Origin of the sequence: Streptomyces sp. NPDC057438 (assembly GCF_042802995.1) — a bacterium.
Classification (GTDB): Bacteria; Actinomycetota; Actinomycetes; order Streptomycetales; family Streptomycetaceae; genus Streptomyces.
Window position 1 is genome coordinate 1 of sequence record NZ_JBHVDD010000063.1, and the last position, 56,921, is coordinate 56,921.

Below are 56,921 nucleotides of genomic sequence, written 5' to 3' on the forward strand. Positions count from 1 at the left end.
AGCAGATGCTGGAGACGGGGTATCAACATATCTGGCGTTGATTTTTGGCACGCTGTTGAGTTCTCAAGGAACGGACGCTTCCTTTGTACTCACCCGAGAACTTTCTCGAGCTTTCCTCCGGGCGCTTCCCTTCGGTGTTCCAAACTCTATCAGCGTTTTTCCGGCCTCTTGACCACCGTTCCGCAGACACGCAGAAGATGACCTCGAGAGAGGATCTGACCGAGTTTGGTTCTGCCGGACACGGACACAATGTGTCGCTCACCCCCAGGCAGGAGTACGACTGTACATGGGGCTCCGGAGCAGGGGCAAATCACGTGCAGGGGTGGTCTAGACCTCTCATGCGGAGCTATCGTGCGGAACGGGTCCTTCACCGACCTACGCTGCTGATCACTCCACCTGGGAGGCTTCCCATGACCACCGTGACGTCCCCTCTTGTAGGACGCGCCATCGGACTGGCCGCCGTACCCGACCCCGTGTTCTCGGGAGCGATGGTCGGTCCCGGCACGGCGATCGACCCCGTGCGTGAGGCCGGGGAGGCGCTGGCCCCCGTGGACGGAGTCATCGTCTCGCTGCACCCGCACGCGTTCGTCGTGGTCGACGGTGAGGGCCATGGAGTGCTGATCCATCTCGGTATCGACACCGTTCAGCTCAACGGTGAGGGCTTCGAGCTGCTCGTCAACAAGGGCGACACCGTGCGACGAGGTCAGGCCGTGGTGCGCTGGGACCCCGCCGCGGTCGAGGCCGCGGGCAAGTCGCCGATCTGTCCCGTCGTGGCGCTGGAGGCCACGGCCGACTCTCTCTCCGCCCTCCGCGAGGACGGCGAGGTGAAGTCCGGCGACCCGCTGTTCGCCTGGCGGTGACATCGGGGCCGTAGCCGGCCACACGTTCCACAACCACCGCGGTGGCGGGGCCCGCCGCACTATTCGGAGACAGGTGAGATGGAGACAACGCTGCGAGGCGTCGGTGTGAGTCACGGCGTGGCCATCGGCGAGGTTCGGCACATGGGCACGGCGGTGCTGGAGCCGCCCGCCAAACAGATCCCGCCGGAGGACGCGGAGCGCGAACAGGGGCGGGCCCGTAAGGCCGTGGACGCGGTGGCCGCCGATCTGATGGCGCGGGGAAACCTCGCCGGGGGCGAGGCGCAGGCCGTGCTGGAGGCCCAGGCCCTGATGGCCCAGGACCCCGAGCTGATGTCGGACGTGGAGCGCCGCGTCGCCGTGGGGAGCACGGCGGAGCGGGCCGTCTACGACGCCTTCGCCGCGTACCGCGCGCTGCTGGCGGGGGCCGGTGAGTACCTCGCGGGGCGTGTGGCCGACCTCGACGACGTGCGGAATCGTATCGTCGCCCGGCTGCTCGGGGTGCCCATGCCAGGGGTGCCGGACAGTGACGAGCCGTACGTCCTCATCGCCCGCGACCTGGCGCCCGCGGACACCGCGCTGCTCGACCCGACGCTTGTGCTCGGGTTCGTCACCGAGGAGGGCGGACCGACCAGTCACAGCGCGATCCTAGCGCGGGCGCTCGGGGTGCCGGCCGTCGTCGCGCTGCCGGGGGCCGGGGAGCTTGCCGAGGGCACGGTGATCGCCGTGGACGGCAGCACCGGTGAGATCTTCGTGAACCCCGGTGCGGAGAAGAAGGCCGAGCTGGAGGCCGCAGCGGCGGCACGGAAGGCGGCGCTGGCGGCATCAAGTGGGCCGGGGGCCACTTCCGACGGGCACAGGGTGCCGCTGCTGGCCAATGTGGGCGGTCCCGCGGACGTGCCGGCGGCCGTGGAGGCCGGGGCCGAGGGTGTCGGACTGTTCCGTACCGAGTTCCTCTTCCTGGACGACAGCAGGACGGCGCCGTCGGAGGAGAAACAGGTCGAGGCGTACCGGCAGGTGTTGGAGGCCTTTCCCGAAGGGCGCGTGGTGGTGCGCGTGCTCGACGCCGGTGCCGACAAACCGCTGGAGTTCCTGACCCCGGCCGATGAGCCGAACCCGGCGCTCGGTGTGCGCGGGCTGCGGACGCTGCTCGACCACCCCGAGGTGCTGCGGACGCAGCTGACGGCGCTCGCCAGGGCGGCCGAGGGCCTGCCGGTCCACCTTGAGGTGATGGCGCCGATGGTCGCGGACCGTACGGACGCCAGGGCGTTCGCCGACGCGTGTCGCGAGGCGGGGCTGCACGCCAAGTTCGGTGCCATGGTGGAGATCCCGTCCGCGGCGCTGCGGGCGCGGTCGATCCTGCGGGAGGTGGAGTTCCTCTCGCTGGGGACCAATGACCTCGCGCAGTACACGTTCGCGGCGGACCGGCAGGTGGGCGCGGTGTCCCGGCTGCAGGACCCGTGGCAGCCCGCGCTGCTCGACCTGGTCGCGCTGTCCGCCGAGGCGGCGCGGGCCGAGGGCAAGAGCTGTGGGGTGTGTGGTGAGGCGGCTTCGGATCCGCTGCTCGCGTGTGTGCTGACCGGCCTGGGGGTCACCTCCCTGTCGATGGGGGCGGCGTCGATTCCGTATGTGCGGGGGACGCTGGCGAAGCACACGCTGGCGCAGTGTGAGCGGGCGGCGGCCGCGGCGCGGGCGGCGGACACGGCCGAGGATGCGCGAGCCGCGGCGCAGGCGGTGCTGTCCGGCGAGTAACCCGCGACGAGCGGTCGGTGCCTAGGGGCGCTCCACCTGCGGGTGGGGCGCCCCTCGCCCGTTCAGTGGGTGTGTCCGTCCCTGTCCGGAGCTCCTCCGGCGGTGTCGTCCCCGAGATCGGGTGGGGTGCAGTAGTCGACTCCGGACTCCGGGGAGACCAGGTCTCCGGATTCCACGTCGGTGCAGTAGGCGTCGAAGACCTCGCCCGCGGTGAGGGGTTCGAGGCCTTCGCCGCGCAGGCTCCAGCCGTACACGCGGTCGGTCGCGTCCGGGGCGGTGGTGCGCATGACGAGGCCGCCGGGGCATCGGGTGGCGATGCCGAGGGCCAGGACGGTGGCGAACTCCAGGGCTTCCGACTCGTCGAGCCGGGTGGGCCCCTCGCCGTCGCGGTCGGCCCGCAGGACGGCGGCCAGGGCCTGGGGCTCGGCCGAGACGCTGCACACGAGGTGGCGTTCGCCGGGGCCGGCGGTGTCGAGGATGCGTCGGAGCAGGTGCATGGCGCGGGCGAAGGCGGCGCGGCCGATGTCCTCGCCGCAGGAGGCGCAGTGGCCGATCTGGGCGAGGAGTGTGGTGGCGTACTCCCAGGTGGCGAGGCGGACCGCTTCGTCGATCAGGTCGGGGACGAGTTCGGTGAGGGGCTGTCCCTCGTACGGGACGGCGGCGCCGGTGACCGCGAGTTCGGCGGTGAAGCGGGCGCGGCTGGAGGGGGTGTCGGGTTCGAGGCCGGTGTCGGCGCAGAACGCGGCGTACTCCTCCGGGTCGAAGAGGGCGACGGTGGTGTGGTTGCCCTGCTCGGCGAGTGTCCTGAGCAGGGCTTCCACCTGGCGGAGGTAGGTCGGGTGGTCGTCGAAGGCGAAGCTGCGGTAGCGCCGCATCGCGGAGAAGTCGTGCTCGTCGGTGAGCAGGCCGATGGTGCCCGCGATCTCGCGGCGCAGGGCCTGGCGCGTGCTCGGGTGGCTGGTGCGTGTCATGGCTTCCCCCTGTGCGAGCCGTCGATCAATGCTCACTCACAGTAATCGGGGGTACTGACAACGCGGTCTCGCCAGGGTGGTCAGGCTCGTTCGCGGGCCAGGTTCTCGTAGAAGCGCAGGAGGTCGAGGTTGTCGATGGAGCCGGGGTTGACCGCCTTCTCCAGGGGGGTGCCCTGGAGGAGTCGTTTGACGGGTACCTCGATGCGTTTGCCGGTGAGGGTGTGCGGGACTCCGGGGACCTCGATGACCTCGTCGGGGACGTGACGGGGTGAGAGGTGTTCGCGGATGGTCTGCTTGATGCGGCCGAGGAGGGCTTCGTCGAGGGTCGCGCCGGGGGCGAGCTGGACGAAGAGGGGCATCCAGTAGCCGCCGTCGGGCTGCTCGATGCCGATGACGAGGGATTCCTTGATCTCGGGGAGGCGTTCGACGGCTTCGTAGATGTCGGCCGAACCCATGCGGACGCCCTGGCGGTTGAGGGTGGAGTCGGAGCGGCCGTGGATCACGACGGAGCCCCGTGAGGTGAGGGTGATCCAGTCGCCGTGGCGCCAGACGCCGGGGTAGGTGTCGAAGTAGCTGTCGTGGTAGCGGCTGCCGTCGGGGTCGTTCCAGAAGTGGATCGGCATGGACGGCATGGGGTTGATGACGACGAGTTCGCCGACCTCGTCGATCAGTGGTGTGCCGCTGGGGTCCCAGGACTGGAGGTCGGTGCCGAGGCCGGGGGCCTGGAGTTCGCCGATGTGGACGGGGAGGGTGGGGACGGCTCCGGCGAAGCAGGAGCACACGTCGGTGCCGCCGCTGACGGAGGCGATCCAGAGGTCCTCGCGGACCTCGTCGTGGAGCCAGCGGAAGCCGTCGGGCGGGAGCGGGGAGCCGGTGGTGCCGACGCACCGGACGCGGGAGAGGTCGTGGTCGCGGCCGGGGTGGACGCCGGCCTTGCGGCAGGCCATGACGTAGGCGGCGGAGGTGCCGAAGAGGGTGGCCCCGGTGCGTTCGGCGACGCTCCACTGGGCGCCGGTGTCGGGGTGGCCGGGGCTGCCGTCGTACAGGACGACGGTGGTGCCGGTGAGGAGGCCGGAGACGAGGAAGTTCCACATCATCCAGCCGGTGGAGGTGTACCAGAAGAAACGGTCCTCGGGGCCGAGGTCGCAGTGCAGACCGAGCTGTTTGAGGTGTTCGACCAGGATGCCGCCCTGGGACTGGACGATGGCCTTGGGCAGGCCGGTGGTGCCGGAGGAGTAGAGCACCCACAGCGGATGGTCGAACGGGACCTGTTCGAAGACCGGCGGGGTGTCCGTGGAGGTCAGGGCGGTCCACTCCAGGGCGCCCTCGGGGGCCCGGGTGCCGAGGACGGGGATGTGGACGACCGCGCGCAGGGTGGGCAGTTCGCGGCGGAGTTCGTCGACGGTGGCGCGGCGGTCGTGTTCCTTGCCGCCGTAGCGGTAGCCGTCGACGGTGAACAGGACGACGGGTTCGACCTGTTGGAACCGGTCGAGGACGCTGCGGGCGCCGAAGTCCGGGGCGCAGGAGGTCCACACGCCGCCGACGGCGGCCGTGGCGAGGAGGGCGACGACGGCCTCGGGGATGTTCGGGAGGTAGCCGCTGACCCGGTCTCCGGGGCGTACGCCGAGGGCTCTCAGTTCGGCGGCGAGTGAGCCGACCTGGCGACGCAGCTCGGACCAGGTCACGGGGCGGGGCTCATGGGTCTCGTCGACGTGGAGCAGGGCCGGCTCGTCGGCGCGGGTGCCGGCGGCACGCAGGGCGTGTTCGGCGTAGTTGAGGGTGGCGCCGGGGAACCACTGGGCGCCGGGCATGGCGCGGTCGCCGAGCACGCGCGCGTAGGGGGTGGCGAACCGTACGTCGAACCATTCGGTGACGGCTTTCCAGAACGTCTCGAGTTCGTCGACGGACCAGCGGTGCAGGGCCGGGTATCCGCCCTCGGCGGGGGCTCCGTGGTGTTCGGCCGCCCAGGACTGGAACGCGGTGATCTGGGCCCCGGCGATGCGGGCGGCGTCGGGCTGCCAGAGCGGCGAGGGGTTCGCTGAGGTCATGGGGCGGCTCCCGGGGCTGTGCGCGTGGTGTGCGGCGGGCGCGTACGGGCAGGGGTGTGCGCGCGTACGCGGCTGACACGGACGATGCCATGTGATCGACTTCCGCACCAGGGTGGGCCGTGGAAGGACGGCTGCGTGAACATGTCCTGGCACCCCGGGTGAACGGTGGTTGAACGGCTCACACAAATGGGCCGGGCAGTGGCAGGGTGAGCAGCATGGACGGTCGTGACCTGGTGCGTTGGGTGAAGGCGATCGGTTCGGCGGGGGTGGCTGAGGGGCTGCGGACCGTGCGGGCCGCGTGGCGCAGGAGGCGTGCCGAGGCCGCCGCTCTGCCGGCGCGGGGCGCCGAGCGGGCTCGGGTGCCCGGGGCGGTGGAGGGTGCGGAGCCGGGTCCGGGCGGCGGGGTCGTCCGGTTCGGCCGGTCGGCGCTGCGGGTCACCGTCGATGTGAACGGGGCGGTGTTCTGGGGATGGGACGGGGCCGGTCCCGAGCCGTCCTACGCGCTCGCGGGCCGGTGCCCGGAGCCGGATCCGCGGGCCGTCCTGGAGCCGGACAAGGACGGTGGCTGGCGGGTCGTGGCCGAGCGGGTGACGGTCGTGGTGTCGCGGCTCGGTGCCGTCGAGGTGTGTACGCCCGGTGGAGTGACGCTGCGGCGTGATCTGCCGCCCCGGTGGTGGGAGCCGGTCGGCGGGGGTGAGGCGCGATGGGTGCAGCGTTCAGAGGTGGGGGCGGACGCGCGGTTCTTCGGTCTGGGGGGCCGGGCGCACGGGCCTCGGCTGCGGGGCGGAACGTACCGGCTGTGGAACACCGATCCCGGTCGCCCGTTCGCGCCCGGTGAGGATCCGCTGTACCTGACGATGCCGGTGCAGATGGTGGTGGCCGACGCCGGCACGCACCTGGTGTTCCACGACACGACGTGGGACGGGACGGTGACGCTGCGCGAGGGCGAGGAGGGGGCCGGGTCCGGGCACGACCGGGCCGGGACGTCGGAGCTGCGGATGGACGGGGGTCCGCTGCGCTGCTGGGTGATCGTGGGCACCCCCGCGCGCGTGCTGCATGCCTGGGCCGCCCTGACGGGGGCTCCGGCGCTGCCGCCGGCGTGGGCGTTGGGGCATCATCACGCCCGGTGGGGCTTCGGTGACGAGCAGGAGGTGCGGCGGACCGTCGCGGGTTACCGGGAGCACGGTCTGCCGCTCGACGCGGTCCATCTGGACGTCGACCACCTCGACGCCCGTCAGGCGTTCACGGTGGACGCGGAGAGGTATCCCAAGCTGCCGGATCTCGCGGACGAGCTGCGGCGCGACGGCATCCGGCTGGTGTCGGTCGTCGATCCGGCGGTCAGGGTGCGGCCGGGTGACGCGGTCCACGACAGCGGAATGGCCGAGGACGCCTTCGTCCGGGATGCCGGCGGGCGGGTGGTGAAGGGTCTCCTCAGGCCCGGGGAGTCGGTCTTCCCGGACTTCACGCGCCCCGCCACGCGCGCGTGGTGGGGTGGTCTCCACGAGGAGCGTCTGGCGCAGGGGTTCGCCGGGTTCTGGCACGACAGGAACGAACCGGCGTCGTTCACGGGGTTCGGCGAGAACACGCTGCCCAGGTCGGTCCGGCACGATCTGGAGGGCAGGGGCGGCGACCATCGCGAGGCGCACAACGTGTACGCGCTGTGCATGGCCCGGGCCGCCTACGAGGGGTTGCGCGAGCTGGTGCCGCAGGAGCGTCCGTTCGTCCTGTCGCGGTCCGGGTGGGCGGGCATCCAGCGTTACGGGGGGACGTGGTCGGGGGACGTGGCGACGGGCTGGCCCGGGCTGCGGGCGTCGCTCGCGCTGGTGCTGGGGCTCGGTCTGTGCGGGGTGCCGTACGCGGGTCCGGACGTGGGCGGGTCCGACGGGAGCCCGTCGCCGGAGCTGTATCTGCGGTGGTTCCAGCTAGGGGCCCAGCTGCCGCTGTTCCGTACGCGCGCGGGGGCGGGGCGGCGGGAGCCGTGGGAGTTCGGGGAGGGGGTCGTCGGGCATGCGCGCGCGGCGCTCGTCGAGCGGCGGCGGCTGCTGCCGTACTTCATGACGCTGGCCCATCTGGCACGTCGTACGGGGGCGCCCTATGTGCGTCCGCTGTGGTGGGCGGCGCCCGAGGACCGGGCGCTGCGGGACTGCGAGGACGCGTTCCTGCTGGGTGACGCTCTGCTGGTGGCGCCGGTGCTGGAGCCGGGCGTGGAGCGACGTGCGGTGCGGCTGCCGCGGGGGCGCTGGTACGACACGGCGACCGGGCAGGCGTACGAAGGGCCGGGGCAGGTGCTGCTCGACGCGCCCCTGTCACGGATCCCGGTACTCGCGCGCGCGGGTGCCGTGCTGCCGGTCCGGGGCGCCGACGGCGGCCTGGAACTGGAGGTGTGGGCACCCGCGCGCGGGCGGACGGGGGGCGGGCTCGTGGTGCCGGACGCGGGCGACGGCTTCGACGAGCCGGAGGTCGAGCGGTACACGGCGCGCCGGCAGGGGCCGCGTGTGGTGGTGGAGCGGGACGGGGACGAGGGTCCGGCCGAGCCGCCGTATCCGGTGCGGGTACGGGGGCTCGGCCGGGAGTGAGCCTGCTTGGCCCGGGTGCGGGTTCGGCTCAGATGTAGCGGCCGTCGAAGAACGCCCGGACGGCCAGGGTGTGCAGGGGGAAGGCGAGTTCTGTGGGCCTGCGCAGCAGGTGCCAGCCCTCCGTCTCGTCCGTCGCGACGGGCGGCGGCAGAGTGGCGGCCGGGCGCTCCGGGAGCAGCCCGAACAGCAGCAGATGACCGTCGGGGGAGCTCATGGCGTCGGCGAGGCGTACGTCGCGGTCGGCGACGCAGATGCCCGTCTCCTCCTTCAGCTCACGGACGACGGCGTGCCGCCAGTCCTCCCGGTGGTCGATGAAGCCGCCGGGCAGGGCGGTCCCCCCGCGCGCGGGAGCGATGGTCCGTGTGATCACGACGAGGGCCGTGCCCTTGGTGTCGTACACGGGCTGGAGAGCCACCGCGACGGGAAGCGGATTGCGGTAGGCCACTGTGTGGCAGGCCGCGCAGGTGCGGGGCCAGCCGGACACGCCCTCTCCGTAGGGCGCTCCGCATCTCGAACAGTGTGAGTCCGGTGCGGAGTTGGCGGGTGGGTGTTGGTTCGGGGACACGCGGCGGACTGTATCCGATCATCCGCTCGTCGTCTTGCCGGGGCGGCGCAATGCGCCATGCCGTCGTACCCGCGGGTCACCCGTCGGTACCAGGAGGTCACCCACGGGTACGGGTGAGGGCCGGCCGGAACCACCCCCGTGGGCCCCGGCCGGCCCTCCCGATACTGCGACGCCGGACGGGGTTCGTTGGTTCTCCCGGGACCTGCCCAATTCGAGATGCCCGTGAAAGAATTCTGACGACCCATCAGATTTGCTCGCCGGGGAGGGATCTTGTCGCAAATTCGCACACCTGTGGTGGCCGGATGGTTCGCCGGGGAGGGCGAGGGCTTCCGGCTGCTCGGTACGCGCTGTTCGGCATGCGCCTCGGTGTTCTTCCCCCGCGAGGACGTCCACTGCCGCAACCCGCACTGTCCCGGCGGCGATCTGCGCGAGGTCCCGTTGTCGCGCCGGGGGCGGGTGTGGTCGTACACGGACGGTCGGTACCGGCCTCCGTCACCCTACGTGTCCGATCCGGAACTTCCGTGGGAGCCGTACGCGTTGATCGCTGTGGAACTGGCCGAGGAACGTCTCGTGGTGCTGGGTCAGGCGGTTCCCGGGGTCACCGTCGCCGATCTGACGGTGGGGATGGAGGTGGAGGTCGTCCCCGGTGTGCTGCACGAGGACGCGGAGGCTACCTGGACGACCTGGCACTGGAGGCCGACGGGGGCGAGGGCATGACGGGCGAGGTGGCGGTGCTGGGCGCGGGCATGCACCCGTGGGGCAAGTGGGGCAGGAGTTTCGTCGAGTACGGGACGGTGGCCGCGCGCGCGGCGCTGACCGACGCGGGGGTCGACTGGCGGGACGTCGGCTCGATCGTCGGCGCGGACACGGTGCGGGGCGGCTATCCGGGCTATGTGGCGGGGGCGACCTTCGCGAAGGCGCTGGGCTGGCAGGGGGCCCGGGTCACGAGCGTGTACGCGGCGTGTGCGTCCGGGGCGCAGGCGGTCGGCGCCGCGCGGGCCCAGATCCTCGCGGGCCTCGCCGACGTGGTGCTCGTCGTGGGGGCGGACTCGGCTCCCAAGGGGTTCTTCCGGCCGGCCGGCGGGGACCGGGCGGACGATCCGGACTGGCTGCGGTTCCGGATCCTCGGGGCCACCAACCCGACGTACTTCGGGCTGTACGCGCGGCGGCGGATGGCGGTGCACGGGGACACGCCGGAGGACTTCGCGCGGGTCAAGGTGAAGAACTCCGCGCTCGGGGCGCTCAATCCGTACGCGCGCTACCGCAAGCGGGTCACGGCCGAGGAGGTGGCGGCCTCGGCCGTCGTCGCCGATCCGCTGCGACTGCTGGACATCTGCGCGACCTCGGACGGCGGTGCGGCGCTGCTGCTGTCCAGCATGGAGTTCGCGCGGCGGCACGGAGTGCGCGAGCCGGTGCGGATACGGGCGGTGTCCACGGTGACGCCCCGCTATCCCAACACCGTGCTGGACCTGCCGGACATCGCCACGGACTCGGCGGTCGCGGTGGCCGCGCCGGAGGAGACGTTCCGGGCGTCGATCGCGCGGGCGGCGTACGAGGAGGCGGGGGCCGGGCCGGAGGACCTGTCTTTCGCGGAGGTCTACGACCTGTCCACGGCGCTGGAGTTGCAGTGGTACGAGGATCTGGCACTGTGCGGCGAGGGAGAGGCCGCGAAGCTGCTGCGGGACGGCGTGACGGCGCTGGGCGGGCGCACCCCCGTGAACGCCAGCGGAGGGCTGGCCTCGTTCGGGGAGGCGGTACCGGCACAGGCGATCGCTCAGGTGTGTGAGCTGGTGTGGCAGTTGCGGGGCGAGGCCACGGACCGGCAGGTCGAGGGTGCCCGGGTGGGAATCAGCGCCAACCAGGGATTGTTCGGGCACGGGTCGGCGGTGATCGCCGTTCGGTGAAACCCCGGGCCCCGGCGGACCCGCCCGCCTCCTCACGGCCGCTGTGCCGCTCCGCCGGTTCGGTGTGAGCCGCGCCGGTTCCGTGTGGTGCCCCGCCGGTCTAGTGTGACGCCCCGCCAGTTCTGTGTGGAGCGACCTCGGTTGCGTGTGACGCTCCGCCGGTTCCGTGTGGCGCGAACCCGAGTTCCGTGTGGCGTTTCGCCGGCTCGGCGTCCGCCGGGCAGCCGTGTCCCGGGGGCGGCCGGGCCGTCGGGGCCGGCTTCTGCTCCGCGCCGGTGCGTGCGCCCGGGAGCCGCTCCCAACCGGTGTCGTCCGTGTTCTTGACGCCCCCTGGGTGCCGGTGAACACTTCCGGGTGTCGGTCGGCATCGCCGCATTCGGGCCTCTTCGTGCACTGCCCGCCATCAGCGCCGCCAGGGCTTCGCACCCGCGCAACGGGCCACTCCCCACGGGCGATTCCGCCGCGACGGCACGCTCGTCACGGACGCCGGGCGGGGCGCGGGACCTCCTGCCCTCGGCTGACGTAGCCATGGGAACGCACCCTGCACGGAAGGTCCGGGGTCGATCACCCCGGGCCGGGGCCAAGGAGCCGCCATGAGCAACGGAGACATATTCGTCGGTGAGGTCATCGGTACGGCGATCCTGATTCTCTTCGGCGCCGGTGTGTGCGCCGCCGTCACCCTCAGGTTCTCGAAGGCGAGGGCGTCGGGCTGGATCGTCATCGCGTTCGGCTGGGGCTTCGCCGTGCTGGCGGGCGCCTACACCGCCGCGCCCCTGTCGGGCGGGCACCTCAACCCCGCGGTCACGGTGGGGATCGCGGTCGACACCGGGACCTGGGACAAGGTCTGGGTGTACCTGCTCGGCCAGCTGGTGGGCGCGATGCTCGGCGCGGTCCTCGCCTACCTCGTCTATCTCGCGCAGTTCCGGGCGAACGTCCGCGAGGAGGGCACCACCGAGGGCACCGCGCACGAGCCGACCCCGACCCTCGGGATCTTCTCCACCATCCCGGAGATCCGGAACCCGGCCGCCAACCTGATCACGGAGATCATCGCGACGATGGCGCTGGTCCTGCCGATCCTCGCGTTCGGCAGGAACACCGGCATCGGCATCGGCCAGATCCCCGGTGAGGAGGCCGGGATCTACGGCTCCGGCATCTCGGTTCTGCTGGTGTCCCTCCTGGTCGTCGGTATCGGCCTCTCTCTCGGCGGGCCCACCGGCTACGCCATCAACCCTGCTCGTGACCTCGGCCCGCGCATCGTGCACACCTTCCTGCCGATCCCCCACAAGGGCACCTCGGACTGGGGCTACGCCTGGATCCCGGTCGTCGGCCCCCTGGTCGGCGGGGTCCTCGCGGGCCTCGTCCACAACGCAGCCTTCTGACGCACCGACGCGGTGCACGAGCCGACGCACGACGTGAATCGACGCAGGACCTGAGGGGATGTCATGCCGGACAACGCCCAGAAGTACGTGGCCGCCATCGACCAGGGCACCACTTCGAGCCGCTGCATCGTCTTCGACCACGGCGGCGCCATCGTCGCCGTGGACCAGCGCGAGCACCGCCAGATCTTCCCCAAGCCGGGATGGGTGGAGCACGACGCCACCGAGATCTGGTCGAAGGTGCAGGCGGTGGTCGCCGGGGCGGTCGCCAAGGCGGGTCTGCGCGCCGAGCAGATCAGCGCGCTCGGTATCACCAACCAGCGCGAGACGACGGTCCTGTGGGACCGCGCGACGGGCAGGCCGGTGCACAACGCGATCGTCTGGCAGGACACGCGCACCTCGGCGCTCTGCACCGAACTCGGCGGCGCGGACGGCCAGGACCGGTTCCGAGAGCAGACCGGTCTGCCGCTGGCCAGCTACTTCTCCGGCCCGAAGGCCGCCTGGCTGCTCGACAACGTACCCGGACTCAGGGCCCGTGCCGAGCGCGGCGAGATCGCGTTCGGCACCATCGACTCCTGGCTGATCTGGAACCTGACGGGCGGCACGGACGGCGGCCGGCACGTCACCGACGTCACCAACGCCGGGCGCACCATGCTGATGAACCTTCAGACCCTCCGGTGGGACCCCTCGATCCTCTCCGCGATGGACATCCCGGAGGCGATCCTCCCGGAGATCAGGTCCTCCGCCGAGGTGTACGGCACCGCCGTGGGCCCGCTCGCCGGGGTGCCGGTGGCCTCGGCACTCGGCGACCAGCAGGCGGCGGTGTTCGGCCAGGCCTGCTACGACGTGGGCACGGCGAAGAACACGTACGGCACCGGCAGCTTCCTGCTGCTCAACACCGGGAACCGGCCCGTCGCCTCGAAGAGCGGACTGCTCACGACCATGGGGTACAAGATCGGCGACGAGGCGCCGGTGTACTGCCTGGAGGGGTCGATCGCGATCACGGGCGCCCTGGTGCAGTGGTTCCGCGACCAGCTCGGCATCATCCGTACCGCGGACGAGATCGAGTCCCTGGCGGCGAGCGTCGACGACAACGGCGGCGCGTACATCGTGCCCGCGTTCTCGGGGCTGTTCGCGCCCTACTGGCGGTCGGACGCGCGCGGGGTCGTCACGGGGCTGACCAGGTACGTCACGAAGGCCCATCTCGCGCGGGCGGTGCTGGAGGCGACGAGCTGGCAGACGCGTGAGGTCGTGGACGCCATGTTCCAGGACTCGGGGGTGCGGATCACGACCCTCAAGGTGGACGGCGGCATGACCCGGAACAACCTGCTGATGCAGCACCAGGCGGACGTCCTGGACGTACCGGTGATCCGGCCGCGCGTCTCGGAGACGACCTGTCTGGGCGCCGCGTACGCGGCCGGGCTCGCGACCGGGGTGTGGAACGACCTCGCCGAGCTGAAGTCGCACTGGCGCAAGGACGTCGAGTGGACGCCCTCCATGGAGGCGTCCGTACGTGATCGCGAGTACCACAACTGGCGCAAGGCGGTGGAGAAGAGTCTGGGCTGGCACGAGGACGACGTGCGCTGACGCGGGGCGCGGGTACTCGGGACGAGGCACGCGCGCGCAGGCGTCCGTCCGCGGGGCACGCGGTACGCGGGTCCACGCGTGTGTGTCATGGGGCCACGGCTCGTACCCCGGTCGGCGGGGGTACGGGCCGTGTTCAGGTGGCGGCCGGCTGGCGGTGGTCCGTGGCGAACGTCATCGCGTGCCGGACCACGGAGACCAGGACGTCCTTGACCGAGTCCCGCCGGCGGGCGTCGCAGAGCACGATCGGCACATCGGGGTCGAGGTCGAGCGCCTGCCGGACCGTCTCGGCGGGGTAGTGCGCGGCGTCGTCGAAGCAGTTGACGCCGATCACGAAAGGAATGGAGCGCCGTTCGAAGTAGTCGACGGCGGCGAAGCAGTCCTCCAGCCGACGTGTGTCCACCAGGACCACCGCGCCCAGGGCGCCGGAGGCGAGTTCGTCCCAGAGGAACCAGAAGCGGTCCTGGCCGGGGGTGCCGAACAGGTAGAGGACCAGGTCCTCTCGGAGGGTGATGCGTCCGAAGTCCATGGCGACCGTGGTGGTCGTCTTGTTCTCCACACCGCTGGTGTCGTCGACCGGGCGACCCGCCTCGGTGAGCACCTCCTCGGTGCGCAGCGGCTTGATCTCGCTGACCGCGCCGACGCAGGTGGTCTTGCCCACGCCGAAACCGCCGGCCACGAGGATCTTGAGCGTGACGGGCTCGACCGGGGGTGTGCCGCGCTCAGAGCGCCCGAGGATCATCGGTCCTTCTCCTGCTGGATGGTTGGCTGCCACATGTCCACTCCGCTTCCCGGCGTGTTCACAGCGCCCGGAGGCCGTTGATCACGTCGCGCAGAATGCTCTCGTCCACCAGCTCGGCGGGCGGTACGGGACGGGTGACGTGGACGAGTTCCTCGTCCACGAGGTCTCCGACGAGGACGCGGACGACCCCGACGGGAAGATCCAGGTCGGCGGCCAGTTCGGCCACCGACTGGGGGTTGTCACGGCAGAGCTCGACGATACGGACGTGCTCGGGGGAGAGGGAGTGGTCCTCTTCCGGGTCGTCGACGTGCGGTTCCGTGACGACCACGGCGATCAGGTCGAGGCGGTGCTGGATCGCGTGATTGGTCCGGCCGCGGGTCATCGCGTACGGACGCACCACTGGCCCGGCCTCGTCGTCGAACCAGTGGCTACTTCCCTGACCGTCTCCGCGCATGCCGTTCCACTACCCGCCGTGGGGCACATCGGCGCGCGGGGCGGAGCCCAGATGCACGCCGACCCGCTTGACCAGGAGGGTCATCTCGTAGGCGACCTGGCCGATGTCGGCGTCGGCGTCGGCGAGGACGGCGAGGCAGCTGCCGTCACCGGCGGCCGTGACGAACAGGAACGCCTCGTCGAGCTCCACGACCGTCTGCCGGACGCTGCCCGCCTCGAAGTGACGGCCGACGCCCTTGGCGAGGCTGTGGAACCCGGAGGAGACGGCGGCCAGGTGCTCGCTGTCCTCCCTGGTGAGGTCTGCGGAGACGCCCGTGGGCAGTCCGTCGCTGGAGAGCACGAGCGCCTTGCGGATGCTGGCGACGCGCTGGACCAGGTCGTCCAGGAGCCAGTTCAGCTCCCCGGACGTGCCGGTCGCGGTGTGCCCATCGGCCTTCGGTGCGGTCATCGACCGTCCCCCTTAGTCGTTCCTCGTGGTGCTGGGACGTCCTGGGCGTCGTCGCCCTCGGCGTTCTCCTCGCGGCCGCGCCGCCAACCGTGCTGGAGCGAGGCCATACGGCTGCGTACCTCGTCGGCGTCGCGTTCGGTGAGCTCCGGGCGGCCACCGGGGCGCGACCTCTCGCGTTCGGCGCGCCGGTCGGGGCCGTCCTTCAACTGCGGTGCCAGGTTGGCCTGTCGGACGCGACGGGGCAGTGGGCTCGGTGCCGATTCTGCCTGGTCGGTCGTCGTGTCCGCACGCGGGGTCGGCTCGTCGGAGCCGTACCGCGAGGTCATCGGGCCCGCGCCGCCCTCGGAGGCCGTACGGCGTCGCTGGGGCAGGGCGGGGCCGTCGAACCTGCCCGGGGGCAGGAGGTCGGCGCGGTGTCCGCCGGGGAGGCCGGCGGGTCCGGGGCGGTCGGCTCCGGGGTGGGCCGGCGGTTCGGCGCGCTCGCCGCGCAGGGCGGTGAACGGCCGGGCTTCGGCGGCCGGGTCGGGGCCCGCCGGACGGCCTTGCCCCGGCTCGTCCTCCGGGTACCTCGGCCTGGCTCCGGCCACCGAACGGCCGTGCGAGCTGACGAGGTGCGGGGTGCGGCGCTGCGGCAGCGGTACCGGACCGGGCGTCGGGTCGGGGTCGGTGAGCGGGGTCCGCCGTGCTTCGCCGTCGCGCGCCGGCTGCTGGTGCTCCTCGGTGGCGCCGGTGAGGGAGTGGCGGGGCCGGAACAGTCCGCCCCGCTCGGCGTCCTCGTCGCCGAGGGCGCCCGGGAAGCCGGTCAGGGGGTTCCGGCCGACCGGTGCCTCCAGCTCGACCGGGCCGTCCAGGATGGCGGCGGAGAGCCCCGGAAGCCGGACCGGTACCTGGGAGAGCGCCGCGTTGCGTTCGTTCTCCAGCTCGGCCTCCCGGGTGGGGTGGGCGCGGTCGAGGCGGAAGCCGATGCCGTTGGTGTCCGGGACGTCGTCGGTGAGCAGGGCATCGGGGATGAACAGCACGGCCGTGGTGCCGCCGTACGGGGAAGGCTGGAGGGAGACGCGGACCTTCTGCCGCTGGGCGAGCCGGCTGACCACGAAGAGTCCGAGGCGGTCGGTGTCGGACAGTTCGAAGTCGGGGGTCTCGGCGAGCTTCAGGTTGGCGTCGAGGAGCGCCTCGGCCGACATGCCGAGACCCCGGTCGTGGATCTCCAGGGTGAAGCCGTTGGCGACGCGCTCACCGAGCACCTGCACGGCGGTGTGCGGGGGCGAGAACACCGTGGCGTTCTCCAGGAGTTCGGCCACGAGGTGGGTGAGGTCGGCGACCGCGGGGCCGGTCACGGCGACCCGGGGCAGCCGGCGTACCTCGATCCGCTCGTAGTCCTCGACCTCGGCGACGGCCGCGCGGACCACGTCCATCAGCTGGATGGGCTTGCGCCACTGCCGGGACGGCGCCGCTCCGGAGAGGATGACCAGGCCCTCGGCGTGCCGGCGCATACGGGTCGTCAGGTGGTCCAGGCGGAACAGGTCGGCCAGTTCGTCGGTGTCCTCGGTCCGGCGTTCCATGGTGTCGAGGAGGGTGAGCTGCTTGTGCAGCAGGACCTGGCTGCGCCGCGCGAGGTTGACGAAGACCTCGGAGATGCCGCTGCGGAGTTCGGACTGCTTGACGGCGGCCTCGACGGCCGCCCGCTGCAGGGTGTTGAGTGCCTGGCTGACCTCGCCTATCTCGTTCTTGTCGTACTCCAGGTGCGGGACCTCGGTCTCCACGTCGACCTGTTCGCCCGCGGCCAGCCTGCGCATCACGCTGGGCAGCCGCACCCCGGCGGTCTCGTGGGCCTCCTGACGGAGCCGGCGCAGGTCGCGGATGAGCACCCGGCCGATGCGCACGGACATGAAGAGCGAGACGAGCAGGGCGAAGAGGCCGAGGACGCCGGCGACGGCGGCCTTCAGGACGACGTGGGTGACCAGCGGGCTGACCCGGTCCTGATAGCGGTCGCCCGCCTCGACGCTCATGTCGCGGAGATCGGACAGGACGGGCTCGACGGCGCTGTCCCAGGTCTTCGCCGTGACCCCGCTCGGGCGTCCGGGGTCGGAGCCGATGACGCCCTGCTCCACCGAGCGCAGGGGCGCGGTGTTCCCGTTCCTCCAGTAGCGCTGGAAACGGTCGCGCTCGGCGGCGGGCAGCTGCGCCAGGCTGATCTCGTACAGCAGGGTGCGCTGGGCCACCAGGTCGGAGAAGTCGCGGATCTGGTCCTTGGTGATCCGGTTCGCGACGAGGACGGAGCTGAGCAACGCGTCCTCGCGGGAGAGGAGTTCACGGGCCCGGGCGACGTTGATCAGGGCGCGGCCCTGCTTGTCCATCTCCACGCTGTCGAGGGCGGGGAGGTTGGAGAGCAGGGTGAAGCAGGGATCGACGAGATCGTTGTAGTGCTCGAGGGTGTCCTCGATGCTGACGGTGCCGCTCTCCACGGTCGTCCGCAGCGACGGCAGACCGTCGAGGGCGTCCAGGATGGCCGTGAGCCGCAGTGAGGTCGTCTCGCCCACCTCGTCCCGCAGATCGGTCTTCTGGGCGTGCTCGCGGAACTCGTCGACCGCCGCGTCCGTGGCGGACCGGCTGCGGTCGAGGGCCTTGAGCGCCCCGGAGGCCCGGGGGTCGGCCAGATAGACCAGGGTCTGGCGGCGCTCCTGCTGGAGCACGCGGATGGTGTCCTCGGTCGGGAAGCCGACCTCCTCCACGATGTCCGCCACCCTGAAGAGGTCGCTCGCCTCACGGCCCGTCAGCACCGTGGCGAACGTCCAGACGCCGGTCAGCGCCACCAGGGGCACGAGCAGCAGCGCCACGATCTTCCGGCGGATCGATTTCCCGCGAAAGCGCATGGCCTCCCCCAGCTCGACCCCCGCCAGGTCCGGGGGTACACATGTGCGTCAACAAACGGCGTGAGCCTACTACCGACTCACACCTATCTCGAAGCGCCGGACGCACCCGCTCCGCACCCAAGGCGAACCAGACATGGGGAGTTGTCCGTCCTTTGGGGGAGATTGCCTCCCCTCGTCAGGCAGTTGAACCCACGGCATCCCGTCGGGGAAAGTCGGACGGTTGGCCGGATTTTTGCGTTCCATGGGAATCTTCGGCGCACGTCGATCGTCTTTCTGTACGGGAATGGGGGGCGGAATGGGCCACAGGCCACGCATGCCGCTCCCAGGCGGCGTAATTCAGAGGAAGTCGGGCACCAGTGGGGGGCCGGGTCTCGCGATCCGGATCTGTTGGTCCACCGGCGGTGGGGAGTGACGACTTGATGGGCACGGCGGAGCGGCGCACGGCGCCCGGGGACGGAGCGGTGACGCCCGAGAGGGCGGAGCGAAGCGCTCGGGAACCGGGGCACGGCCTGCTGACGGGGGAGAGCGTCGCGGTGAAGGAACGGGGGCTCTCCGCCCTTGGCGACGAAGAACGGGTGCAGTACCGGCCGTTGTGGATCGAGGAACCGGCGCGCAGGCGGCGGCTGCCCGACCCGGTGCGGACGGCGGCGGTGCGTGCGGTCCTCATCATCGCGGCGACACTGGTCCAGGCGATGGTGGCGGTCCTGTGCACGCTGGCGGACTCGTGGCCGGCGTTCCCCATGGTGCTGAGCACCGTGGCGAGCACGATCGCGGCGACCTGGGGCGTGCTGGACGTCTGGGTGACCCGCCAGGTGTGGAAGCAGCGCAACGGGGTGGTCTCGGAGCCCAGCAGCACGGCGCGCGCACTGCGCCGCGAGCGGCGGCGAGCCCATCGGGAGGCGCGGGCGGCGGAGCGCGCGCAGGCCCGGATACGCCGACGGGGTGGCGCCGGGCAACTGTCTCACCCGTAGGACGATGACAGGACGACGGCAGGACGACGAAGGGGGCCCGTGCGGTGCATGGGCCCCCTTCGCATGCCCCCTTGCATCCCTCCCGCGGGCACTCTCGCTGTCCGCGAGCGGGATTCCGGGCTTCGAACCTGTGAACGTCCGCGTCCGGTCATGGCGTCGCGGTCGCGCCGGAGGGATTGGTGTGCTGGTCCCATCAGGCCGGCCCCTCGGATGTCAAGGTTTCCGACCAGGCGTGTCGACCGTCACATTCGGCCTGTTTTCAGGCATAGAACGCGGTCTTCCGGTTAGGCGCTCAGCCGCAAGGGCGCCGGCCTCACGGCGCTGACCAGGAGGAACGAGAGACATGCCCGAACTTTTCATCGGCGGAGCGTGGCGATCCGCACTCGACGGACGGACGCGTGAGATCCACTGTCCCGCCGACGGCAGCCTGGTCGCCGTCGTCGACGAGGCCGGCGCCAAGGACACCGTGGAGGCCATCACGGCCGCGCGCCGCGCCTTCGACGAGGGCCCCTGGCCCACCTCCTCACCCGCCGACCGCGGAGACCTGCTGCTGCGGGTGGCCGACCTCCTCGTACGCGACAAGGACGCGCTCGCCCGCGCCGAGTCCCTCGACACCGGCAAGAGGCTGGTGGAGAGCGAGTACGACATCGACGACATCGCGAACTGCTTCCGCTACTTCGGGCGGGCGGCCACGGCCGAGACCGGCCGGGTCGTCGACACCGGTCAGCCCGGCGTCGACAGCCGGGTCGTGTACGAGCCGGTCGGGGTGTGCGCGCTGATCACCCCGTGGAACTACCCCCTCCTCCAGACGGCCTGGAAGGTCGCCCCGGCGCTCGCGGCCGGCAACACCTTCGTGCTCAAGCCGAGCGAACTGACCCCGCACACCGCGATCCACCTGATGCGTCTCCTGGAGGAGGCCGGGGTGCCCGCGGGTGTGGCCAACCTGGTCCTCGGCGCGGGCCCGGAGGCCGGCGCCCCGCTCTCCGACCACCCGGACGTGGACCTGGTCTCCTTCACCGGCGGGCTGCAGACCGGTCGCCGGCTCATGGCCAACGCCGCCGCGAGCGTGAAGAAGGTCGCCCTGGAGCTGGGCGGCAAGAACCCGAACATCGTCTTCGCCGACGCCGACTTCGACACGGCCGTCGACATGGCACTGACCGCGGTGTTCCTGCACTCGGGACAGGTCTGCTCGGCGGGCGCCCGCCTGCTGGTGGAGGACTCGCTGCACGACCGGTTCGTCGACGAGGTCGTCCGCCGGGCCGGGGAGATCCGGCTCGGGGGCCCCTTCGACGAGCGGGCGCAGACCGGCCCGCTGATCTCGGCGGCGCATCGCACCAAGGTCGAGGAGTACGTCGCCCGGGGCGTCGCCGAGGGCGCGGTGCTGCGCTGCGGCGGTGAGCGGCCCAGCGGCGACGCCTACGACCAGGGGTTCTACTACCTGCCGACCGTCCTCGACGAGTGCACGAGCACGATGTCCGTGGTCCAGGACGAGTCGTTCGGGCCGGTGCTGACGGTGGAACGGTTCAGTACCGAGGACGAGGCGGTACGGCTGGCCAACGACACGATCTACGGTCTGGCCGGTGCCGTGTGGACGACCGACGAGGCCAGGGCGCAGCGGCTCGCGGCGCGGCTGCGGATCGGCACGGTCTGGATCAACGACTACCACCCGTACGTGCCGCAGGCCGAGTGGGGCGGTTACAAGCAGTCCGGCTTCGGCCGTGAACTCGGGCCCGCGGGGCTCGCCGAGTACCGCGAGGCGAAGCACATCTGGCGCAACACGGACCCCGCACCGCAGGGTTGGTTCGCGTAGGTCCCCCGCTCCCCCGCTCCCCCGCACCCCGCCCGTACGGCCCCCGCGCCCCGCCCGTACAGCCCCCCGCGCCCCGCCCGTACAGCCCCCCGCGCCCCGCCCGTACAGCCCCTCGCGCCCTGCCAGGGCGCCTTCCCCCTTCCCCTGCCCTCCCCCCACACACCCGCACCGTTCTCGGCACCCGCAGAGCCGCTCCCCCTCCTCCCCAAGGCCCACCAGGAGTCCGCTCATGACGACCATCGAGCAACCCACCGGCCCCAAGAACACCTCCGACGACACCGAGCTGACCGAGTTCGGCTACAGACCCGAACTCAAGCGCACCCTCGGCAACTTCCACACCTTCGCCGCCGGGATCAGCTACATCTCGATCCTCACCGGCACCTTCCAGCTGTTCTACTTCGGCTTCGCCAGCGGTGGCCCCGCGTACTGGTGGTCCTGGCCGATGGTGTTCGTCGGCCAGTTCATGGTCGCGCTCTGCTTCGCCGAACTGGCGGCCCGCTACCCGGTGGCGGGCTCGGTCTACAACTGGTCGAAGAAGATAGGCAATCCGCATCTGGGCTGGCTCGCCGGCTGGATGATGCTGTGCGCCTCCATCGTCTCGATCGCGGCGGTCGCACTGGCCTACCAGCTGACGCTGCCCCAGATCTCCGACGTGTTCCAGTTCGTCGGGGACGGCACCGGTACGTACGACGTGGCGACCAACGCGGTCGTCCTGGCCGCGGTGCTGATCCTGTTCACCACCGCGGTGAACGCCTTCGGCGTGAAGCTGATGGCCCGGATCAACACGGCGGGCGTGTTCATCGAGCTGATCGCCACCGTCGTCCTGATCGTGCTGTTCGCCGTGCACATCACCCGCGGGCCGCAGGTGGTCATGGAGACCAACGGCACCGGCAGCGCGTACGGCAACGGGTATCTGGGCGCGTTCCTCGTGGCCTCCCTGGCGTCCGCGTACGTCATGTACGGCTTCGACACGGCCGCCTCGCTCGGTGAGGAGTCCCTGGACCCGACCCGGAACGCGCCGCGCGCCATCATCCGGGCGATCGTCGCCTCCTTCCTCCTCGGCGGCCTGATCCTGCTGCTGGCGCTGATGAGCGTCTCCAGTCTGAAGGGCGAGCGGCTGTCCACGGACGGGTTGCAGTACGTCGTGCTCAACGTGCTCGGCCCGACGGCCGGCAAGGCGATGCTGTGGTGCGTCCTGATCGCGGTCACCGTGTGCGCCCTGGCCGTGCACACCGCCGCCGTCCGGCTGACCTTCGCCATGGCCCGGGACAACAATCTGCCCGCCTCCTCGAAGCTCGCCAAGATCCACCCGCGCTTCCAGACGCCGGTGCTGCCGACCGTGATCATCGGTGTGCTGGCTCTGAGCATCCTCGTGGTCAACATCCGTCAGCCCCAGATCTTCACCGTGGTGACCAGCATCGGCATCATCATGATCTACCTGGCCTATCTGGGTGTCACCGTGCCCATGCTGGTGGCGCGGCTGCGCGGCACATGGCAGCCCGCCGGGGACGGCCGGTTCTCGCTGGGCCGCTGGGGTCTGCCCGTGAACATCCTCGCCGTGCTCTGGGGCGGGGGCATGACCCTCAACCTGATCTGGCCGCGCGCCGCGGTCTACAACGCGGCCGCCCCGTTCCACTGGTACCTGCAGTGGGGCGCGGTCCTCTTCGTCGGGGTCATCGCCGGCGGCGGCTTCGCCTACTACTGGTTCATCCAGCGGCACAAGACCGGGGTGCTCGCCGAGCACCGCATGGTCGCGGAGGCCGGGCCCGCCTCGCCGCCCGCTCCGCCCGCCGCCACCGTCGGCACCCCGGCCGCCGACTGACAGTCCGGCCCACCCCCACGTCCGACTCAGCACAGCACGGCAGCACAGCAACGCAGGAGGTCGACCCCCCATGAAGGCAGACGAATTCGACTACGTCGTGGTCGGCGGCGGCACCGCGGGAAACGTCGTCGCCGCCAGACTCTCCGAGGATCCGTCCGTCACGGTGTGCGTCCTGGAGGCGGGCCCCAGCGACGTCGGCGACGACGACGTCCTCAGGCTGGAACGCTGGATGGGCCTGCTGGAGTCCGGCTACGACTGGGACTACCCGGTCGAGCCGCAGGCCAGCGGCAACAGCTTCATGCGGCACGCGCGGGCGAAGGTCCTCGGCGGCTGCTCCTCCCACAACTCGTGCATCGCCTTCTGGGCGCCCGCGGAGGACCTCGACGACTGGGCGGCGGCTGGCTGTACGGGCTGGTCCGCGGCCGACCTCTTCCCGCTCTACCGGCGCCTGGAGACCAACGACGCCCCCGGCGACCACCACGGCCGGTCCGGCCCCGTGAAGCTCCGCACGATCAAGAGCGAGGACCCGTGCGGCAACGCCCTGCTGGAGGCGTGCGTCCAGGCGGGCATCCCGACGACACCGTTCAACACGGGGACGACGGTCGTGCGGGGCGCCAACTGGTTCCAGATCAACTCCGACGAGAACAACATCCGGCAGTCGTCCTCGGTGGCGTACCTCCACCCGATCATGGGCCGTCGGCCCAACCTGGACGTTCGCACCGGAGTCCGCGCCAAGAAGCTGGTGCTGGAGGGTCGCCGCTGCGTCGGCGCCGAGTACCTGGACCCCGACCTCATCCACACCCGGACGGTGCGCGCCCGGCGTGAGGTCATCGTCTCCTGCGGGGCCATCGACACCCCGAAGATCCTCATGCTCTCCGGCATCGGCCCGGCCGGACAGCTGCGCGAGGTCGGCGTCGACGTGGTCGTGGACTCGGCGGGCGTCGGCGAGAACCTCCAGGACCACCCCGAGGGCGTCATCATGTGGGAGGCCGCGCAGCCCATGCCCACCGAGTCCAACCAGTGGTGGGAGGCGGGCATCTTCTACGACACCGAACCCGGCCTGGACCGGCCCGACCTGATGTTCCACTACGGGTCGGTGCCCTTCGACATGAACACGGCCCGGCACGGCTATCCGACCTCCGAGAACGCGTTCTGCCTGACGCCCAACGTGACGCGGGCGAAGTCCCGGGGCACCGTGCGGCTGCGCACCCGGGACTACCGGGACAAGCCGAAGGTCGACCCGCGCTACTTCACGCACGAGCACGACGTGCGCGTGATGACGTACGGCCTTCGTCTTGCCCGGCAGATCGCGGCGCAGCCGGCGCTGAGCGGCTGGGCGGGGGCCGAACTGGCGCCCGGGCCCGACGTGCAGAGCAACGAGGAACTGCTCGACTACATCCAGAAGACCCACAACACCGTCTACCACCCGGCCTGCACCGTGAAGATGGGCGCGGACGACGACGCCTCCGCCCCGCTGGACGCGCGGCTGCGGGTGAAGGGGATCGCGGGGCTGCGGGTCGCGGACGGGTCGGTGATGCCGGATCTGGTGACGGTGAACCCGTGCATCACGACGATGATGATCGGCGAGAAGTGCGCGGATCTCCTGAAGGCCGACGCCTGAGGGGCGGGGTGCCTGGGGACGCGGGCGGCTGCGGGTCCGCGGGCCGGTCGCGCAGGTCCCCGCGCCCCGTCAGGGCGCGGTCGACGTGGGCCTCCGGTACATCCTCGTCGCGGTGATCTCCGTGTGCGCCGCCTCCCCCGCCCGGGGCTGCTTGGGCAGTCCCGGGCGGAGGTGTTCCTCCACGCTGATGTACTTCAGGCCCGCCCGCAGGTCGGCGTCGTTGCGCAGGCGGATGACGAGCGGGAACTCCGCCAGCGCGGTCGTGTCGAAGAGGCCGGTGGTGTAGAGGAGCTGGACGCCCAGGGCGTCCGAGACCGCCCGCTGGAGTTCCAGCAGGTACGTCGCGTTGGCGCGGCCGATGGGGTTGTCCAGGAACAGCGTGCCGGCGTGGCGGTGCCTGTCCCGCCCCCGGTCGTTGCTGCGGAGCGCGGCCATCGTGCAGTAGAGGGCGATGGCGGCCGTGAGCAGCTGGCCGCCCGAGAAGACGTCGCCCATCTGTCCGACGGGGACGCGCTCGGCCCTCAGCACGGCGTCCGGCTTGAGGATCTCCACGGCGATGCCCTTGGGCTGCAGTGCGGCGCTGACCCCCCGCAGCAGTAGGGACATGCCGTCGCGGCGCATGTCGGAGTTCTTCTTCACGGCCGCACGGGTCGCCTCGTCGACGACCTCGCCGAGCCGCTCGGTGAGGGTGGCCTGGTCGGGTTCCTCGAAGCGGATGCGCAGGAATTCCTGGCCGGACCACTCCCCCAGCCCCTCGGGGAGCCTGGACAGCCGCTGGGCGGAGCGGAGCGTGGCGAGGGCCGACTCCACCAGGCCACGCAGCCGGTCGACGATGGAGTCCCGGTTGCGCTCCAGCTGCGCCAGCTCGTCCGTGAGGACCCGGAGCCGGGGCGCGAACGCGTCGGCCCACTTCTGGGCGTGCTCGGGCAGCGAGGCCGCCGGCAGCTCGCGGATCTGCTGGCGGGCGGGTGTGCGGACCTGCTCGTAGCGGGTGGAGTTGGCGTGACGTACGAGGATGTCACTGGCCTCGCGCACGGCCCCCTCGGCGGCGGACAGGTCGGCGGCGCAGCCGCGCAGGGAGCGGCGGGCCTCGGCGGCGGCCCTGCGCGCCTCCTCGGGTCCGCCGGGGTAGGGCTCGGTCTCCTCCTGGTCCTCGTCCGTGGAGTGGTCGCGCAGGAGGTCCCGGAGCAGGGCGGCGGTCTCGTCGAAGCCGCCGGCCGCGTCCTCGGCGGCGCGGTGGGACTCCAGCAGCTCGGTGTGGGCCTCGCGTGCCCGGGTCAGCGCCTCGGCCCGGGAGGCGAGTTCGGCGGTGGCGGTGCGCAGCAGGCCCTGGGCGTGCTCGGCGTCGCGCGGGAGCAGTTCCCCGGGCAGCTCGGTGTGCGCGTCGCCGTCCTCGGGGGCGTGCCGCTCGGCCTCGCCGCGCAGTCGCCCGAGCTGCTCGCTCGACAGGGACACCCGGCTCTCCAGGAGCTGGACCAGCTCCTCGGCGCGGGCGACGGCGGCCTGCCGGGAGGGGGCGTCGGAACCGTCCGGGGACTGCAGAAGCTGCTCGGCGCGGTTGCGCACCTTGTTGGTCAGCCGGCCGAGTTCGGCGATCGCGGAGCTCTCGTCGCTCTCGGCCCGCGCCTGCTCGGCGCGCAGATCGGCGCCGACACCCACCTTCTCGTACACCTGGGAGGCGGCGCGGTACGCCTCGCGGAGGGCCGCGAGAGGGTGCTGGGGCGCGTCGGGGCCGGTCTCCGGTACGTCGTCGGGGGCGCCGGCGATCTCCGCGCGCTCGGCGCGCAGCGCACGCGCCGTGCGGCGGGCGTCGTCGGCGGCGCGCTGGGTGGCGCGGCGGTCCTCGTCGGCCGCCCGGGCGCGCTCCAGACAGGACTGGGCGCGGGCCTCGGACTCGGCGGCCTCGTCGGCGAGTTCGCGGAGCTTGGCCTGCCATCCGGCACGTTCACGCAGCCGGAAGGCCAGTCCGGCGAGGGCGTCCGCGGCACGGCGGGCCTTCTGTGCGGCCTCCTGCCGCTCGTCACGCACGTGGGCCGCCTCGGCCGCCGCCTCGTCGGCCTCGGCCCGGACGGTCCGCGCCTCCGACAGCTCGGCCTCGGCCTCCTCGGCGAACGCCCGCGTCTCCCGCGCGGCGCCGGCCAGTTCGGTGAGTCTGCCCGCCGGGCACCCCGTGCGCCACGAGGAGAGGCGGGCCGCCAGTTCGCGGTCCTTGCCCAGCCGGGCCGCCAGCCGCCGGATCTCCTCGTCCCGCTCGGTCGCCCGCGCGCGCAGCGCCTGCCGTTCCTCGTCGGCGGCGTGTTCGTCGTGCATGGCCGGGTTGGGCGGCACGAGGAACACGTCGGAGGAGGGGCCGTCGCCCGCGTCGGCCGGCGGGGTCGGGGCCAGCAGGGCGGCCGCCGTGCCGACGGCCACGGCGGACCTCGGGAGGAGTGCCGCGTCGCTCAGCGCCTCGCGGGCCCGGGCGTGCGAGTCCGGGTCGGTGATGATCACGCCGTCGACCAGCTCCGGGCGCGCGGCCAGCACGCGGGCGTGGTCGACGGGGTCGACGGCCTGGGCCAGGTAGCGCCAGCCGGGCAGGGCGGGGATGCCGTGCTCGCCGAGGAACTCGACCGTGGCCAGGACGTCGGGGCCGGGCGGCAGCAGCCCGCCGTCGCCGAGGGCGCCCAGGATGCGCGCGTCGTCGGCGGCGGCGGTGCGCAGGTCGAAGAGGTGGCGCTCGGCGGACGACACGTTGTCGTCGAGCAGTTCGCGCAGTTCGTCGGCGAAGCGGTCCAGCTCCTCGGGGGTGAGCGAGCCGTCGGCGGCGGAACGCCCGGCCGTCGTACGGGCGTCGTCGGCCGCCGCGCCGGCGGTCCCCGTGCTGTCGCCGTCGGACGGCTCTGCCCTGCGGGGCACCGGCACCCCGGGGCGTGTGCGGCCGGCGGTACCCGGCAGGCTCAGCAGCTCCGCCAGCCGCTCCTCCGCCGCGAGTGCCTCCGCGGTGCGCAGCTCCCCGTCGAGGGCGCGCTCGGCGGCGGTCGCCGCGTCCGCCGCGCGGGCGGCCGTCAGTTCCGCGCGGGACTCGGCGGAGGCCGCCTCCCGGGCGTGTTCGGCGGCGCGGCGCGAGGCATCGCGCGCGGTGTCCCAGGCGGCGACGGCCGTCTTCTCGGCGTCGCTGGCGGCGAGGGCGGCGCGGGCCGGATCGGCGTCGGGGGCGGTGTCGTCGAGCCAGCCGGCGCGGACGGCCTCGGCGGTCTCCTGCTCGACCTCGCCGAGCCGCTGCTTGAGGTGACCGGCCTCGCTGCGGGCGCGCTGCGCCTCGGTGGCGGCGACGGTCGCGTCCCGGTGGGCGGCCTCGCCTGCCTCCTGCAGTGCCGCGGACTTCTCCTCGCCCTCGTTGGCCAGGTTCTCGGCGCTCTCGGCTGCGGCGTGCAGGGCGCGGACGAGGTCGACGGCGGCCCTGGCTCGGGCGGCGAGCGCGGGGGCGGCGTCCCGTTCGGCCTCCTGGATGGCGGCGGCCACGCGGGCGACACGGTCGGCGGCGGCCCGGTGCCGGAGCACGGCCTCGGCGGCCTGCCAGGCGGAGTGCAGGGTGCGCGCGTCGGCCAGCTCACGCTTCTGCGAGGCGGCCGACTTCTCCGCGGCGGCCAGCGCCAACGAGGCGTGCCGGTAGGCGAGTTCGGCCGCGATCTGGGCGCTGCGGTCCCGGGCGGCCTCGGAGTGGGTGACCGCGTACGCGGCGGCGGTCGTCCGCTGGGCGAGGTCGGTGCCCCGCAGCCGCTCCCGGGCGGCCCGCGCGGAGAGGCGGCGGGCCAGGGTGCGGGTGCGGCGCTCGGCGCCCGCGTGGACGTCCCGGGCCCGGGAACGGGCCTCGGCGGCCTCGACGATCCGCCCGAGCAGATCGACGGACCCGGCGGTGAAGTCCCGCTCGGCGATCAGCTCGGCCCGCCGCCCGAGCTTGTCGCCGAACCCGCCGACCAGGTCGGCCAGTCCGTCCGTGTCCCGGGTGTCGGTGACGGCCCGCAGCAGCAGGTCGGTGAAGTCGGAGTCCTTCTTCACCGCGAAGAGTCCGGCGGCCTCGCCCTCGTCGGCGTTCATCTCCCGCTGGTAGCGGAAGAGTTCCGGGTCGAGGCCGAGGTCGGTCAGATGCTCGTTCCAGCGGTCGTGGATCTCCTCCCAGTGCACTTCGAGGTGCGGATACGCCTTGCCCGCCTCGGTGAGGGCGTCCCGGAAGCCCTTCATCGTCCGCCGCCGTCCCTGGGCACCGGACGCGCCCTCGACGGGCGGGCGTACGGCGGTGGACTCGGCCACGGGCAGGTTGTCCAGGCTCAGCCCCGGGCCGGGCCGGAAGGAGTACCAGGCCTCGGCGAACTTGCGGGGGTCATTGGAGACCTGCCGGCCCCGCCACTCGCTCACCTTGCCCACGACGACGCACTCGCCGGTCAGGGTGTGCTGCCACTCCAGGGCGACGTGCCCGCAGTCGTCGGCCAGCAGGAACTTGCGCAGCACACCCGAGCTGGCACCGCCCAGGGTGTTGCGGTGGCCGGGCAGCATCACCGAGAAGATCAGTTTGAGCAGGACGGACTTGCCGCCGCCGTTCTCCAGGAAGAGGACACCCGCCGGTGCCGGGCGGCGCGGCGGGCCGGTGGGTTCCTCCTCGAAGAACTCCGCCTGCTGCGGTGCGGGGTCGGGCACGTACGCGCCGACACCCCGCAGGTCCAGCACGGTGTCGGCGTAGCGCGCACCGGCCGGCCCGATGGAGTAGAGGCGGACCCGGGACAGCTCGTACATGGCGGCGGACTTTCGCGGTCGTAAGGGGGTTCGTGCGGTGCGGTGGTGACGGCGGACCGTCGAGCGGGGTCGTGGGGGCGGGGGCGGTCGTGAGGACGGGCGGGTGGTCGTGGTGCCCGGGAGCGGCCGGCGGCGGTCAGGAGTGGAAGGGCAGTCCTGCGTCGGCCACCAGTTCCAGGTCGTCGGTGTCCTCGGCGGGCAGCAGCGTGGCCGAGCCGTCGGTGACGGGCACGACGCCCAGCTCCAGCAGTTCGGCCATCGCGGCGCTGCCCGCCATGTCCCGCACCTGGAGCTGGTACCGCGCGGTCGTCCGGTACGTACCGCCGTTGTCGTCCCCGGTGCGCTGGAGGAAGCCCGAGTCGGTCAGGAAGCCCACCGCCTTGCCGATGATGCCGGTGGTGGACCCGGCCAGCCTGCGCGCGTCCTTGGTGGCGCCGGTGGAGCTGCGTCTCGCCCAGGTCCGCCAGGCCGACTCCAGGCCCGGCGCGTCGGTCGCCGGGTCGGTGTTCTCCCCCAGTTCCTCGGCGCGCTCCTCCAGCCGGCGGCAGGCCTGCCGCACGAAGGCGTCGACGCCGTTGACCGAGACCCGCCCGATGTATCCGTCGTCCGCGAGGTCCTCGGGCCGGGGGAACGCCATGGCGGCCACCGCGAGATGGGCCAGCCCGTGCAGGAACCGGTCCACCGAGTCGGCCGCCGTCCGTCGCGCGTAGTCACCCATCCGCACGGCGAAGACGGAGTCCTCGGCCGCCGTCACCGCCATGCCCGCCCGCGGTGACACCTCCAGCACGATCAGTCCCAGCCCGGCGGCCACGGCATCGGCGAGCCGCGCGAACCCCGGATCCTCCCGGTACCGCCGGAGCAGTTCGCCGTACTCCTGGTCCCGGGCGGGCTGCAGTTTGGGCTGCAGCCCGAAGGCGACGAGCCGGGCGGCGTCGGCGGCGTCGGCGGGAGTGAGGGGCGCGGCCACCGGAGCGGCGGCCGTCTCCGGCTCGCTCCACTCGACGTGCTCACTCACAGCGGAACTCCTTGGTCGGACGGACGAGGGTGGGGGCGGTGAAGTCAGGAGTGCGGGGCGCCGGGCGACAGGCCGTGGACGGCCGGCGGCGGCACCACGGGCGCGGCTCCCGGGGGGCCCTCACGCCGCCTCCCGGTCCGCCGCCATCCCGGCCGCGTCCAGCAGGGCCGTGCCCACGATCAGATCGGCCCCGCCGAACTCGGGATCGTCAAGCTCCACCCCGTCGTCCACGGAGAACAGCAGCTTCGCCTCGCCCTGCCGGTAGGCCGTCCCGACCGGCGGGCTCGCCGCGTGCACGGCCAGGAGGGCGACCAGATAGGGCAGTTCGGGATCCTGGAGCCGGGCCTCCGCCAGCAGTCCGGACAGCCGCCGGGGCGCGTCCGCCGGCAGGTCGAGCAGTTCCTTCGCCGCCGCCAGTTGCTCCTCGCTGAAGCGACTGTCGTCCGGTGTGGCGATCAGGTCGGGCTCGGGCATCTCCGCGCCGAGGTGCTCGCGCTCCACGGGGGGCGTGAACAGCAGCTCGACGAGGTCCCCGACCCGCACGGACCCCGGTGTGCGCAGTCCCGTCCCGCGAGCGAAGAACGCGTCGGTCACCCGGCGTGCCTGCTCCACGGGCAGCGGAAGAAGCGGCGCCAGGAGATGGCCGTAGATGTCCGTGCCCGAGGTGGTCATCGGGGTGGCGAAGGCCTGCCGGTCCTGCTCCGCGCGGAACAGCGGCCCGGCCTCCAGCAGCCTCGACTGCAGCTGTGTGTGCCGTCGGATGCAGTCCTTGACGATGTCGACGAGTTCGGCGGCGCGCCGCTTGTGCTCGGGTTCCTCGGACTCGTCGCGTGCCTTGCGGATGTTGGTGAGGATCGCGTTCTCGTGACGGTAGCGGTCGGCGACGTGGTCGAGTGCCTCGGCGATCATGTCGGGCACGGTCCGGAGCCAGTCGACCGCGCGGACGTTGCGCCGGGTGGCGTCCAGGGCCCTGCGCAGCGTCTCGGAGTACTGCACGGTCCGGTAGCGGGCCTGCTCGGCGGCGAGCTGAGCGTCGGCGAGCCTGCCCCGGCTGATCAGGACCTCCAGCTTGACCTCGGCGGCGATCTGGGCGCTGGTGACATCGGTGTCGAGGGCGCCCACCAGGACGTTGACGGCCTCGTCGGTCGTGCGGAGGTAGACACCGCCCCCGTAGCCGGGGACCTCCTCGATCAGCTTGAAGTCGTAGTCGCGGCGGACATAGGTGCCGTCGGGCGCGAACGTCCCGTACACGGCACGGAAGCCGCGGTCGACACTGCCGACGTTGATCAGGTTCTCCAGGACCCAGCGGGCCACCCGCTCGTGCTCCTCGACGGGCCGCCGGGGGGCCTGGGCGGCGATGCGCGGGATGAGCCGGGCGACGATCTGGTCGTGGTCCGCGCCGGTGTCGAAGTCCATGTTCAGGGTGACCAGGTCGATGGCGGCGAGGGCCACCTCCGCCATGCCGTACACCGAGTACTCGCCGGCGAGGTTCGCCTTGCGCGTGTCCAGGTCGTGCAGCGGCGCGGTGCAGGCGAGCGCGCGCAGCCGCCGCGCCAGTCCCTCGTCGGCGGCCGGGCCCGGGGCAGGGCGCGGCCCCGCGCCGAGCTGGGGCGGAACGCTGTCCGTCGATGCCGGTGAAGTCACGGTGCACAGACTAGGTCCTGGGTCTGACATCGACCCAAATCGTTCCGCCGGGCGAGGGCCGGCACGGTGTCACCGTGGCCGTGACCGATTCACCCGCGCCGGGACGACTTAACCCGGGCCGGGACGACTTCACCCAGGCCGTGGCAACTCCCCCAGGCCGTGGCGACCTCAAACGGGCCTTACGGCGCCACCGATGCCGTGACGGCCGTGCTCGGCCCGGGCGTCTCAGGAGACCTCGGCGACCCGCCTCCCGTACACCGCGACCAGGTTCCGCAGCGAGTCGTCGAGGTAGTCCGCCAGCAGCCGCTCGGCCTCCTCGCGCTCCCCGCGCCGGAGGGTCCGCAGGATGAGCTGGTTCCGCGCCAGGTACGGCTCGTACAGCTCGCGCGGATCGTCCACCACGTGGAACGCGAGCCGGAGTTCGGCGAAGACGCTGCGCATCAGCTCGTCGGTGCGGGCGCTGCCTGCGAGGGCGACCAGTTCGCGGTGGAAGTGGATGTTGGCGGTGGAGACGCCCCTCCAGTCGGCCTCGTGGGCCTCCCGCTGTCCTTCCGCGACGGCCTCGGCGAGCCGGTCAAGGCCGTACGGCGGGGCTCCCAGACCGCGTACGACGGCGCACTCGACGAGACGGCGGGTGCGGTAGATGTCCTCGACGTCCTCGACGGTCAGCACCCGCACGAAGACACCGCGGTTGAGCTCGTGGACGAGGAGCCGTTCGTGGGTGAGCAGGCGGAACGCCTCGCGGAGGGTGTTGCGGGAGACGCCGAGGGCGCCGCCGATGCTGTCCTCGGACAGCCGTGTCCCGGGCGGGAAGAAGCCGTCGGCGATCCGGCTCCTCAGGATGTCCGAGACCCGCTCGGCGGTGCTGGTGCGCCCGAGGAGGGCCCGGTCGTCGGCGAGTCCGGTCAGTTCGGCGGCCATGCCGGAATTCAATCGCAGACCCGAGAACGAAACAACACAGGTATTGAAGGATCGTTCAACGATCCTCTACCTTGCTGGACAGGCGCCCCCTCCGCTCCACGCTCGGCGCCACGCGTTCCGGCACGGCCCGGCCCCCGTCTCACGCACGTATCACGCACTCTCCCCCTCACTGCGAGGTGCCCATGAGTACGCCCCCTCCCTCCCAGGTCCCGACCGCCACGACCCGGCCCGATCCGGGCCGGCCGGCCTCCGACGACGGCGCGTTCGGCTGGCTGCGCGCCCTCGGCCCCCGCGGGCGCCGCGCCTTCGGCGGCGCTTTCGGCGGTTACGCCCTCGACTCGTACGACTACTTCACGCTGCCGCTGAGCATGGTCGCGCTCACGGCCTACTTCGGCCTGGACAACGGCCAGACAGGGCTGTTCACCACGGTCACCCTGGTCGTCTCGGCCATCGGCGGCGCCGGCGCAGGGGTGCTCGCGGACCGGATCGGCCGGGTGAAGGCGCTGATGATCACTGTGATCACGTACGCCGTCTTCACCGTGGCCTGCGGGTTCGCGCCCAACTACGAGACCCTGCTGGTTTTCCGTGCCCTTCAGGGCCTGGGCTTCGGCGGTGAGTGGGCGGTCGGCGCGATCCTGGTCGCCGAGTACGCGAGCGCGAAGCACCGGGGGCGTACGCTCGGCGCGATCCAGAGCTCCTGGGCGGTCGGCTGGGGGCTGGCGGTGATCGTCTACACGGCGGTCTTCTCCCTCCTCGACGACGACCTGGCCTGGCGGGTGATGTTCTGGACCGGCGCGCTGCCCGCGCTGCTCGTGATCTGGGTGCGGCGCTCGGTCGAGGACGCCCCGCAGGCCGCCGCCGCGCGGGAGGGGAGCGCCGAGAAGGGCTCGTTCGCCGTGATCTTCCGGCGGGGCACGGCCGCCTCGCCCGGTCTGCTGCGCACCACGGTCTTCGCGGTGCTGCTCTCCACCGGCGTCCAGGGCGGCTACTACACGCTGGCGACCTGGGTGCCCACCTATCTCAAGACCGAGCGGGGTCTGTCGGTCGTCGGCACCGGCGGCTACCTCGCGTTCCTGATATCCGGCGCCTTCATCGGCTACCTCACCGGCGGGTATCTCACGGACCTGCTGGGGCGCCGCCGGAACATCTGGCTGTTCGCCGTGCTCTCGGCGCTGTGCATCCTGGCGTACGCGAACATCCCGAGCGGCGCCGGCACCCTTCTCCTGGTGCTCGGCTTCCCGCTGGGGTTCTGCATGTCGGCGATCTTCAGCGGCTTCGGCTCGTACCTCAGCGAGCTGTACCCGTCGGCCGTCCGGGGCACCGGACAGGGCTTCACCTACAACACCGGGCGGGCCGTGGGAGCCGTGTTCCCCACCACCGTCGGCTTCCTGGCCGACAGCTGGGGCGTGGGCGGCGCGCTGGTCTTCGGCGCGCTCGGCTACGGCCTGGCGGCGCTGGCCCTGCTCGGTCTCCCGGAAACACGCGGAAAGGAACTCGTGTGAACCCCGTGACCACCGAGGGCCACCCCGGAGCCCGCACCCCCAGGAACCGGCCCGCGGCCCTCGCCCCGCACGAGGTGCCCCTTGCCTCCGTCGAGCCGCACGCGCACGCGTGGACCCCCGAGAAGGCACGCAGCGCGTTCCGATCGGGCGCCACCGGCCCCACCGCCGGGGTCGCCGCCGGCCACACCCAGGCGAACCTGATCTCGGTGCCCGCCGACTGGGCCTACGACATGCTGCTGTTCTGCCAGCGCAACCCCAAGCCGTGTCCCGTGCTCGACGTGACGGACGCCGGAGCGTGGACGACACCGCTCGCCGCGGGCGCGGACCTGCGCACCGATCTGCCGCGCTACCGGGTCTGGGAGCACGGGGAGCTGACGGCCGAGCCGACGGACGTGGTCGACCTCTGGCGGACGGACCTGGTGTCGTTCCTCATCGGCTGCAGCTTCACCTTCGAGTCGGCGCTGACCGGGGCGGGCGTCCCGATGCGCCACATCGAGCAGGGCCGCAACGTCTCCATGTACGTCACCGACCGCCGGTGCCGGCCCGCCGGGCGGATGCGCGGCCCGATGGTGGTGTCGATGCGCCCGGTGCCGCCCGAGCACCTGACCACCGCGATCCGCGAGAGCAGCCTGCTGCCGGCGGTGCACGGCGGCCCGGTGCACTGCGGCGATCCGGCGGGCCTCGGCATCGCGGACCTGTCCCGTCCGGACTTCGGCGACCCGGTGGACGCGGAGCCGGACGACATCCCGGTGTTCTGGGCCTGCGGGGTGACACCGCAGGCCGCGGTGACGGCCTCGCGCCCGCCGTTCGCGATCACCCACGCGCCGGGCCAGATGCTCCTGACCGACGCCCGCGACGAGCAGTACCGCGTCCTGTGACGAACAAGCGGGAGAATGGGATTCATGAGCTCCATCGATCTCAACGCCGACCTCGGCGAGGGCTTCGGCCGCTGGACGCTGACCGACGACGAGGAGTTGTTGTCCGTCGTCACCAGCGCCAACGTGGCCTGCGGCTTCCACGCCGGGGACGCGGCCACCATGCGACGGGTCTGCGAACTGGCGGCCGAGCGCGGCGTACGGGTCGGGGCCCAGGTCTCGTACCACGACCTGGCGGGCTTCGGGCGGCGCGCGATGGACGTGCCGCCCGCCGAACTGGCGGCCGAGGTGGCCTACCAGATCGGCGCCCTGGAGGTCTTCGCCCGCGCGGCGGGCACGCGCGTGTCGTACGTGAAGCCGCACGGCGCGCTCTACAACCGGGTCGTGCACGACGAGGAACAGGCGGCGGCGGTGGTCGAGGGGGTCCGCCTCGCCGACGCCACGCTCCCCGTCCTCGGCCTGCCCGGCTCGTGGCTCCTCAAGCTGGCCGAGGGGGCCGGTCTGGCCGCCGTCACCGAGGCGTTCGCGGACCGCGCGTACACCGACCAGGGCACTCTGGCACCGCGCGGTCACGAGGGTGCCGTGATCACGGACATCGAGACCGTGATCGAGCGGTCCGTCGGCCTGGCCCGTTCCGGCACGGTCGTCTCCCACTCGGGGGAGCGCATCCTCGTCCGGGCCCGCTCCCTCTGCCTGCACGGTGACACGCCGGGCGCCGTGGAGCTGGCCCGGCGGGTGCGGGCCGAGCTGGCGGCCGCGGGGGTGAGCGTGGAGGCCTTCTCATGAGGGCGCTGCCGGTCGGGAACCGCGCGCTGCTGATCGAGGTGGGCACGGGCGAGGAGGCCGAAGCCCTGCACGCCGAGCTGCTGCGTCGTCGAGCGAGCGGCGACCTGCCGGTGGCCGAGATCGTCCCCGCCGCCCGCACGGTCCTCCTGGACGGCCTCGACGATCCGCTCCGTCTCGCCGAGCGCCTCGCCTCCTGGAAGGTTCCGCCCGTCCCGCCGCGCGCGGAGGAGGTCGTCGAGATCTCCGTACGGTACGACGGCCCCGACCTGCCGGACGTCGCCGCCCACTGGGGTGTCGACGAGGCCGAAGTGGCCCGCATCCACGCGGCGGCCGAGTACCGCGTGGCCTTCTGCGGCTTCGCCCCGGGCTTCGGCTACCTCACCGGGCTGCCCCGCGAGGTCCCGCGCCGGGCGACCCCGCGTACGGCCGTCCCTACGGGGTCGGTGGCCCTGGCCGGCCCGTACACCGGCGTGTACCCGCGCTCCTCCCCGGGCGGCTGGCAGCTGATCGGTACGACGGACGTCGTTCTGTGGGACCACGCGCGCGTGCCGGCCGCTCTGCTGGCGCCGGGTACCCGGGTCCGCTTCGCACCGGTGGCGGTGCCGTGACCGACCGCGCCCTCGTCGTCGTCCGGGCCGGTGCCCTGACCACCGTCCAGGACCGGGGCCGCCCCGGCCACGCCCACCTCGGCGTGCCCCGCTCGGGCGCCCTGGACGCACCGGCGGCCGCCCTGGTCAACCGTCTGGTGGGCAACCTCCCGGACGCGGCCGTCCTGGAGACCACCCTCAACGGCTGTTCCGTGCGGCCCCGCTCGGCGGTCACCGTGGCCGTCGGCGGCGCCCCCTGCTCGGTGACCGTGGACGGCCGCCCGGTGGCCTGGGGTGCCCCCGTACGGGTGCCCGGCGGGGCGGTGCTGGACATCGGGGCCGCACGCGCCGGCGTACGCGGCTATCTCGCCGTCTGCGGCGGTGTGACCGTGGAGCCGGTCCTCGGCAGCCGCTCGACGGACCTGCTGTCCGGCCTCGGCCCGCCGCCGCTCACGGACGGCACGGTGCTCCCGCTCGGACGCCCGAGCAGCCTCCCCGCGCGCGCGGACGTCGTCCCGCACCCGGCGCCGCCCTCGGAGCTCGTCCTGCGCGTCACCCTCGGCCCGCGCGACGGCTGGTTCACGGACGTGGCGCTGCGCACCCTCACCGGGCGCCTCTACACCGTCTCGTCGGCGAGCAACCGCATCGGGCTGCGCACGGAGGGGCCCGCCCTGGAGCGCTCCCGGGCGGGTGAACTACCCAGCGAGGGAATGGTACTGGGCGCCGTCCAGGTGCCGCCGGACGGCCGCCCGGTCGTCTTCCTCGCCGACCACCCGACCACCGGGGGCTACCCGGTGATCGCGGTGGTGCACCCGGCGGACCTGCCCGGCGCGGCCCAGGCCGTGCCGGGCACACCGGTGCGGTTCGTCGCCGTACGACACCGCCGTTGACCGGTGCCGTTCCCCTGGTGCCGCCTCACGCCACCTCCGGCCGCCGATCCGGTGCGGACAGCGCCGCCAGGGCCGACGCGACCGCGTGGGAGGCGGACAGATCCAGTCGGGCGCTGGTGCCGCGGGCCTTGTGGCGGACCTCGGCGGCGGCGAGGGTGAGGAGCTGCGGGAGCAGGTCGGTGCAGCGCCTGGCGACCCATCCCGTACCCGCGGTGGCCAGCCACCAGAGACTGGCGCCGCGCGTGGGCACCGCGAGCTCCGGCTCCGCGGAAGGAGCGGGACCCGTGGCGATCCCCGCCTCCGTGAGCAAGGTGTGGAAGCGGACGGCGAGCTGTCGGTGCCCCCGCTCACCGGGGTGCAGCCGGTCCGCGCTCCACATCGCGCGGTCCGTCAGCCAGGCACCCTCGGAGGCGTGCAGATGCACCGCCCCGTACCGCTCGGACAGGGCGTGCACGACGGTGTTGACGGCCCGCTGCCGCCGGGCCAGCGGCCTGGCCAGCGCCCCGGGCAGGCCGAGCATCGCCCCGGGGTCGGGCAGACACGCGGTGAGCAGCACTGCGCCCCGCTCCCGGAAGGCCGCGTAGATCTCGTCGAGGCGGGCGGCGACGGCGTGGATGTCGAAGGTGCAGCGCAGGGTGTCGTTGACGCCGATGACGACGGAGGCGATGTCCGGGCGGAGGGCGAGCGCGGCGGCCAGCTGGCGGTCGAGCACATCGCGTGTCTGGGAGCCGCTGACGGCGAGGTTGGTGAATTCCACGACGGGTCCGAGCCCGTCGGCGAGCAGCGCGGCCCACCCCCGCCGGCCCCCCTCGACCGGGTCGCCCACGCCCTCGGTGAGGGAGTCGCCGAGGGCCACGAACCGTGCGGCTCTCATCCGACACCCTCCCGTACCGGGCGTCCGACGGTGGCGTCGTGCGCGGCGAGGAACGCGTCCACCGCGGTCTGCCAGGCGAAGCACTCGGCACGCGCGCGTGCCGCGCCCCTGCGGTCGGCCTCGGAGGACCGGTCGAGCAGCAGCTCGACGGCGTCCGCGAAGGACTTCCCGTCGTCCGCCGCCGTCGCCCCGGCCGAGCCGATCACCTCGGGCAGCGCGGACGACGAGCTGGCCACCACGGGCGTCCCGCAGGCCATCGCCTCCAGCGCGGCGAGGCCGAACGTCTCGGCGGGCCCGGGGGCCAGGGCCACATCGGCGCAGGCCTGGAGGGCGCCCAGCGTGCCGCGGTCCCCGACATGCCCCAGGAAGGTCACCGGCAGCCCCTTCGCCCGCTGTTCGAGCCTGCCGCGCAGCGGCCCGTCACCGGCGACGACCAGCACGGCCCGCCGTCCGCGCCGCAGCAGCGCCTCCAGGGCGTCGACGGCCGTACCGGGCCGCTTCTCGACGGACAGCCGGGAGCACGTCACGAGCAGGATCTCGCCCTCGCGCGCGTGCCGCCCGCGCAGCGCCGCGTCCCGGAGGGCGGGATGCCGTCCCACGAGATCGACGCCCAGCGGTGCCCGGACGACGTTCCGGGCACCGATCCGTACGAACTCCCGTTCGGCGAACTCGGTGGTGCACACCACCCGCGCGTAGGTGCGGGCCGTCCGTACGTTGAGGGCGTCGGAGGCCCGCCGGGCCATCCCCTCGGACAGGCCCCAGGTCCGCAGCACCCCGTCGGCGGTCTCGTGCGAGACCATCACCGCGCGCACCCTGGCCCGCCGGGCCCACGCCCCGGTCCAGCGCAGCGTGGTCCGGTCGGAGACCTCCAACCGGTCGGGCCCCAGCGACTCCAGCAGGCGGGCCACCCGCCGCTTGTCCATGAGGACGCGGTAGCCGCCGGTCCCCGGCAGCAGCGGTCCGGGCAGGGTGATCACCCTGCCCTGCTCGGTCGCGCTGTCGGTGTACCGCTCGCCGGGCACGACGAGCACGGCCTCGTGCCCGGCGGCCTCGTATCCCTTGCCGAGTTCCCGCAGCGCGGTGCGCAGACCGCCCGAGGAGGGCGCGACGAAGTTGGCGAGCCGTACGATCCGCAGCTTCCGGGCGGCGTCCCCGCTCACGCGGCCACCGCCGTCCGCGTCGACAGCACGTCGGCGTAGTGCCCGATGAGCTGATCACCGACGGCCGCCCAGGTGCGCCCCTCGACCATGGCCCGCCCGGCGGCCCCGTACGCGGCCCGCAGCTCCGCGTCGTCGGCCAGGGACCGCACCGCGTCGTGCATGGCGGCCGCGTCGCGCGGCGGGACCAGGAGCCCCGTGCGCCCGTGGGCGACGAGGTCCAGCGGTCCCCCGGCGGCCGGCGCCACCACGGGGACTCCGCAGGCCATGGCCTCCTGCACGGTCTGGCAGAAGGTCTCGAAGGGGCCGGTGTGGGCGAAGACGTCGAAGGAGGCGAAGATCCGGGCGAGTTCGTCGCCGATGCGGCGGCCGAGGAACACGGCCCCGGGCAGGGCCTCTCGCAGGCCTGGCTCGCTGGGCCCGTCGCCCACGATCACGACCTTCACGCCGTCCAGACCGCACACCCCGGAGAGCAGTTCGATCTGCTTCTCGGGGGCGAGGCGGCCGACATATCCGACGATCAGCTCCCCGCCCGGCGCCAGCCGGCGGCGCAGCGCCTCGTCGCGCAGCTGGGGGCGGAACCGGACGGTGTCCACTCCGCGCGGCCACAGGCTGACCCGGGGCACAGCGTGTGTCTCCAGGTCGCGCAGGGCCGCGCTGGACGGGGCGAGGGTGCGGTCGGCGGCGGCGTGCACGGAGCGGATGCGCCGCCAGGCCGCCGCCTCACCGGCGTGGACGTAGGTGCGGGCATATCCGGCGAGGTCGGTCTGGTAGACCGCGACGGCGGGGACGCCGAGGCGGGCGGCGGCCGCCATGCCCCGTACACCGAGGACGAAGGGGCTGGCCAGATGGACGATGTCGGCCCGATGCTCGACGATCGCCGCGGCGACCCGGCGGCTGGGCAGGGCGACCCGGACCTGGGGGTAGCCCGGGAGCGGGAGGGAGGGGACGCGGACGACGGGGCACGGCGCCCGGAGGTCGGCTCCGCCCCCTGTTCCCTGGGCGGTGGCCGGGGCCACGACGAGTGGGGCGTGCCCCCGCGCTACGAGGTGCCGCGCGGTCTGCAGGGCGCAGTGGGCCACGCCGTTCACATCGGGGGGAAAGGACTCGGTCACGATGACGACACGCATACCCGTGTTGTCGTCGTACCGGACGTGGCCGCGTCAACGTGGATCTTTCCGGGCGGAGAACGTCCCATGAGCGTTGCGCTGCACACCTGTCCAGGTCAGGCCGTGTCCATGCCCTCCTGACCTCCGGGTCGCCGGGTGTTCACACGGCGGGCATGTCGGGACCGATCCGGCTGCGTACGGCCGTCTGGACGTCGTCCTCCTCGGCCGGGTCGGCGGCGAGCCGGCGGAGCTGGTCGACGACGCGGGTGTCGCCGGTCTCGGCGTGCCGGGCGGCGATCTCGCGGGTGGTCTCCTCGCAGTCCCAGAGGCACTCGACGGCGAACCCGGCCGGGAAGGAGGGGTCGGTGGCGGCGAGCGCGCGGGCGGCGCGGCCGCGGAGATGGGAGGAGGCGGTCTCCCGGTAGATATGCCGCAGGACGGGCGCGGCGCAGGCGATGCCGAGGCGGCCGGTGCCGTCGACGAGCGTCCACAGGGTCGGTGCGTCGGGCCCTTCGCCCCGGACCGCCTCCCGCAGCGCGCCCAGCACCAGGTCGCTGTCCTTGGTCCCACCGAGGCAGGCGAGCATCCGTCCGGCGGCTGCGCCCAGCGGGTCGGGCCGGTGCACCCAGCCGCGGGCCCGGTCGACGGCGGCCAGACTGCGCATCCGTTCGAAGGCGTCGACGGCGGCCTCCACGACCATCGTCGTCCCGTCGGTCACGGCGCCCTCGATCAGGTCGAGGGCGTCGGGATCGTTGCCGTCGGCGAGGTAGCGCAGGGCGGTGCAGCGGGCGCCGTCGTCGCCGGACCGGGCCGCGAGGAGGATCTCGGGCCGGTCCTCGGGGCCGGCGACGGCCGTGAGACACCGGGCGGCCGGGACATGGAGGACGGCTCCGCGTTCGATGCCCTGCTGGGCCCACTCGAACACGGCCTTGACGCTCCACCCCGGCCGGGGCCCGCTCGGCCGCATCTGCCGCTGCCAGCGGTCGAAACAGCCGGTCTCCTGGGCGGCGCGCACGCGCGTGGCGACCGCCTCCCGGGGGTCGTCGGCCCACAGCCGCCAGGGCCGCGGCTCGAAGGCGTCGCGGACGGTGGCGGCCAGTTCGGCCTCGCCCTCGGGGTCGGTGGTGAAGCGGGCGAGCACGGGTTCGGCGAGGGCGCGCAGCCCTTCGTCGTCGTCCCTGAGGGCCAGTTCGTCGAGGGCCCAGGCCCAGCTGGTGCCCACGGCGGCGTACCGGCGCAACAGGGTGAGCGCGTCCCGCCTGCCGTACGAGGCGAGGTGCCCGAGGACCGCGAGGGCCAGCCCGGTGCGTGACTCGTCGGTGTCGAGCACGTCCTCGGCGTCGAAGAGGTGTCGCTCGATCTCGTCGAGCTCACCGTTCAGGTCGAGGTAGAGACGGGCGTAGTACAGGGAGCGGTTCTCCACCTGCCAGTCGTGGCGGGGGTCGCTCAGCACGCAGTGGTTCAGTGCCGCGAGCGCCTCGGCCCGCGGGGCGGTGAGCGCGTGCAGGGTGCCGTCGCCGCGGCCCCGCTGCAGCAGGCCGAGCAGCGTACCGCTGGGCGCTATGACCGGTTCGAACATGGGAAACAGCCTCACATCAAGCGTCGACGCAACCGGGGATTCCGCTTTACCTGGCCGCGTGACAACACGTCGGTGCGCCCGCCGTCTCTTGCTTGCTGTAGACCATCTTCCTCTGCCTCTCGTCGGTGGCCCATGCGGACCGCGTCACGGCCCACGCGGTGCGGCAACACCTGCCCAGCCATCATGTCCGTGAATCACGACGTCATGATGACCCGGCGGTTCTCGCTGCCGCGACCGAAATATCCGGCGGCCCCGTACCGCCTCCCCCGTCTTTTGTGTTGTGCCTGGTCAGAACATGTGGATCAGCGTGCTGCGAACAGTTCGAGCAGTTCCGTCTTACCGAACATACGTGCGGTGTCAACCGCGTTCGGAGTGCCCGCGGCGGGGTCGGCCCCAGCATCCAGGAGCACCCGGACGACCTCCTTCTCACCCTTGAAGACCGCCCCGGCGAGGGGAGTCTGCCCCCGGTCGTTGACGCGGTCGGCCTCGCCGCCACGCGCCAGAAGGGCTCGTACCGCGTCGGCGTGACCGTGGTAGGCGGCGAGCATCACGAGCGAGTCGCCGCGGTCGTTGGTCAGGTCGGCCGGAACCCCCGCGTCGACGTACTCCACGAGCGCCTCGGTCTCGCCCCGCCGGGCCAGATCGAAGATCCTGGTCGCCAGCTCCACGACCTCAGGGCCGGGGGCTTCGCTCATCGCCGGGACCACCTCTCACAAACGCGCTTCGAGCCGAACGGGTGAATCGCCAGAGTACTGGCTCCTCGCGCACATCAGCGGCCTGAGCCGAGGCAAAGATCACACCGAGTCCCGCCACGCGCAACAGCCCAGCCCTGACGGACCAGCGCGAATTCCGCCACATGGGCGAAATCCTCAGAATTTCACCCTTTTGCACCTTTTATCGTATGGATACATGCTGTGACTCTGGAAGAACTCATGGTGACTGTCCCCACCAACCAGGAGAACCCACATGATCCTGAACATCTCAGGCGTCGTCCTGCTCGGCGTCATCGTCTTCCTGTTCTTCCGCAAGGACGGCCTGAAGGCATCGCACTGCATCGTCGTCACCCTCTTCGGGTTCTACCTCGCCAGCACGGGCATCGCCCCGAGCATCACAGCGGGCGGCGAAAGCCTCGCGAGCCTCCTCGGCGGGATCAAGTTCTGAACCCGTCCCCATCCGTACGCACCCCCAGGAGACAGCCGTGGCCCGGGTCCCCCTCCCCCGCATTCTGAGCAGCGGCGGCGCGCACCTCGCCAGGAGCCGGGAGCTGGCCCGCACGGCCGCCGACGGCGCCACCGACGTCCTCCACCCGCTGATCACGATCACGCGTGGACTGCGCCGGCTGGTCGCCGCCGGGCGGCTCAGATGGGCCGAGACCCCGAAGGACCGCCGCGGGTCACTGCTCTTCCTGGCGGCCTCGGTCGTCCTGGTCGTGACCCTGGTGCCGTACGGCCCGCTGCTCGCCGTCATCGCCCTGATGGCGGCGGCAGCCTGGGCGGGCCGCGCCGTCCCGGAACCCACCGGCCCCGACGAGTCGCAGACCCAGCGCCTGCGGTCCCTCTACGACGCCCTGGTCCCCTACTTCTCGGCCGCCGAGGACCCCGCGCCCCTCTACGCGCACGGGGGCGCCTGGGAGGACGCCTTCCCCGCCTACGCCTTCGACGGCACCGGCCGCGTCTGCCATCTGCTGGTGCGCTACCCCGCCTACTTCGCCGACGGCGAGCCGGAGGCCCGTGCGCGCATCGAACAGCTGCTGCACGCCAAGGCGGGCCGCGGCCGCGAGTACCGCTTCACCTGGGACGAGGAGGGCAACGAACTCACCGTCGCCGTCCTGCCCCCGCTCGACCGTGACATCGGCGCCCAGCGCTTCGTCACCGCACCGGGCGAGACGGTCCTCGGCTTCACCGACGCCGCCCACGTCGCGCGCACCCTCCCCCTGACCTGCGGAGAGGAGCAGCGCGATGTGCCCCCGGTCGTCTGGCGCACCGGCCCGGGCTCCACCGAACCGCACCTGCTGGCCGTGGGCGGCCCGGGCAGCGGCACGACGACCCTCCTGCGCGCGATCGTCCTCCAGGCCCTGCAGCACGGCGACGTCGTGATCGTCGAGGGCGGCGGCAGCGGCGAGTACGCCTGCCTCACGGGCCGCGACGGCGTCCTCGCCGTGGAGAGCGGACTCTCCGGAGCCCTGGCGAGCCTGGAGTGGGCCTCCCAGGAGACCGAACGCAGGCTGATCGCCACGAACCGCGCCCGCCAGGCGGGACTTCCCGCGCCGGACGACATCCGCCGCCCCCTCTGGCTCCTCCTCGACCGTCCGAGCGTGCTGAGCCAGCTCGCCGCGGCCGAGGAGCGGCTCGACCCGCAGTCCCTCCTCCAGGTCCCCCTGCGCCACGGCCGCGCGGTCGACGTCACCGTCGTGATCGCCGAACAGTTCGACCACCTGGACGCCCTCACGGACGCGGTACGCGGGCACACCCGCGCGCGCGTGGTCCTCGGCCCCGCCTCCCCCGAGCAGACGGAGTCGGTGCTGGGCGCGGCTCCCCCGACCACCCCCACCCCGGACGTCCCCCCGGGCCGCGGCTATGCCCGCCTGGGCGCCGCCTCCGCCCTCCGTCTCCAGGTACCGGCCACCCCCGACCCCCACGACGAGAACGCCCCCGAAGCCCTCCGCCAGGCGGTCCTCGGCCTGCTCCCCGCGCGCACGACCCCGGCGGACTCCCTCACGAAGGCCGCGGTGGCCGAGACCTGAGGCCGAGGCCGGCCCCTCACGCCACGAACGTCCGTGGCCCCTCGCCACCGCCCGAGGCACCGTCCCGCACCAGCCGCGCCGCCGCGGCGAGCCGGACGGCCGCCTCCTCGGCCACCGCTCCCCCCACGGTGAACGGCAGCCGCACGTATCCCTCGAAGGCCCCGTCCACCCCGAAGCGGGGCCCGGACGGCACCCGCACCCCGACCCGCTCGCCCACCTCCGCGAGCCGCGACCCCGACAGGCCCCCGGTACGGACCCACAGGGTCAGCCCGCCGCGCGGCTCCGCGAACTCCCAGTCCGGCAGCTCCCGGCGCACCGCGGCCACCAACGCGTCCCGGTTCCCCCGCGCCTGCTCCCGCCGGATGCCCACGGCCTGCGCCCAGCCCCCGGTGCTCATCAGCCAGTTCACGGCCAGCTGCTCCAGCACGGGCGTCCCCAGATCCGCGTACGCCCGTGCCGCGACCAGGCTCCGGATCACGTCCGGCGCGGCCCGCACCCACCCGATCCGCATCCCCGCCCAGAACGCCTTGCTCGCCGACCCGACCGTGATGACCGTGGACCCCGCCGGGTCGAACGCGCAGACGGGCCGGGGCATCTCCACATCGTCGTCCAGCCACAGCTCGCTCATCGTCTCGTCCGCCACGAGCACCGTCCCGGCACCCCGTGCCGCGTCGACGAGGCCCCGCCGCCGGTCCTCGCCGGCCAGCGCCCCGGTCGGGTTGTGGAAGTCGGCGACGACATAGGCGAGCCGGGGCGCCGCGTCCCGCAGGACCTGCCGCCACCGGTCCATGTCCCACCCCGCGAGCCCGTCGGCCATCGCGACCGGCACCAGCCGAGCCCCCGCCTCCCGCATCAGCTGCAGGATGTTGGCGTACGACGGGGACTCCACCGCGATCCGCTCCCCGCGCCCCGCGAAGAGGTGACAGATGGCGTCCATGGCGCCCATGGCCCCCGTCGTCACCATGATCTGCTCGGGCATCGTGGGAATGCCGCGCGCGGTGTAGCGCTCGGCGAGCATGGAGCGCAGCGCGGGCAGTCCGGCCGGGTAGTCGCCGTGCGTGTGGGCGTAGGGCGGCAGTTCCTCGAGCGCGCCCTGCACGGCCCGGGTGAGCCAGGGTTCGGGGGCGGGCAGGGCCGCGCAGCCCAGGTCGATCATGGACCCGAGCGCCTCCGGCGGCAGCGGTTCCAGTCCGCGCGCGGGCAGCGGTTTCCCGGCCGGCACGGCCGTCCAGCTGCCCGCTCCCCGCCGGGACTCCAGGAACCCCTCGGTGCGCAGCGCCTCGTAGGCGGCCGCGACGGTCGTACGGCTGACGGAGAGGGCCAGCGCCAGCTCACGTTCGGCGGGCAGCCGGGCGGCCACCGGCACGCGCCCCTCCAGCACCAGCAGCCGGATCCCGTCGGCCAGCGCCCGGTACGCGGGCGGGCGGCGGGTGCCGGGGCCGGCGGGGCGCTCCTGCTGCGAGGTGAGCAGCCGCGCGAGCTGGGCCGCTCCCACGGCCGAAGTCCACTGTGCCATGATTTCCAGTCCACCTTCCCTGAATTGGCCATGGATGGCATGACTCTCCAAGCCACAGAGTGTCATGCGTCAGGCCACCGGCACCACCAGGGGGAAGCCTTGTCCGCCGCACAGCACGAGCCGCCGCACGAGCATCAGCACGCACCCCGGCCGAACCCGCGGACCCCTGAGGGGCACCGCCCGCCACCCCGCCGCCTCGGCCGACGGCTGGCCCAGCTCTACACCGGACTCGCCCTCTACGGCGCCAGTTCCGCCCTCCTCGTGGAGGCCGGCCTCGGTCTGGAACCGTGGAACGTCCTGCACCAGGGCCTGGCGGAGCTGACGGGTCTGACGATCGGCGTGGTGTCCATCGCCGTGGGCGCCCTGGTGCTCCTGCTGTGGATCCCGCTCCGCCAGCGCCCCGGCCTCGGCACCGTCTCCAACGTCTTCGTGGTCGGCATCGCGATGGACGCCACCCTGGCCCTGGTGCCCGAGGCGCACACCCTGGCCGTCCGGATCCCCCTTCTCGTCGCGGGGATCGTGCTCAACGGTGTGGCGACCGGCCTCTACATCGCGGCCCGGTTCGGACCGGGCCCGCGCGACGGCCTGATGACCGGACTGCACCGCCGCACGGGACGTTCGGTGCGGCTGATGCGGACGGCCGTGGAGATCGCGGTGCTGGCGACCGGGTTCGCCCTCGGCGGCACGGTCGGGGTGGGCACCGCCCTCTACGCCCTCTCCATCGGCCCGCTGGCCCAGGTCTTCCTGCGCCTGTTCGCCGTCCCCTCGGAATCCGGCAGCACGGTCGTTGCCGCCGGGCCTTCGAAGCGGGCCATACTGCCCGGGTGACCGCCCTCGTACGCCACCCCTACCTCGACCATCCCGGACCGATCGCCTTCGCCCACCGGGGCGGGGCGGCGGACGGCCTGGAGAACACCACGGCCCAGTTCCGGAGGGCGGTGGAATCGGGTTACCGCTACATCGAGACCGACGTCCACGCCACCCTCGACGGCAAGCTGGTCGCCTTCCACGACTCGACCCTGGACCGGATGACCGACGGCGCGGGCCGGATAGCGGACCTGCCGTGGAAGGAGATACGGCACGCGCGCGTGGCGGGTGTCGAGCCGGTCCCCCTCTTCGAGGACCTCCTCGAAGAGTTCCCCGAGGTCCGCTGGAACGTGGACCTCAAGGCGGAGTCCGCGCTCCACCCGCTCCTCAACCTGATCGCCCGCACCGGGTCCTTCGACCGCGTCTGCGTGGGCTCCTTCTCCGAGGCCCGGGTCGCCCGCGCCCAGCGCCTCGCCGGGCCGCGGCTGGCCACCTCGTACGGCACCGGCGGCGTCCTGGGGCTCCGGCTGCGGTCCTGGGGGATCCCCGCCGCCCTGCGCCGCGCGGCCGTCGCCGCGCAGGTGCCCGAGGCGCAGTCGGGGGTGCCCGTGGTCGACCACCGGTTCGTGCGCGCCGCCCACGCGCGTGGGCTGCAGGTCCACGTCTGGACCGTGAACGAACCGCAACGTATGCACCGGCTCCTGGACCTGGGCGTCGATGGCATCATGACCGATCACATCGACACGCTGCGCAAGGTGCTGGAGGACCGGGGGACCTGGGTCTGACGCCCGCACGCGGCCCGTGGGGGAAGCGAGGGGCACGGGTGGGCACCGACACCGTGCGGACGGACCCGGCCGACGAGGCCGCGGGCAGGCGGCGCGAACAACGTGGCTGGTACTTCTACGACTGGGCCTGCTCCGTCTACTCGACGAGCGTGCTGACCGTGTTCCTCGGCCCCTATCTGACCGAGGTCGCCAAGTCCGCCGCCGACGCGGACGGCTATGTCCACCCGCTGGGCATATCGGTGCGCGCGGGATCCTTCTTCGCGTACTCGGTGTCCCTGTCGGTGATCCTCGCCGTCGTCATCATGCCCCTGGTGGGTGCGACCGCCGACCGCACGGGCCGCAAGAAGCCCCTCCTGGGCGCGGCCGCGTACGTCGGCGCGGGCGCGACCGCCGGCATGTTCTTCCTGGACGGCGAGCGCTACCTCCTCGGCGGGATCCTGCTGATCATCGCGAACGCGGCCCAGTCCGTGGCGATGATGCTCTACAACTCCTACCTCCCGCAGATCGCGCCCCCTCAGGAGCGCGACGCCGTCTCCTCACGAGGCTGGGCGTTCGGCTACGCGGCCGGCTCGCTGGTCCTGGTCGGGAACCTGATCCTCTTCACCGCCCACGACTCCTTCGGCGTCTCCGAGGGCATGGCCGTCCGTATCTGTCTGGCCTCGGCGGGCCTGTGGTGGGGCGCCTTCACGCTGATCCCGCTCAGCCGCCTGCGTGACCGCCGCAGCGCGGCGGGCGAGTCCGCGGGGCCGAAGGAGACGACCGCCCCCGGTCTGCGCCAGCTCGCCGCGACCGTCCGGGACATGCGCCGCCACCCGCTGACCCTCGGCTTCCTCCTCGCCTACCTCGTCTACAACGACGGCATCCAGACGGTGATCTCCCAGGCCTCGGTCTACGGCTCCGAGGAACTCGACCTGGAGCAGTCCACGCTCATCGTGGCGGTCCTGCTGGTGCAGATCCTGGCGGTGGGCGGGGCCCTCGGCATGGGCAGGCTCTCCCGCCGCTACGGCGCCAAGCGGACGATCCTCGGCTCCCTGGTCGCGTGGACACTGATCCTCGGCGCCGGCTACTTCCTCCCGGCGGGCGCCCCCGTCTGGTTCTTCGTCCTCGCCTCGGGCATCGGACTGGTCCTCGGCGGCAGCCAGGCCCTCTCCCGCTCGCTCTTCTCCCACCTCGTCCCGCCGGGCAAGGAGGCCGAGTACTTCTCCGCGTACGAGATGAGCGACCGCGGCATGAGCTGGCTCGGCCCGCTGCTGTTCGGTGTGACGTACCAGCTGACCGGAAGTTATCGGGACGCGATCATCTCCCTGGTCGTCTTCTTCGTCGTGGGATTCGCCCTGCTCGCGAGGGTTCCGGTGCGCCGGGCGATCACCGACGCGGGCAATCCCGTACCGGACAGGATTTAGCGCCGGGAGCGAAAGGGCTGTAGTGTACGCGTTTGGCCTGCCAGGCGTACCGTTACTGCGCGTCAAAGATGCCGAAACGCTGGGTGACATCTGCTGCCAGATGTGACAAACCGGGCGCGGGTGGGTACAACAAGGGCAGCTACGACGGCGACGCACGACCCGAAACGGGACACGGGACGGGAATCTTTACCGCCGACCGGACGTTGACCGGATGACGACGACAGCGACACCTGTCCTGTGGGCGACAAGCCCGGGAGGCACGATTCATGAGTGAGCGAGCTCTTCGCGGCACGCGCCTCGTGGTGACCAGCTACGAGACGGACCGCGGCATCGACCTGGCTCCGCGCCAGGCCGTGGAGTACGCATGCGAGAAGGGGCACCGCTTCGAGATGCCCTTCTCGGTCGAGGCGGAGATTCCGCCGGAGTGGGAGTGCAAGGTCTGCGGGGCCCAGGCACTCCTCGTGGACGGCGACGGCCCTGAGGAAAAGAAGGCCAAGCCCGCGCGTACGCATTGGGACATGCTGATGGAGCGGCGCACCCGTGAGGAACTCGAAGAGGTCCTCGAAGAGCGCCTTGCGGTTCTCCGCTCCGGCGCGATGAACATCGCGGTACATCCGCGAGACAGCCGCAAGTCCGCTTAGCCCCTCCGGGGGTCGGGCGGACACACAGCGCAACCGATGACCGCGGGCGCCGTACGAACCTGTACGGCGCCCGCGGTCTTCGCTGTGCGCCAGTCCTTCCAGGAGCGCGGGGAACTGCGCGAGAAGCCCCACCCGACCGGCACCTGGGGGTCGAAGGGGCTCAGCCCCTCGAGGATGGGACGGGTAGGGGCGGCGGGCGCCAGCGACCCCTCAGCGGTTCAGCGGCGGATGGGGACCGGCTGACGGCGGCGCGTCGTCACGGATCACCTCACCCTGCACGACCTTCCCGTCGGGCCGGTGCATCCGCGCCTGCTGGAACGCGTCACCGAACCCTCCGGCGCCCGCCTCCCGCAGCTTCCGCTCGAACGTCCGCTCCGTATAGCGCCCGAGCGCCTTCTGCACCGGCGGTACCAGCAGCACCAGCCCCACCGCGTCGGACACCAGACCGGGCAGCATCAGCAGCAGGCCCCCCAGCATCAGGAAACCGTTGCCCTCGCTCCGCCCCGTACCGGGGCCGGGCGCGCCCGCACCCCCCTGCTGCTGTTGCAGCGTCTCGGACAGGGCCCGGAACGCCCGCCTGCCGGCCCGCTTGACCACCGCGGAACCCGCGACGAAGCCGACGACGAGAAGCAGGAACACCGCGAATCCACCGGCCGCGCCCGCGACCACCGTGAGCAGCCAGATCTCCAGCACCAGCCATACGGCGACACCCAACGGCAGCAACGTGCGCAGCCGGGATCGCCGGGGCCGGGCGGGGGACGTCGAGGACGGAACGCCAGTCGTCATGCTCCCAGTGTGCCTGGCACCGGCTCAGCGCGGGATAAGGGGATGATCAGGCCTTCTTGTCGTCCCGGCCCAGCACCTTGCCGACCCGCTCCCCCACGCCCCACGCCGTGACCCGCCACAGTGCCTCGACGAGGATGTCCCGGCTCATCTTGGAGTCGCCGTGCTCGCGCTCGACGAAGGTGATCGGCACCTCGACGACGTGGTAGCCGGCCTTGATCGCACGGCGTGCGAGGTCGACCTGGAAGCAGTAGCCCTGGGAGGCGACCTCGTCGAGGCCGAGCCCTTCCAGGGTCTCGCGGCGGAAGGCCCGGTAGCCGCCGGTCACGTCGCGGACCGGCACGTCGAGCAGGACGCGGGAGTAGAGGCTCCCGCCGCGGGAGATGTACTCGCGCGACTTGGGCCAGTTCACCACGCGCCCGCCCGGGACCCAGCGGGAGCCGAGGACGAGGTCGGCGCCCTTGAGCGCGGTCAGCAGCCGGGGCAGTTCCTCGGGCTGGTGGGAGCCGTCGGCGTCCATCTCGATGAGGACGCCGTAGCCGTGCTCCATGCCCCAGCGGAAGCCCGCGAGGTAGGCGGCGCCCAGCCCTTCCTTGCCCTTGCGGTGCAGCACCTGGACGCGGTCGTCCTCGGCGGCCAGTTCGTCGGCGAGCTTGCCGGTGCCGTCGGGACTGTTGTCGTCGGCCACCAGGACGTGCGCCTCGGGAACGGCCTTGCGTACCCGGGCGACGATCGCCTTGATGTTCTCCGCCTCGTTGTAGGTCGGAATGATCACCAAGGCCGTGCCGAGCGGGCCGAACCGCCTCTCCTGGCCTTCCGCCGCGATCGTCCCGTCGCCGTCGTTCACCGCTGCCCCTTCAGTTCCTCCGTGCGCAGAGGACCACCATAGTGGCCACGGCCTGCACGGAAGTGTCGGCCGGTGTCCACAGGCGCCTCGATTCGACAGGGGGTGTGCGCAAGCGCGCTCTGCGTAGTCCCGCGCCCCCTCGGAACCACTGTGACGCGCTCCCGTGACGGAGTACAGACGCGGTGCCGGGGCGCCCGACTGCGGATGGGGGCCCGACGCCCTTCGGGCCGACCTGGGGCCCGCTGGCTGCGAGACCGAAAGCCGTTGTCTACTGAGCGTCCGGGCCCCACCCGGGTCACACCTACCCGACCTGGCCGGAACGTTCCCTCGCCGGAGCGCGAAGCCTGGGCCTGGCTGCCGGTGGCGGTGCGCCGGTGCGGCACACCAACCCTGACCCAGCGGCGCCCCGACGACCGCGTGGAAGGTTCCCCGGTCGGACGTCCGGTGGTGGACCCGGCAGAACCTACCCGTCTCCTGCGGCAGGCTGTCAACCGCCGCCTGACCTGCGGAGTCTTCCTCCCGTGCCTGGTCGGAGGGCAGGAGCCGCAGGTCGTGCGGCGCGCCGTACGGCAGGGCCCGGCCCGGCGTCGTCCCGGGAGATCACTCGCCCGGCCGTACGAAAACCGTTCGTCCGGCCACCACGGTCCGCAGGCAGACCGGCAGGTCACGGCCGGGGCTCAGGTCCGGCAGGCCGGGGGTGCCGGAGCGAGGGTCGGTGGACCAGCGGGCGACGCGGTCGTCGGGGGTCTGGACGACGAGTTCGCCGGTGCGCCACACCGCGTAGTCCGCGGGCGCGCCCGGGACGAGGACGCCCGCGTCGTCCCGTCCGACCGCCCGCCAGCCGCCCCGCGTGTGGGCCGTGAACGCGGCGCGCACGGACACCCGGTGCTCCGGCGTGCGGTGGAAGGCCGCCGCGCGGACCGTGCCCCACGGATCGAGCGGGGTGACCGGGCTGTCGGAGCCGAAGGCCAGGGGCACGCCGGCGCGCAGCAGGGCCGCGAACGGGTTGAGGGTGCGGGCCCGCTCCGGACCGAGCCGCTCGGCGTACATGCCCTGCGCACCGCCCCACAGCGCGTCGAAGGCGGGCTGGACGGACGCGGTGAGGCCGAGTTCGGCGAAGGCGGCGACGGCCCCGGGGGTGAGCATCTCGACGTGCTCGACGCGGTGCCGGGCCGCCCGCACACGCGGCAGGCCGACCTTGTCGACGGCCGCGCGCACCCCCTCGACGACCGAGGCCACCGCGGCGTCCCCGATGGCGTGGAAGCCCGCCTGGAGGCCCGCCTCGGTGCAGGCGACCACATGGGCGGCGACGGCGGCCGCGTCCAGGTACGCGGTGCCGTTGTGCGCGGCGTCGGCGTACGGCTCGTGCAGACACGCGGTGTGCGAGCCGAGGGCCCCGTCGACGAAGAGGTCGCCCGCCGCGCCGACGGCCCCGAGGGCGCGCGCCTTGTCGACGTCGCGCTCCGCCCAGTAGCCGACGACGCGCGGGCCGGGTTCCTCGGCGGCGAGCCGGAGCAGCGCCGTGAAGTCGTCCTCGGAGGAGATCTCGGGGCCCGCGCACTCGTGGACCGAGCCGATGCCGAGCGAGCCGGCGTGGGCGAGGGCGGCCCGCTGGGCCTCGGTGCGCTGGGCGGGGGTGACGGCGCCCAGGGCGGTGGCCCGTACGGCATGGTGGGCGGCCCCGGAGAGGGGGCCGTCCTCGAAGGCTCCGGCGCCCGGAACCAGGTCGAGCAGGGCCGAGCTGACGACGGCCGAGTGGACGTCGATCCGGCTCAGGTAGAGCGGTCGGCCGCCGGTGGCCTCGTCGAGCTCGGCGCGGGTCGGCGGGCGGCCGCCGGGCCAGCGGGCGGCGTCCCAGCCGTGCCCCAGCAGGACCCGGTCGGCCGGGCGGGCGGCCGCGAATTCCCGGACGAGAACGAGGGCGGCGTCCAGGGTGGGGGCGGCGGAGAGGTCGAGGCCGGTGAGCGCCAGGCCGGTCGCGGTGGTGTGCACGTGGGCGTCGGTGAACGCCGGGGTGACCAGGGCGCCTTCGAGGTCGATCACCTCGTCGACATCGGCTCCGAAGGCGTCGGCGGCGCCCTCGGAGCCGACCCAGGCGACCTGGCCGTGCTCCACGACCATCGCGGTGGCGAACGGGTCGGCGGGGCTGTGGACTTCTCCGCCGCGGAGCAGCACGGTCTTCGACGGGGCGGTGCGATCACTCATGGGGACAGTCTCGCGCGTGCCGGCCGCCGCGCCGCACCAGGGCCGTGTTCCGCCCTGCTCGCTCCGGTGTCCGGCCGTCGCGACGGCGGTCAGATCCTCGGCGGTCTCGCCTCGTACGGCGTCGACAGGACGACCGTCGTGCGGGTGGAGACCCCCGCCAGGGACCGCAGCCGGGCGAGCAGTTCCTCCAGCTCGTGCGGGGTCGCCACCCGGACCTTGAGGATGTAGTTCTCGTCGCCGGCGACGCTGTGGCAGGCCTCGATCTCCGGGACGCCCGCGAGGCGTTCGGCGATGTCGTCGGGGGCGCTGGGGTCGAACGGTTTGACCGAGATGAACGCGGTCAGCGGCAGCCCGACGGCCTCCGGGTCGACGACCGCGGCATAGCCCCGGATGACGCCACGCTGCTCCAGTCGGCGCACACGCTGATGCACCGCCGACGTGGACAGGCCCGTGGCCTTGCCCAGGTCGGTGTAGCTCATCCGCCCGTCCGCGACGAGCAGCTGCACGATCTGTCGGTCCAGCTCCTCCATGGCGCAAGAACCTACAGGGCCGCTGATCTCCTTCGATACCTGAGCGGCGCAGGTCATGTCCGGTTCGTGATGTGACGCGGGGCCGCACATGAGCCGTACGGGTGACAGTCGCGGCGTGTCGGGCATCTGCGACGAGCATGTGACGAAGACCACAGCACTCGAACAGGCTCTGTGATGATCTCGTGATTACCGGTGGGACGGGGCGGGAAATGCTTGCTGTGGTCGGAGGCCGCAGCGCCTTCACGGCCCAGCCCTAGGGGGAGAATCCCATGCAGAATCCCAAGCGCCCTGGTCGTACCGCACCCAAGCGGCTCCAGGCGGTCGTCGATCCCGAGCCGGAGGGCGTCGAACCGGACGACGAGTTCGACGCGTACGACACCTTCGAGATGTACCGGGTGCTGTGCCCGGACTGCGCTCAGCCCATCGCCCTGCTGTCCGACGAGGACCGTCTGCCCGAGCACGCGCTGGTCGTGTCGCCGTGGAACCCGTTCGGGCTCACGGTCTGCGCCGGTACGGGCCGTTCGGCCGGCGAGGCCCGTCCCGCGGACGCGTCCTTCGCACCGCAGGCGCAGGACACCGCCCTGCTGTTGACGCTCCCGCAGGGCCTCGACTGGCGGACACAGCCCTTCTCGCACGTCGGCGGTCCGGGCTCGCGCCCGATGCGCATGCCGGTGATGCGGCGTCAGCAGCCCGATCAGCGCCAAGCGGCCTGATCCCGGGGCCGGTTCGGCCCTCGGTGCACGCGCGCCCGGCGGGCAGGCCTCGTCCTGCCCCGTACGGTTCGGCCGCGAACTCAAGGACGATTCCCGGATGGGGTGACCGGCCCGCACGCACGCGCGTTGGCACGGTATGACTCCAACTTTCCCGGTGACCGGGCATCGGCGTCACCTCTATGTGCCGGCTTCCGCAGAATCGCTTCCGCAGGGGCCGGCCCCGTCGCAGGACCCGCCCATCTACCGGGCCCTGCTGCGGACTTGGGCCGAGGGAGGCCGCACCCTGCCGGGGCGTCACGATCCGGAGTGGGTGCGGCTGGCGACACCGCCGGGCGGCCTCGACCAGTTCCGCACCGCCGTGGACCCCTTCGGGGCGCCCGACTTCTTCCGTGGCTCCTTCAGCGTGACTCGGGCCCCGCGAGGTGGCGGGCGATGACCATGCGCTGGATCTGGTTGGTGCCCTCCACGATCTGGAGCACCTTCGCCTCGCGCATGTACCGCTCGGCGGGGAAGTCCGCGGTGTAGCCGTATCCGCCGAGGATCTGCACGGCGTCCGTGGTGACCCTCATCGCGGCGTCCGTGCACAGCAGCTTCGCCATGGCCGCCTGCTTGGAGAACGGACGGCCCGCGTCACGCAGCCGGGCCGCGGAGAGGTAGAGCGCCCGGCCCGCCTCCGTCTGGGTCGCCATGTCCGCGAGCATGAAGCGCAGCCCCTGGAAGTCGGAGATCGGCCGCCCGAACTGCTGCCTCCCGGTGGCGTAGGCGACGGCCTCGTCCAGTGCCGCCTGGGCCACGCCGATCGCGCAGGCGGCGATGCCGAGCCGTCCGGAGTCGAGCGCGGACAGGGCGATCGCGAAGCCCTGGCCCTCCTCGCCGAGGCGACGGGCGTCACCGACGCGCACGCCGTCGAAGTTGAGCTGCGCGGTGGGCGAGCCCTTCATGCCCATCTTCTTCTCGGGCGCGGCGGCGCTCAGCCCCTCGGCGTCGCCGGGCACCAGGAAAGCGGTGATGCCCCGTGAACCCTCGTCGCCCGTGCGGGCCATGACCGTGTAGAAGTCGGCGACGCCGCCGTGCGTGATCCATGCCTTGGTGCCGGTGATCACCCACTCGTCACCCTCCCGTACAGCCTTCGTCCGCAGGGACGCGGCGTCGGAGCCCGAAGCGGGCTCGGAGAGGCAGTACGCGCCGAGCAGGCCGCCGCCGAGCATCGCCGGCAGATGCTCGACCTGCTGCTCCTTGGTGCCGTAGTTGGCGAGGGCGTGGCAGGCGAGCGTGTGGACGCTCACGCCGAGGCCCACGGTGAGGCGGGCCGTGGCGAGTTCTTCCAGGACCTGGAGATAGACCTCGTACGGCTGGTCGCCGCCGCCGTGCTCCGAGCCGTACGGCAGGCCGAGCAGTCCCGACTCCGACAGCAGGCCGAAGAGTTCGCGCGGGAAGCGGCTCGCGTCCTCCTCCTCGGCCGCGCGCGGGGCGATCTCCCGCTGCGCGATCTCGCGGACGAGCGAGATCAGATCCCGGGCCTCTTCCGTGGGCAGTTGCCGGTCCACCGGCTGCGGGGCGCGGTCGGGCATGGCGACGCTCTCCTCCCTGTCGGGCACTGCGGCGGACACGCACAGGGGATGTCGTGGTGCCACCGGGTCTGACGTGCCACAGCCGATGGTGCTCCTCCGGATCACGGAAGCCGCTGATCAGCGGCGGTGGCGCTTGGAGTATGCCCGATCCGGAGCAGCGAGTCACCGGTTAACGAGCGTTCATTCGGCCGCATTCGACGGCCCGCCACACCTCGGGCGAATTGGTCCGAACCATTGACCCCAGTGGTCTAGTCCTCTACGTTCTCCCCAGTCGGCGCGGCGCCACGATCCGCCC

45 protein-coding genes are annotated in these 56,921 nt (G+C 72.7%); 23 read left to right on the forward strand and 22 right to left on the reverse strand.

Translation table 11 applies throughout. The features are described 5' to 3' along the window. Positions 1-410: 410 nt before the first annotated feature. Both ACFU5F_RS28395 and ptsP read left to right on the forward strand, forming a co-directional pair. Positions 411-860 carry a PTS glucose transporter subunit IIA gene (locus tag ACFU5F_RS28395; protein ID WP_383892998.1) on the forward strand — a complete coding sequence of 150 codons (450 nt, stop codon included), beginning with the start codon at positions 411-413 and terminating at the stop codon, positions 858-860. A 78-nt stretch (positions 861-938) separates the two neighbouring features. Then, positions 939-2,609, forward strand: coding sequence for a phosphoenolpyruvate--protein phosphotransferase (ptsP, locus tag ACFU5F_RS28400; protein ID WP_383893001.1), 1,671 nt, complete (start codon positions 939-941; stop codon positions 2,607-2,609). Positions 2,610-2,671: 62 nt separating this feature from the next. On the opposite strand, the gene ACFU5F_RS28405 is transcribed toward ptsP, so the two are convergent. Then, positions 2,672-3,580 carry a hypothetical protein gene (locus ACFU5F_RS28405; RefSeq protein ID WP_383893004.1) on the reverse strand — a complete coding sequence of 303 codons (909 nt, stop codon included), beginning with the start codon at positions 3,578-3,580 and terminating at the stop codon, positions 2,672-2,674. Between the two features lie 80 nt (positions 3,581-3,660). Beyond that, positions 3,661-5,628: an acetoacetate--CoA ligase gene (locus ACFU5F_RS28410; protein WP_383893007.1), complete on the reverse strand. Its 1,968-nt coding sequence runs from the start codon at positions 5,626-5,628 to the stop codon at positions 3,661-3,663. A 215-nt stretch (positions 5,629-5,843) separates the two neighbouring features. Here ACFU5F_RS28410 and ACFU5F_RS28415 point away from each other — a divergent pair, with 215 nt between their 5' ends. Continuing rightward, positions 5,844-8,204 carry a glycoside hydrolase family 31 protein gene (locus ACFU5F_RS28415; protein WP_383893010.1) on the forward strand — a complete coding sequence of 787 codons (2,361 nt, stop codon included), beginning with the start codon at positions 5,844-5,846 and terminating at the stop codon, positions 8,202-8,204. A gap of 28 nt (positions 8,205-8,232) precedes the next feature. Here ACFU5F_RS28415 and ACFU5F_RS28420 read toward each other — a convergent pair whose 3' ends face one another. Further along, a complete protein-coding gene (locus ACFU5F_RS28420; RefSeq protein WP_059083294.1) occupies positions 8,233-8,769 on the reverse strand; it encodes an NUDIX domain-containing protein in 537 nt (178 codons plus the stop codon). A gap of 291 nt (positions 8,770-9,060) precedes the next feature. On the opposite strand from ACFU5F_RS28420, the gene ACFU5F_RS28425 reads away from it, so the two are divergent. The 4 genes from ACFU5F_RS28425 (at position 9,061) to glpK (ending at position 13,636) form a co-directional block, all read left to right on the forward strand. Further along, on the forward strand, positions 9,061-9,486 hold the full coding sequence (locus ACFU5F_RS28425) for a Zn-ribbon domain-containing OB-fold protein (RefSeq protein ID WP_383893124.1): 426 nt from the start codon (positions 9,061-9,063) through the stop codon (positions 9,484-9,486). Continuing rightward, positions 9,483-10,673: a lipid-transfer protein gene (locus ACFU5F_RS28430; protein WP_383893014.1), complete on the forward strand. Its 1,191-nt coding sequence runs from the start codon at positions 9,483-9,485 to the stop codon at positions 10,671-10,673. Before ACFU5F_RS28425 ends, ACFU5F_RS28430 begins: the two co-directional genes overlap by 4 nt. 593 nt (positions 10,674-11,266) lie before the next feature. After that, on the forward strand, positions 11,267-12,052 hold the full coding sequence (locus ACFU5F_RS28435; protein WP_383893017.1) for an MIP/aquaporin family protein: 786 nt from the start codon (positions 11,267-11,269) through the stop codon (positions 12,050-12,052). Between the two features lie 63 nt (positions 12,053-12,115). Further along, positions 12,116-13,636, forward strand: a complete 1,521-nt coding sequence (gene glpK / locus ACFU5F_RS28440) for a glycerol kinase GlpK (protein ID WP_383893020.1) — start codon at positions 12,116-12,118, stop codon at positions 13,634-13,636. A gap of 133 nt (positions 13,637-13,769) precedes the next feature. Here the strand turns inward: glpK and ACFU5F_RS28445 are convergent, their stop codons facing one another. The 4 genes from ACFU5F_RS28445 to ACFU5F_RS28460 are packed head-to-tail and all read right to left on the reverse strand — an operon-like array spanning position 13,770 to position 18,149. Continuing rightward, positions 13,770-14,375 (reverse strand): ATP/GTP-binding protein, encoded by a 606-nt coding sequence (locus tag ACFU5F_RS28445; RefSeq protein WP_383893023.1) that lies wholly within the window; start codon positions 14,373-14,375, stop codon positions 13,770-13,772. Positions 14,376-14,433: 58 nt separating this feature from the next. After that, positions 14,434-14,829: a DUF742 domain-containing protein gene (locus tag ACFU5F_RS28450; RefSeq protein WP_383893026.1), complete on the reverse strand. Its 396-nt coding sequence runs from the start codon at positions 14,827-14,829 to the stop codon at positions 14,434-14,436. Positions 14,830-14,838: 9 nt separating this feature from the next. Continuing rightward, complete coding sequence (locus ACFU5F_RS28455) at positions 14,839-15,276, reverse strand: roadblock/LC7 domain-containing protein (protein WP_059083298.1); 438 nt, start codon at positions 15,274-15,276, stop codon at positions 14,839-14,841. After that, positions 15,273-18,149, reverse strand: coding sequence for a nitrate- and nitrite sensing domain-containing protein (locus ACFU5F_RS28460; RefSeq protein ID WP_383893030.1), 2,877 nt, complete (start codon positions 18,147-18,149; stop codon positions 15,273-15,275). The genes ACFU5F_RS28455 and ACFU5F_RS28460 overlap by 4 nt, the downstream gene beginning before the upstream one ends. 419 nt (positions 18,150-18,568) lie before the next feature. Here ACFU5F_RS28460 and ACFU5F_RS28465 point away from each other — a divergent pair, with 419 nt between their 5' ends. The 4 genes from ACFU5F_RS28465 (at position 18,569) to ACFU5F_RS28480 (ending at position 24,373) form a co-directional block, all read left to right on the forward strand. Further along, positions 18,569-19,120 carry a hypothetical protein gene (locus ACFU5F_RS28465; protein ID WP_383893033.1) on the forward strand — a complete coding sequence of 184 codons (552 nt, stop codon included), beginning with the start codon at positions 18,569-18,571 and terminating at the stop codon, positions 19,118-19,120. A 343-nt stretch (positions 19,121-19,463) separates the two neighbouring features. Next, positions 19,464-20,930, forward strand: a complete 1,467-nt coding sequence (locus ACFU5F_RS28470) for an aldehyde dehydrogenase family protein (RefSeq protein ID WP_383893036.1) — start codon at positions 19,464-19,466, stop codon at positions 20,928-20,930. Between the two features lie 229 nt (positions 20,931-21,159). Further along, on the forward strand, positions 21,160-22,752 hold the full coding sequence (locus ACFU5F_RS28475) for an APC family permease (RefSeq protein WP_383893039.1): 1,593 nt from the start codon (positions 21,160-21,162) through the stop codon (positions 22,750-22,752). Positions 22,753-22,822: 70 nt separating this feature from the next. Beyond that, positions 22,823-24,373 carry a GMC family oxidoreductase gene (locus ACFU5F_RS28480; RefSeq protein WP_383893042.1) on the forward strand — a complete coding sequence of 517 codons (1,551 nt, stop codon included), beginning with the start codon at positions 22,823-22,825 and terminating at the stop codon, positions 24,371-24,373. A gap of 69 nt (positions 24,374-24,442) precedes the next feature. On the opposite strand, the gene ACFU5F_RS28485 is transcribed toward ACFU5F_RS28480, so the two are convergent. The 4 genes from ACFU5F_RS28485 to ACFU5F_RS28500 form a co-directional block, all read right to left on the reverse strand. Beyond that, on the reverse strand, positions 24,443-29,143 hold the full coding sequence (locus tag ACFU5F_RS28485) for a hypothetical protein (RefSeq protein WP_383893045.1): 4,701 nt from the start codon (positions 29,141-29,143) through the stop codon (positions 24,443-24,445). A gap of 136 nt (positions 29,144-29,279) precedes the next feature. Further along, entirely contained in the window at positions 29,280-30,158 is an 879-nt protein-coding gene (locus tag ACFU5F_RS28490) for a hypothetical protein (protein ID WP_383893048.1), read from the reverse strand. Between the two features lie 120 nt (positions 30,159-30,278). Then, positions 30,279-31,802 carry a hypothetical protein gene (locus tag ACFU5F_RS28495; protein ID WP_383893051.1) on the reverse strand — a complete coding sequence of 508 codons (1,524 nt, stop codon included), beginning with the start codon at positions 31,800-31,802 and terminating at the stop codon, positions 30,279-30,281. A 225-nt stretch (positions 31,803-32,027) separates the two neighbouring features. Continuing rightward, positions 32,028-32,723, reverse strand: coding sequence for a GntR family transcriptional regulator (locus tag ACFU5F_RS28500; RefSeq protein WP_383893054.1), 696 nt, complete (start codon positions 32,721-32,723; stop codon positions 32,028-32,030). Positions 32,724-32,905: 182 nt separating this feature from the next. Here ACFU5F_RS28500 and ACFU5F_RS28505 point away from each other — a divergent pair, with 182 nt between their 5' ends. The 5 genes from ACFU5F_RS28505 (at position 32,906) to ACFU5F_RS28525 (ending at position 37,363) form a co-directional block, all read left to right on the forward strand. Next, a complete protein-coding gene (locus tag ACFU5F_RS28505; protein ID WP_383893057.1) occupies positions 32,906-34,225 on the forward strand; it encodes an MFS transporter in 1,320 nt (439 codons plus the stop codon). A gap of 74 nt (positions 34,226-34,299) precedes the next feature. Then, positions 34,300-35,103: a putative hydro-lyase gene (locus ACFU5F_RS28510; RefSeq protein WP_383893127.1), complete on the forward strand. Its 804-nt coding sequence runs from the start codon at positions 34,300-34,302 to the stop codon at positions 35,101-35,103. A 24-nt stretch (positions 35,104-35,127) separates the two neighbouring features. After that, a complete protein-coding gene (locus ACFU5F_RS28515; protein WP_383893060.1) occupies positions 35,128-35,886 on the forward strand; it encodes a LamB/YcsF family protein in 759 nt (252 codons plus the stop codon). Next, entirely contained in the window at positions 35,883-36,494 is a 612-nt protein-coding gene (locus ACFU5F_RS28520; protein WP_383893063.1) for an allophanate hydrolase subunit 1, read from the forward strand. The genes ACFU5F_RS28515 and ACFU5F_RS28520 overlap by 4 nt, the downstream gene beginning before the upstream one ends. After that, a complete protein-coding gene (locus ACFU5F_RS28525; protein ID WP_383893066.1) occupies positions 36,491-37,363 on the forward strand; it encodes a biotin-dependent carboxyltransferase family protein in 873 nt (290 codons plus the stop codon). Before ACFU5F_RS28520 ends, ACFU5F_RS28525 begins: the two co-directional genes overlap by 4 nt. A gap of 25 nt (positions 37,364-37,388) precedes the next feature. On the opposite strand, the gene ACFU5F_RS28530 is transcribed toward ACFU5F_RS28525, so the two are convergent. The 5 genes from ACFU5F_RS28530 to ACFU5F_RS28550 form a co-directional block, all read right to left on the reverse strand. Continuing rightward, positions 37,389-38,237, reverse strand: coding sequence for an SGNH/GDSL hydrolase family protein (locus tag ACFU5F_RS28530; RefSeq protein ID WP_383893069.1), 849 nt, complete (start codon positions 38,235-38,237; stop codon positions 37,389-37,391). Beyond that, a complete protein-coding gene (locus tag ACFU5F_RS28535; protein WP_383893074.1) occupies positions 38,234-39,397 on the reverse strand; it encodes a glycosyltransferase in 1,164 nt (387 codons plus the stop codon). Before ACFU5F_RS28535 ends, ACFU5F_RS28530 begins: the two co-directional genes overlap by 4 nt. Further along, positions 39,394-40,524 carry a glycosyltransferase family 4 protein gene (locus ACFU5F_RS28540; RefSeq protein ID WP_383893077.1) on the reverse strand — a complete coding sequence of 377 codons (1,131 nt, stop codon included), beginning with the start codon at positions 40,522-40,524 and terminating at the stop codon, positions 39,394-39,396. Before ACFU5F_RS28540 ends, ACFU5F_RS28535 begins: the two co-directional genes overlap by 4 nt. Before the next feature lie 139 nt (positions 40,525-40,663). Next, on the reverse strand, positions 40,664-42,082 hold the full coding sequence (locus ACFU5F_RS28545; protein ID WP_383893080.1) for a HEAT repeat domain-containing protein: 1,419 nt from the start codon (positions 42,080-42,082) through the stop codon (positions 40,664-40,666). Between the two features lie 302 nt (positions 42,083-42,384). Further along, positions 42,385-42,777 carry an ankyrin repeat domain-containing protein gene (locus tag ACFU5F_RS28550; protein WP_383893083.1) on the reverse strand — a complete coding sequence of 131 codons (393 nt, stop codon included), beginning with the start codon at positions 42,775-42,777 and terminating at the stop codon, positions 42,385-42,387. 271 nt (positions 42,778-43,048) lie between these two features. Between ACFU5F_RS28550 and ACFU5F_RS28555 the strand changes: the two genes are divergently transcribed. Together ACFU5F_RS28555 and ACFU5F_RS28560 are read left to right on the forward strand one after the other, a co-directional pair. Continuing rightward, positions 43,049-43,243, forward strand: coding sequence for a hypothetical protein (locus ACFU5F_RS28555; protein WP_005485586.1), 195 nt, complete (start codon positions 43,049-43,051; stop codon positions 43,241-43,243). Positions 43,244-43,280: 37 nt separating this feature from the next. Further along, on the forward strand, positions 43,281-44,825 hold the full coding sequence (locus ACFU5F_RS28560; protein WP_383893087.1) for a hypothetical protein: 1,545 nt from the start codon (positions 43,281-43,283) through the stop codon (positions 44,823-44,825). 16 nt (positions 44,826-44,841) lie between these two features. Here the strand turns inward: ACFU5F_RS28560 and ACFU5F_RS28565 are convergent, their stop codons facing one another. Beyond that, entirely contained in the window at positions 44,842-46,341 is a 1,500-nt protein-coding gene (locus tag ACFU5F_RS28565) for a PLP-dependent aminotransferase family protein (protein WP_383893090.1), read from the reverse strand. Between the two features lie 99 nt (positions 46,342-46,440). Between ACFU5F_RS28565 and ACFU5F_RS28570 the strand changes: the two genes are divergently transcribed. The 4 genes from ACFU5F_RS28570 (at position 46,441) to ACFU5F_RS28585 (ending at position 49,977) form a co-directional block, all read left to right on the forward strand. Then, positions 46,441-47,169, forward strand: a complete 729-nt coding sequence (locus ACFU5F_RS28570; protein ID WP_383893093.1) for a YitT family protein — start codon at positions 46,441-46,443, stop codon at positions 47,167-47,169. Beyond that, positions 47,166-47,933 (forward strand): glycerophosphodiester phosphodiesterase, encoded by a 768-nt coding sequence (locus ACFU5F_RS28575; protein WP_383893096.1) that lies wholly within the window; start codon positions 47,166-47,168, stop codon positions 47,931-47,933. Before ACFU5F_RS28570 ends, ACFU5F_RS28575 begins: the two co-directional genes overlap by 4 nt. 38 nt (positions 47,934-47,971) lie before the next feature. Continuing rightward, a complete protein-coding gene (locus tag ACFU5F_RS28580; RefSeq protein ID WP_383893099.1) occupies positions 47,972-49,336 on the forward strand; it encodes an MFS transporter in 1,365 nt (454 codons plus the stop codon). A gap of 266 nt (positions 49,337-49,602) precedes the next feature. Continuing rightward, positions 49,603-49,977, forward strand: coding sequence for an RNA polymerase-binding protein RbpA (locus tag ACFU5F_RS28585; RefSeq protein WP_003977404.1), 375 nt, complete (start codon positions 49,603-49,605; stop codon positions 49,975-49,977). A gap of 210 nt (positions 49,978-50,187) precedes the next feature. Here the strand turns inward: ACFU5F_RS28585 and fxsA are convergent, their stop codons facing one another. From fxsA to ACFU5F_RS28605, 4 genes are all read right to left on the reverse strand, one after another. Continuing rightward, on the reverse strand, positions 50,188-50,763 hold the full coding sequence (fxsA, locus tag ACFU5F_RS28590; protein WP_383893102.1) for an FxsA family membrane protein: 576 nt from the start codon (positions 50,761-50,763) through the stop codon (positions 50,188-50,190). A gap of 46 nt (positions 50,764-50,809) precedes the next feature. After that, a complete protein-coding gene (locus ACFU5F_RS28595; RefSeq protein WP_383893105.1) occupies positions 50,810-51,607 on the reverse strand; it encodes a polyprenol monophosphomannose synthase in 798 nt (265 codons plus the stop codon). 600 nt (positions 51,608-52,207) lie between these two features. Beyond that, positions 52,208-53,812: an amidohydrolase gene (locus ACFU5F_RS28600; protein ID WP_383893109.1), complete on the reverse strand. Its 1,605-nt coding sequence runs from the start codon at positions 53,810-53,812 to the stop codon at positions 52,208-52,210. Between the two features lie 89 nt (positions 53,813-53,901). Further along, on the reverse strand, positions 53,902-54,342 hold the full coding sequence (locus ACFU5F_RS28605; protein ID WP_005485572.1) for an Lrp/AsnC family transcriptional regulator: 441 nt from the start codon (positions 54,340-54,342) through the stop codon (positions 53,902-53,904). 269 nt (positions 54,343-54,611) lie between these two features. On the opposite strand from ACFU5F_RS28605, the gene ACFU5F_RS28610 reads away from it, so the two are divergent. Next, positions 54,612-55,055, forward strand: a complete 444-nt coding sequence (locus ACFU5F_RS28610) for a hypothetical protein (RefSeq protein WP_383893112.1) — start codon at positions 54,612-54,614, stop codon at positions 55,053-55,055. Positions 55,056-55,453: 398 nt separating this feature from the next. On the opposite strand, the gene ACFU5F_RS28615 is transcribed toward ACFU5F_RS28610, so the two are convergent. Then, positions 55,454-56,626 (reverse strand): acyl-CoA dehydrogenase family protein, encoded by a 1,173-nt coding sequence (locus ACFU5F_RS28615; RefSeq protein WP_383893132.1) that lies wholly within the window; start codon positions 56,624-56,626, stop codon positions 55,454-55,456. Between the last annotated feature and the right edge of the window lie 295 nt (positions 56,627-56,921).

What these genes read in the sequence shown, in the direction of transcription:
- ACFU5F_RS28395 (WP_383892998.1), top strand. Translation starts at nt 411, where the DNA reads ATGACCACCGTGACGTCCCCTCTTGTAGGACGCGCCATCGGACTGGCC.
- ptsP (WP_383893001.1), top strand. Translation starts at nt 939, where the DNA reads ATGGAGACAACGCTGCGAGGCGTCGGTGTGAGTCACGGCGTGGCCATC.
- ACFU5F_RS28405 (WP_383893004.1), bottom strand. Translation starts at nt 3,580, where the DNA reads ATGACACGCACCAGCCACCCGAGCACGCGCCAGGCCCTGCGCCGCGAG.
- ACFU5F_RS28410 (WP_383893007.1), bottom strand. Translation starts at nt 5,628, where the DNA reads ATGACCTCAGCGAACCCCTCGCCGCTCTGGCAGCCCGACGCCGCCCGC.
- ACFU5F_RS28415 (WP_383893010.1), top strand. Translation starts at nt 5,844, where the DNA reads ATGGACGGTCGTGACCTGGTGCGTTGGGTGAAGGCGATCGGTTCGGCG.
- ACFU5F_RS28430 (WP_383893014.1), top strand. Translation starts at nt 9,483, where the DNA reads ATGACGGGCGAGGTGGCGGTGCTGGGCGCGGGCATGCACCCGTGGGGC.
- ACFU5F_RS28435 (WP_383893017.1), top strand. Translation starts at nt 11,267, where the DNA reads ATGAGCAACGGAGACATATTCGTCGGTGAGGTCATCGGTACGGCGATC.
- glpK (WP_383893020.1), top strand. Translation starts at nt 12,116, where the DNA reads ATGCCGGACAACGCCCAGAAGTACGTGGCCGCCATCGACCAGGGCACC.
- ACFU5F_RS28445 (WP_383893023.1), bottom strand. Translation starts at nt 14,375, where the DNA reads ATGATCCTCGGGCGCTCTGAGCGCGGCACACCCCCGGTCGAGCCCGTC.
- ACFU5F_RS28450 (WP_383893026.1), bottom strand. Translation starts at nt 14,829, where the DNA reads ATGCGCGGAGACGGTCAGGGAAGTAGCCACTGGTTCGACGACGAGGCC.
- ACFU5F_RS28455 (WP_059083298.1), bottom strand. Translation starts at nt 15,276, where the DNA reads ATGACCGCACCGAAGGCCGATGGGCACACCGCGACCGGCACGTCCGGG.
- ACFU5F_RS28460 (WP_383893030.1), bottom strand. Translation starts at nt 18,149, where the DNA reads ATGCGCTTTCGCGGGAAATCGATCCGCCGGAAGATCGTGGCGCTGCTG.
- ACFU5F_RS28465 (WP_383893033.1), top strand. Translation starts at nt 18,569, where the DNA reads ATGGGCACGGCGGAGCGGCGCACGGCGCCCGGGGACGGAGCGGTGACG.
- ACFU5F_RS28470 (WP_383893036.1), top strand. Translation starts at nt 19,464, where the DNA reads ATGCCCGAACTTTTCATCGGCGGAGCGTGGCGATCCGCACTCGACGGA.
- ACFU5F_RS28475 (WP_383893039.1), top strand. Translation starts at nt 21,160, where the DNA reads ATGACGACCATCGAGCAACCCACCGGCCCCAAGAACACCTCCGACGAC.
- ACFU5F_RS28480 (WP_383893042.1), top strand. Translation starts at nt 22,823, where the DNA reads ATGAAGGCAGACGAATTCGACTACGTCGTGGTCGGCGGCGGCACCGCG.
- ACFU5F_RS28485 (WP_383893045.1), bottom strand. Translation starts at nt 29,143, where the DNA reads ATGTACGAGCTGTCCCGGGTCCGCCTCTACTCCATCGGGCCGGCCGGT.
- ACFU5F_RS28500 (WP_383893054.1), bottom strand. Translation starts at nt 32,723, where the DNA reads ATGGCCGCCGAACTGACCGGACTCGCCGACGACCGGGCCCTCCTCGGG.
- ACFU5F_RS28505 (WP_383893057.1), top strand. Translation starts at nt 32,906, where the DNA reads ATGAGTACGCCCCCTCCCTCCCAGGTCCCGACCGCCACGACCCGGCCC.
- ACFU5F_RS28515 (WP_383893060.1), top strand. Translation starts at nt 35,128, where the DNA reads ATGAGCTCCATCGATCTCAACGCCGACCTCGGCGAGGGCTTCGGCCGC.
- ACFU5F_RS28520 (WP_383893063.1), top strand. Translation starts at nt 35,883, where the DNA reads ATGAGGGCGCTGCCGGTCGGGAACCGCGCGCTGCTGATCGAGGTGGGC.
- ACFU5F_RS28530 (WP_383893069.1), bottom strand. Translation starts at nt 38,237, where the DNA reads ATGAGAGCCGCACGGTTCGTGGCCCTCGGCGACTCCCTCACCGAGGGC.
- ACFU5F_RS28540 (WP_383893077.1), bottom strand. Translation starts at nt 40,524, where the DNA reads ATGCGTGTCGTCATCGTGACCGAGTCCTTTCCCCCCGATGTGAACGGC.
- ACFU5F_RS28545 (WP_383893080.1), bottom strand. Translation starts at nt 42,082, where the DNA reads ATGTTCGAACCGGTCATAGCGCCCAGCGGTACGCTGCTCGGCCTGCTG.
- ACFU5F_RS28550 (WP_383893083.1), bottom strand. Translation starts at nt 42,777, where the DNA reads ATGAGCGAAGCCCCCGGCCCTGAGGTCGTGGAGCTGGCGACCAGGATC.
- ACFU5F_RS28555 (WP_005485586.1), top strand. Translation starts at nt 43,049, where the DNA reads ATGATCCTGAACATCTCAGGCGTCGTCCTGCTCGGCGTCATCGTCTTC.
- ACFU5F_RS28565 (WP_383893090.1), bottom strand. Translation starts at nt 46,341, where the DNA reads ATGGCACAGTGGACTTCGGCCGTGGGAGCGGCCCAGCTCGCGCGGCTG.
- ACFU5F_RS28585 (WP_003977404.1), top strand. Translation starts at nt 49,603, where the DNA reads ATGAGTGAGCGAGCTCTTCGCGGCACGCGCCTCGTGGTGACCAGCTAC.
- fxsA (WP_383893102.1), bottom strand. Translation starts at nt 50,763, where the DNA reads ATGACGACTGGCGTTCCGTCCTCGACGTCCCCCGCCCGGCCCCGGCGA.
- ACFU5F_RS28600 (WP_383893109.1), bottom strand. Translation starts at nt 53,812, where the DNA reads ATGAGTGATCGCACCGCCCCGTCGAAGACCGTGCTGCTCCGCGGCGGA.
- ACFU5F_RS28605 (WP_005485572.1), bottom strand. Translation starts at nt 54,342, where the DNA reads ATGGAGGAGCTGGACCGACAGATCGTGCAGCTGCTCGTCGCGGACGGG.
- ACFU5F_RS28610 (WP_383893112.1), top strand. Translation starts at nt 54,612, where the DNA reads ATGCAGAATCCCAAGCGCCCTGGTCGTACCGCACCCAAGCGGCTCCAG.
- ACFU5F_RS28615 (WP_383893132.1), bottom strand. Translation starts at nt 56,626, where the DNA reads ATGCCCGACCGCGCCCCGCAGCCGGTGGACCGGCAACTGCCCACGGAA.